A 42228-nucleotide genomic window follows, 5' to 3' on the forward strand; every position below is an offset into this window, starting at 1 on the left:
GGCGCACCACCCCGAAAACGCGTTCATCGAAAGCCGTCACCTGCCGGATGGTCTGCCCATCGGCATCGAGCAGCCCGCCCACCGACGTACACAGCATGAGGGCCTCGGCCCCAAAGCCGACGGCAATGAGTGTGGCGAGTTCGTCGTTGTCCGAGAACTTCAATTCGCGGTTGCTGACGACGTCGTTTTCGTTGGCAATTGGAATGATGTTATTAGCCCAAAGTTCGTCGTACGTTTGTTTGAGTTGCAGAAACTGGTCGCGGTTGGCGAAATGATGACGTTCGCACAGGCTCTGCGCAATGGCGATCCCGTAGATGGAAAAGAACCGGGCATACTGGCTAAGCAATAGCAGGTTACCCACGGCCGCAGCGGCTTTGCGCTGGGTGATGTCGCCTCGGTAGTCATGAATCAGGGCTTTTCCCGCGCCCACTGCCCCCGACGACACCAGCACGATGCGGTAGTGCGGATGCAGCGCGGCCACCTGCCGGGCAATGTCGACCATAACCGGCTCATTGGGTTCGCCAGTGGGTTTTGTGATGGACGCCGTACCGAATTTAACAACAAGAACGGGTTTTGTCATGCGGCAAAGGTAGGGTGGGTAGGTGTGTAAGCGTATGGGTGTTTACGTGTGTCGGTTTCCGGGGCGGCCAACTCAAAAACTTATACACTCAAAAACACATACACTCACTTCTGGCTGCTGAACAGATGCTCCAGCACGGGTTCGGTGAAACGGGCTTTTTTGCGGACGGCGGCTTTAAGCTGCTTCAGGTAGTCGGCTTTCGGGATTTCGATGGCCCCGTACCGGCGGACGTTGTCGTTGATGAACTGCGTATCCAAGAGCACAAAGTCCCGCTCGCGCAAAATTAGAATCAACTGGTGAAACGCCACTTTCGACGCGTTGCTGACGTGGTGAAACATGGATTCGCCAAAGAAAGCTGCGCCGAGGGCCACCCCATACAGACCGCCCACTAATTGGTTATCCACGTACGTCTCGACGCTGTGGGCCAGCCCCAGCCGGTGCAGTTCGGTGTAGGCGTCAATGATCTCATCCGAAATCCAGGCGCTGTCGTCGGTTGAGCGGGGAATGGAGCAGTAGCGCATCACCTGCTCAAAGTCGGCGTTGATGCGAATCTCGAACTGGTTTTTGTTCAGGATTGGCCGTAGCGATTTGGCCGGTTTGTAGGTGTCGATGGGAATGATAGCACGCGGGTCCGGCGCGTACCAGTACAGCGTACCGTCGGCGTCGGCCATTGGAAAGATACCGTTGATGTACCCGTAAATCAGGTCGTCGGCGGTCAACTTGCTCATTAACTGTAGGGGAGGGGACTTTGGACAAAGATAAAAAAATAGTCCAAAAGTTAATGGTAGAAGGGCGGGGATTGATTAGACTCCATTCAACCCGGCGTGGGTCATACCCGGTACTGAGTTTGTAAGTTGATTTTTGAACTGTAATGTGTAGTATTACGATCCACACCAGTGACGCCCATATTTCGCTTTGAAGGCAGAGACACGTATACGACGTTAATTACATTGATTACCACTAAACAATGACGCGCAACTTAGCCCCCGTGCATCCCGGCGAGATCTTGCGGGAAGACTATATCGTTGAACGCGGCTTAACGATCACCGAAGTCTCTAAAGGCTTAGGCACTGCCCGTGCTAACCTATCGGCCATTGTGAACGAACGGGCGGGCATGAGTCCTGAGTTAGCCGTAAAACTGTCTGAAGCCTTCGGCAACACAACGCAGTTCTGGGTGAATTTGCAAAAGAATTATGAGCTCTGGCACGCCGAACGGAAAGTAGACCGCTCCGTAATTCAGCATTTCGGTCATGCAGAGGCTGGCTTGCAATCGGCTTAGGCAAAAAAACAGATCATGGCTTTGTTCGACCCCGCCCACCCCGGTGCACTCATCCGCGAGACGTTGGAAGGTATTTTTGAAGAGACTGGTAAAAAGCTGACGTTGCGGAAGTAGCGACAGGGTTAGGCACGACCCGTAAAACCTTGTCGACCATTATCAACGGCAAACAAAGCGTAACGTCTGAAATGGCAATCCGCTTAGGCCGCAGCCTTCGCCAACACCAAGCCGGAATTCTGGCTGACGGTGCAGGAAAGTTACGATCTTGCCCAAGCCCGGCGCGACGTAGACACCAGTTCATTAAGAGTCTTTTACAAGCCAGCCCCCCTTTCAGCGCAGTCGAACATTCCAGCACTTATCCGATAAAATTTTAAACCCTCTAACTAAAATTGGTTTATACTATGCATAAAACTTTACAAGAAACCTGTGATTTACTGGATGATCTTCATAAATCAGTCTTAAACGGCACTACTGAGGATAGAGATTTTTCAGTAATAAACGGCTGGAACTTGCCTTCGGTCAATCGACATACATTATCAAATATACCTTTTGCTTTATCTGAAAAAATCAAAGAAGCCAGTGTTGATGATATTGAAGAACACTTTGAAGAGGAAGTGGAATTTGTAAATCAAAGTCTCAAAAATATAAAAGCTCAAACGCTACCATATATATTTAATAGTAATGGAGCAACTGCTATACTCATTTATGTTTCTACTCTTTCATGTATTGAATCAACATTTGGGCCTTTATTCATTTGGAAAGTGATTAGCGACAATAAAGCTTTGCCACCTGCTCTTGCAAGACGGTTGCGTTCAGTTGAAGCTGATTTGAATGACATTACTCCCAAAAAATAGGAGTTAAAAAATCAAATTAAATTGATTCAGGAAGCTACGGAAGCTGCGGAGAATTTACCTACTTATTTACAATAATTGAGAGAGGCTCGTAAAAGTGTTGATACACTAGCAACAGGTGCAGCAGAATTGTTTGGAAAGATTGAAACCAAAATTCTCAAGCCGACGCAACAATAAAATCACTGAGGTAAAAGAAGATCGAAGCTGACGGAATTGTACAGCAAGCTTCAGAAGCTTATCGTATAACTACCTCAATAGGTTTAGCGGCTGCTTTTGATGAGCGAGCTGATTCTTCATCTAAAGCCATGTGGACTTGGGTTCTTGGTCTTATAACGGCCTTGTCAATAGGGGCAATAATAGGTTCAAATGGGTGCAATTCAAATTGTCGCTACGCAGCCATAGCCTACCTATAGGGTTCAATCTGCTGGCCAACTAAGGCCCACCGATCACTCATCTGGCATACCCGTAGATTTAAGATCTGTTGCGCTCGGTCAATACTCCACCGTTGCCCCGACCGCTTCAAACGTCGTTGCACTACCCTTCGGTGGGCCGATTCAATGGCTCCCCAGCCAAGCAACAAACCCCGCTGGCGATACGCTTTATCGTCCATTCGATCCCGATTCGTCTCTAAATAAGCGCAGACCGAATCCCGCAAAGCGGCCCCAATACGCAAGCCCCTGATATTGACCAAAACAGAATCTAACTCATTCGCCAATAATAACTTACGCTGTTCATCCAGCCAACTCGAAGCCCGCTTGCCAGTGCCAAACGCCCCACTACCGGCTTCACTAATATGCACCAAGGTGTGGTATAAATCCAAAATCAGCGTAGCCTTTGGCCACGATTTTTCCATCATCTGACCAAGCCAAACCGCCCCCGTCACTAATAAAAACCAAGTTGGCACCCCGGTCGGTATGAGACTCTAATTGGGCATCAAATTTGGGGCTGAACTGGACAGCAGTCCCTACATGAGCCACAAAAAGTGACGATGTAATATGCCCCCCACGCTCGTCAACGGGGCTTTCTTTCAGGGATGAAGCCGCAAAAATGCGCCCTAACTTGACTACTCTATACCCCTCCTCGGTCAGCAGCATGGCCCCGTCGACCTGGGCATAAATCACCCCCGAAGCGGGTTCGTTTGTCGGTACAGGCTCATCTAACGAGTCCGCAATAGCCGCTCCGTAATACCGGGTTAGCCGGTCAATCTGACTGGGGCCAATACGGATACCGAGCATGGTTTGGGCCATTGCTGAAGCCTGTTAATAGACCTCGAACTGGCCGAGGAAAACCAATTTTTCCTGAAGATAGGGGCTGATGGCAAACCCGTTAAGATGGTAACTAAACAACTCACTGTTAGCGATTTGTATATCTCCGAAACGCATCTTCATCTTTTTTTTACGTCGCTCGCTCGGCACCTGGCCAACACTCTTTTCTAAAACTTGCCGACCCAGGTCGAGCCATATTTTCTCGAACAATTTCTCGTAGTCATAGAAAGTAGGTTTGGCTTTGAGGGCTTTAAGTTGTTGATATTTTTGGTGGGCTAAAGCCATGTATTCTTCTTCGGTGAAGGTCAGCGTCGGGTTGTTATCCATGCTCTAAGTTACGATCTCGAAGCGACAATCTGAATTGCACCCGTTCAAATCGTATTACATTGCTTTCAGATGCGCTAAAAAGCTCCTGACCCACATTGGGGGGTTATAACTATGCAAGTAATATTGTCCCTATTAAGTATTGGTGCACCTTTGTGGTTTGCATGGTTATCTACAAAGCAAGTCAATCAGCGCTTTCGATTATCAGAGGATTATGCTTTTAAAGCGTCTGTTGCAAAAGCTTATGAAGGATACCGGCGAGAGGCTGCAAGGATAGATCCATTATTTGAAGCCCGTCTATTTAGTTCTGCATTAGAAAGAATAGAAGAAGCGCCATTAAGATTGGTAGAAGATGGTGTTCACGGAAGTCCGTGGCATGAGTTTTTTTCTTCAAAACCATTTCAGCAAGCATTACAAACCATACCTGAATTTAAGGATACAATTATACAAATGATGAAGGACAAGCTTCCAAACCTGAATAAAGCTTCAATTGAAGATATAAAAACAACTATTAGCAAAGAGCCAACATCATTGGATGTAGAGTAATGATTTTCAAGAAGGTCTAAATTGAGACTTGTTGAAAATTGCTTGTCCCAATACATACGACCGTATGTATTGGGACAAGATACTGAAAATGATACCAGCTCTCACCGCTTTTTCGCCCCAACACCTTGCCCGGTATCCTTCCGTTGGGCACAAACTGCCGCCGTTTGATACGGCGAGTAGCACTCCTGCCAACGCCAATAAAAGCCGATGCGGACTGCTTTTGAACCGCTTAGATTGCCCCTTCTTAATCGTCAGTCACGTTTCCACTACCGTTTCGTGGTGATTATACCTGCTTTTTAGGGTTGCGAGGATTTTCGTGCTGGTGAAGTGAAAGTATAGCCTTCACCGTCGTCCAACGCATGCCCTGATACCGATTGTTGTCGTATGAGTCGATCTTAGCCCGGCCTTCCATCATATCGCGCATGTACTGCATCCCTTGCCAGGCCGGGTAAAGTTCGTTCTTGCCGGGGGCTACCGTCCGGGCGACCCGGATGAGCAGGTTGAGCAGTCCCAGACCGCCCGCCCGTAACAATCGGAACTTGTTGCCGGTCACCTCGCTCACCACCGTCGCCAACTGCCGGGGACTGATTTGGGCGCCTGCGACGCGTAGAAAGCGGGGAGCGCCGTCGTCAAGCGCCACATTTGCCGTGAAGGCTGCCGTGTCGTCCATCGTGGTGAAGTCGATGCGCTGATCGGCGTTGCCCCAATACAAAATCCGCTTCGGTTTGAAAAGAATCATGGGCATCTGGTCGGTCAGCAAATCCATGAACGGTCCAACGAAAATCGTTGTGGCTGCGATGGTCGTTTTGTCGAGGTAGTGGTGGAATTCCCGCCTTAAATCTAAGTTGCGGTTTCCGCCTACTTCGAGGTTTGTGAAGTCCAACGAAAAATCGGACGGTATGAAGCGTGGAACGCCCGCTATGATTGCCGCGTCCAGCAGCACTTTCTGGGTGTCTATAATCACATCGCGTAGGCCCGCCAATGCAGAAACGACGCACGAAGCACCCATGCAGGCATTGGAAACCTCCGCTACGTTTGACGTATCTGCTTTGAATACGGTTACTCCCAGATTCTCCAGCTTTTTTACGGTGGCGGCATCACTACTTGACCGAACAATAACCCGAACGTCGGCTCCTTCTTGGAGCAAAGCGTTGACAATTCGTTGCCCTAAATTGCCCGTTCCTCCGGCTACCACTACTATTTTTCTCATGTGCTATTGCTGCGCTCTGCCTGCCGGGATGTTCCGTGCGTCAAGGTAACAACTGTTTTCTGGTCCATTCGTCTGTTTATAAATACGCCCAACTGGATGTAAAACGGAGATCTGCTGAGGCAGCGATGCCACCGGGCGGGCCAATTAAACTAAATCGGTTGTTCCCTGTCTGACGTTTATTAGACAAACGATTTAGCTTTGCATCATGAAAAAAGGACTTATTGTAGTGTTACTCGCTCTGCCGCTGCTGTTCAGCCGGTGTGGCGTTAATAAACAGATTTCCCAGGCCAAAGCCCTCGGCGATTGCCGCTACAGCATTGGCTCGGCCGACAGCGTTTACTTAGCGGGGGTCGACGTGCGGCAGTTTCGCAAAATTGAAGACATCAATCCAGCCCGGTACCCCCGATTGGCAACGGGTTTGCTCACGCGCAACGTACCGCTGGAGGCCCGCATTAACCTCGACATCACCAACCCGACCAACAAACTGGCGGGCATCAACCAGTTGGAATACCGGATTCTGCTGGCGGGGCAGGAGTTGTTCAACGGCTTCCTGAATCAGCGCATCGAAGTGCAGCCCGGCGGGGGCAAAACCCGCGTACCGGTGCGTTTGAGCGCCAACGCCTACCAGCTTTTCACCGATCCCAAAACCCGCGATGCCTTCACGCAGTTGGTGCAGAATTTCTCCGGCGCCACCGATGCGCAGCCCTCGAAACTGACGATCCGAATCAAGCCGACGCTGGATCTGGGTGGCAAACAAGTCAATTACCCCGGCTACATCACCATTAATCAGGATGTAACGAATAAAATTCTGATGGGGCAGTAGCCCCCTGCCGTCACCGGTTCATAACTAATGCCAATACGAAGTCAATCCCGTTTTCTGTGGCCAGTTAGCCGCTGGTTAGGCGTACTGATACTTGCCGTTCCGTTTTTGATACTGGTATTGGCGTTGTGGTTTTGGAGCGAAAACGTCGTGTTTCACGATGACTACGCCCTGCTCGGTTTTTTGCTCGACTGGACGGACCCGGCCGTATCTTGGGGGCAAAAACTCCAGCGGCTCGTTGAACCCCACAATTACCACCGCATCGTGTATGACCGGCTCGTGACGCTGGCCACGTATTACCTGACTGGCCGCATGAACGTGCTGGTCATGATTGCGCTGGGCAATGCGGCCCTGCTGGGCATCGTCTGGCGGTTCTGGACATTATTTCGCCAGCTTGGGTTGCCCAACTGGTATTTCATTCCCGTTCCCTATTGGCTGCTGAACCTTCAGTCGCACGAGAACATGTTCTGGGGAATGGCCGCCTTGCAGAATTTCACGGTCATCTACCTCATCATCGAAGCGCTGCACCGGCTCGTCCGGCGCGACCGGATTATCGGGCCGCTGCTACTTAGCATAGCAGCTCTGTTCACCAGTGGCAACGGTCTGCTGGCGGTTGGCGTGGGTAGTCTGCTTGTCGCCTGGCAGTGGCGGTGGCGAACGGATGGCTGGGTATGGGTAGGCGGCATTGCCGGGGCGCTGGTCCTGTTTTTCTGGGATTACCAATCCGCCCCGCCCGCCGGTACGCTGTTGGAGGTTCCTCCGAAGTTGCTGATGGTGTTGGGGGCGTCGCTGACCAATCAGGTTCGGTTTGGGGTGGCTGCGGTTGGTGGAGTAGTTATCGCGGTCGGCTGGGTGGTGGCGCTGGTGGTCAGTTACCGGAGCCGCCGTTACTTGCTGGCTTCTCCCCACCGAACAAATGCCTTCGCCGAACTCCTGGCGATTGGAACGGTGGTGCTGGCTACGGCCGCTATTTTGAGCATCAGCCGCCCGTCCGACGAACTGCTCCGGGACCGCTACCGCATTTATTCCCATTTGGCGTTCAGCCTGTCTTACCTGCTGGGATTGCTGCTGATTACCCGCCGATTCCGACCAACCTGGGCCGGGATGGCTTCTCTGGTAGCCGTTGCGATGTACGGTGTCAGCGCGTACGCGAAGATTCCCGAAATCCTCATCGGGCGACAGACCCGTCAGCTCGACGCGTTTAACGTTCGCTACCACGGAACAACGCTGCCCTTGCCCTATTACGCCGGGAATACCCGCAAAGTGCTGAAGCGAATGGATGACCGGGGAGTTTTTCGATACCCGCCCGTTTGGTCGGACCCGGCCCAGTGGCAGCCGCTTCCGGTGGAGTGCCGCCTGACGGTCGAACCCTATAGCGATCCCAATCCGAGTGGGTTTTTCACCCAAAATAATCATTACCTGCGTGTGCGTAGTACGCCCGCTTTCCTGCCCGGCGAGTTTCAATTAGGTAGCAGCGCCTATCTGATTGCGGAGTCGGCGGGCGGCAGGCGATATACACTCCCGGCCGTACCGGTGCTGGATACGAAGCTGACGTTACTGACAGCAGGCCGCTATTTTCGGAACGAACGCATCACGGAGTTTCAAAAAGCTATTCTGCCCCCCGGTACCTACCAGCTTGGGCTGTTATTTATCCGCAACGACAAGGTCGCCGGTTTTGCCATGAGTCAGCAGACGTTTACCGTTGCGTCAACCGACTGATGCACCTGCCAGGGTGGGTAAAAACAGGCGGTTGCGCTGCTTTGTATTTTTATACTTCACCCAATCGGTTAACCATGTTTCGTCTACTTCCTGTTCTGCTGCTGATGGCGCAGTTAACCATCGGCCAAACGGCCAAAAATCAAGTTCAGCTCACCCACAACGAGGGGGCTAAGTCGGTGACTGTGACGGTCGATGGAAAGCCGTTTACGGCGTATATCTACCCCGGCCCAACGGTACTCAAGAAACCCGTACTTTACCCAATTATGTCGGCGGGTGGCAACGCCATTACGCGGGGCTGGCCGATGGACCCCCGGCCCGGTGAGCGCGTCGACCATCCGCACCACGTGGGTATGTGGTTCAACTACGGCGACGTGAACGGCCATGACTTCTGGAACAACTCAACCGAGGTTGGCCCCGAACACAAAGGACCGTTCGGCACCATTGTCCATACGGGCGTAACGTCCATGAAAAGCGGTTCGGGACAGGGCGAACTGACCGTGACGGCCGACTGGCTCGACAAAGACGGCAAACCGATGCTACAGGAAACGACCCAATACGTGTTTCGGGCGGGCGCTAAAGAACGCACCATCGACCGGATTACGACGCTGAAGGCGCTCGATAAGGATGTGCTGTTCAAAGACAACAAAGAAGGATTACTTGCGGTCCGCTTAGCCCGGCAACTCGAACACCCGTCGACCAAGCCGGAGGTGTTTACCGATGCCAAGGGCGTAGCCACGGCGGTTCCGATGCTTAACAATGAAGGTGTCACCGGTAAGTATGTCAGCAGCGAAGGGGCCGTGGGCGATGCCGTTTGGGGCACCCGTGGCCGTTGGGTCAACCTAACCGGAACGCTCAATGGGGAGTCGGTTTCGGTGGTACTGCTCGACCATCCCCGCAACGTAGGTTATCCAACCTACTGGCACGCCCGTGGCTACGGCTTGTTTGCGGCCAACCCATTAGCTCCGTCGGTGATGACGAATGGCAAAGCTCCGGCGCTGAACAAATTGCTGGCGGCTGGTCAGTCGCTCACGTTCCAGCACCGCCTGCTGATCGCATCGGAGTCCTTGGCGGAGCCTGCCGTCGCTGAGCGAGCGACTGATTTCGGGCGATAAATTAACGAGGTCCCAACGCTAAAGCGGTGGGCTGATATTGGCTATTGGCCTGGAGATATCAACCCACCGCTTTAGCGTTGGGAAACCGAATCGACCCTAATTCAAATGCACCAGCGCCGAGCGATACACGCGCCCTTCCAGCGAGGCAACCCACGACCGTAGGGTGTTGTTTTCGCCAGCGGCCCGGCTAAACTCCGAGTCGATCTGACGGAGCAGGAAAAACAACTGGTGAACGTGCAGCCACTGCTGGTGCAAACGTTCGGCGTCTTCGGCTGACTGGGGCCGCTTACGGGCCTCCTGCGTGAGTTGGCGCAAACTCATTTTGAGGTGATAGCGTAACATCATCAGGCGGCTGGCCATGGGCAACTCCGCCGGAGTGCGTTCCATGTGCGAGATACCTTTGGCCAGCATGTTGTTGCGCTGCTGAAGCTGGTCCGAAACAATCATCCAGGCATGTTCGGCCCGGAGTGATTCATAATTGATAGTTTTCATAGGGTACGGTACGATACGGTTTAAAACAAATATAGCAAAATGGCTGCCAATTAATTCGGCGTAATCATGCTATTGTAAAATTTTAATTTGCGTTACGTCTGATACGCCAATGATTAGAGCGGAATAATGCAATCAGGGTTTAATCTTAATTTAAGAAAATCTGTCGGATAACTGACCAATGTTTCACTTGGGATCGACGTAACTTTCGACCCTAAAAATCAACGTCATCATGCTCACTCTGCAACGGCTCGGACTCGTGCTGTTTACGGCCGGTTTTGCCATTTGGCTTTTCACACTGACACTGGGTCAGTTTAAACTAACAAATGCCGGTATAGACGAGGTAGTCAAAGCCGAACACCGCGCTATTGTCCATGACCGAACGGCGTTCATGCTCAATAAAACGTATGACAGTAATTGGTCGTTTATTAGCGATTTTCGGAAAACAATCGATGGGTATAACGGCGAAATGCGTGCCAAGAAAGCCTGGGATAAAGTCATCAACGACAACTACGTGTTCGACATCACGAAGGAGTCATCGCTGGGTATGCTCACCGGGCCGGGCAACTCATGGCTGTGGTTCTGGCTTAGTATTGGTCTGGCGTCCATCGGGGGACTGCTCTACGCCCTGACCGGGCTGAAGTCAATCCCCGGCATCAAAAACAACTACCTCTATCGCCATTCGGCCACCAATCGCGGCTGGATCGGCATTGCGCTCGGTGTCTTCTTAGTTGCGTTCTATGTCGCACTCTATTTTTATCCCGAATACATGACCAACTGGGTGCTGCTGGTCGACCCCATCAGCCGTGCCCTGAACGCCGGTCCGGCCAGCCGGTGGTTTCTCTACGGGTTTCTGTACACGCTCGTCATTCTGGTAATGGGCGTCCGGATGCTGATTAACTACCGTCACAGCCGCTATCAGCAGTTGCGGACGGCGTCGGTTATGTTTTTTCAGGTGTCGTTTGCGTTTCTGATCCCCGAAATTATGCAGCGGCTCAACCAACCCTACCAGGATCTCAAAAACATCTGGCCGCTCGACTACACGTTCTTCTTCGATTATAAAATTGATGAAAAGCTACAGGCTGGTTCGCTCGGTATTTTTATGCTCGTCTGGGGCATTGCGCTGGCGCTGGTGGCGGTGCCGGTGCTAACCTATTTCTTCGGCAAGCGCTGGTACTGTTCGTGGGTATGCGGCTGCGGGGGACTGGCCGAAACCCTCGGCGACCCGTATCGTCACTTATCCGACAAGCGCCTGAAAGCGTGGAAGTTCGAGCGCGTTATTGTGCATAGCGTACTGGTGTTCGCCGTGGTGATGACCGCCCTGGTGCTTTACACGTACTTCAGCGGCCAGAACACCGTGCTGGGCTTTCTGGACAGTTACAACGTCCGCTCCACCTACGGCTTTTACATCGGTTCCATCTTCGCGGGGGTGGTCGGCACGGGTTTTTACCCCGTCATGGGCAACCGGGTCTGGTGCCGGTTCGGCTGCCCACTGGCGGCTTATTTAGGGCTGGTCCAGCGGTTTAAATCGCGGTTTCGGATCACGACCAACGGCGGGCAATGCATCTCGTGTGGCAACTGCTCGGCCTATTGCGAGATGGGGATCGACGTGCGGGCCTACGCCCAGCGCGGGCAGGACATTGTGCGGTCGTCGTGCGTGGGCTGCGGCATCTGCTCGGCGGTATGCCCGCGCGGAGTATTGAATTTGGAACTCGGTCCGGTTTCGACGCGGAAGATTTGAAAATAATGGATAATGGATAATGAGTAATGGGCAATGAATAACGAAGTTTGCTTCGTCAGTGACCCGTTATTCATTCTTCATTATCCATTATTGCCTTCCTCATGGACCCCATTTATCGCACGCTCATCGTTTGCACCAATCACAAGGATTACCCCACCAAACCGCACAAAACGGGTTTGTGGTTGAGTGAGGCTACTCATTTCTACGACGAACTGGCCGACCGGAACCTGCCCTACGACATTGCCAGTCCCAACGGCGGACCAATTCCCATTGACGAAAAAAGCATGGACCGGCGCGATACCGTGAACGAAAAGTGGTACAACGACCCCACCTTTCGCCATAAATTAGACCATTCGCTGCGGTTGGATGAGGTGGACCCGGCCAACTATCAGATTCTCTTCTTCACGGGCGGGCACGGCACCATGTGGGATTTTCCCGATAACCTGACGCTCCAGAGTATTACCCGGCAGATTTACGAGAACGGGGGGATGGTAGCGGCCGTTTGCCACGGCGTCAGCGGGTTGCTGAACGTTAAGTTGTCCGACGGCTCCCCGCTGATTGGCAACCGGCAGATAACGGGTTTCTCGAATATTGAAGAAAAACTCGTCCGGCTCGATGAGGAAGTGCCGTTTCTGCTTGAAGATGCCCTGCGACGAAAGAACGCCCTCTACAGCAAAGGCTTTATTCCATTTTTGCCTTACATCGAAGTTGATGAGCGACTTGTGACGGGCCAAAATCCACTCTCCGCCCGCAAAGTAGGCCGGAAGGTGATGGAAGAAATGTATGAAAAGTAGTTAATGTAAAATGGTTAATGCATTCGCTGACGGACCATTATTCATTAACCATTTTACATTAGACTTTACACCACAGCGTGCGGGAACAGGTCGCGCAGCAACTTCAGCTCCTGATCTTTATCCGATACAATGGGATTCGCGATACCCCAGTCAATGTTCAGATCCGGGTCGTCCCAGCGAATACCCGACTCCGCAACTTTGTTGTACACGTTGGTGCATTTATAACTGAAGATGCTGTCTTCCAACGCCAGAAACCCGTGACCGAAGCCTTCGGGAATGTAGGCTATGTTGGCAAGTTTGGCATCTAACAAAAACGATTCATACTGACCGAATGTGGGTGAGTCGGGACGCAGGTCAACGGCAACGTCGAGCACCTGACCCGTGATGACCCGCACCAGTTTGCCCTGCGCAAAGGGCGGATTTTGCATGTGCAACCCACGCAGTACGCCCTTTACCGAAAACGATTGGTTATCCTGAACAAAATCCATCGACAAACCCAGCGATGTAAACAGGGGCTTGTTATACGACTCGAAGAAATAGCCGCGCTCATCTTCAAACACGCGTGGAATTAACTCAATTAAGCCGTCGATGGCTGTTTCCCGAATTTGCATACGTACTGCTGTTAAGTAAGATGTCGGCGGACTATCCGGGCAAATTTATGAAACCGGAACCGTAGTTTGTACTTTTGATCTGACCATTTTAGCGTGTGACTTACCAGACCAGCATGACCTATACGCAGTTACGTGAGCAGATTTTCCGAAAACAGTCCTATCTCTGCGTGGGTCTGGACACCGACCTGCGCAAACTGCCCCGCCACCTGCTCACCGACCCCGACCCGGTGTTTGCCTTCAACCGGGCCATCATCGACGCCACCGCTGATTTTGCCGTGGCCTACAAGCCCAATATCGCTTTTTACGAAGCTCAGGGACCACGCGGCTGGGAAAGCCTGCAACGAACGATGGACTACGTACCCGCCGACTGCTTCACCATCGCCGACGCCAAGCGGGGCGACATCGGTAACACGTCGGGTTTGTATGCCCGCGCTTTTTTTGACCCCACTGCCGCCGGATTAAATTTCGATTCCATTACCGTAGCGCCCTACATGGGCCACGATTCGGTGATGCCGTTTCTGGACTACGACGGCAAGTGGGTGATTTTGCTGGCGCTGACCTCCAACTCCGGCAGCGCCGATTTTCAGCGGATTGTTACCAGCGAAGAAAACGATGCGCAACTATTGTACCAGACCGTGATCGAAACGGCCCAAACCTGGGCCGGACCCGACCGGCTGATGTTTGTGGTAGGGGCCACGCAGGCCAATGAATTGAGCCGAATTCGAGAACTGGCCCCGGATAACTTTTTGCTCGTGCCGGGGGTGGGGGCGCAGGGTGGTTCGCTGGCCGAGGTGTCGCGCCGGGGCCTGACGAGCGCGGGCGGTCTGCTGGTCAACGCGTCGCGCAGTATCCTGTACGCATCCGACGGCCCGGACTTTGCCGACCGGGCGCGGGCCGAAGCAGAAGCCCTGCAAACCGAAATGGCCGTCTATTTGACGGAGCGCGTTTGGGAGGTTATTCAATAATTACCGCCGTGCCGTTGGCGCTGACCATGAGCATGGAGCCGTTGCCGCCAATGGTCTGATAGTCCAGATCGACACCCACAATAGCGTTGGCTCCCAGACGGGTTGCCTGGTCAATCATTTCCTTGATGGCAATGCTTTTGGCTTCGCGCAGGCCCTGTTCGTAGGCCCCGGAGCGACCACCTACAACATCGGTGATGTTGGCAAAGAAATCCTTGACAAGGTTCGCGCCGATGATAGCTTCGCCGTTGACCAAGCCGATGTAATTGATAATGCGCTTGCCTTCGATGTTTGGTGTAGTTGTAACGAGCATTTGTGAGAAGTTGTAGAGAAGTTATAAAGTCCTGTCATAAGGTTGTAGAGCGGTTCAGTTAGCTGGCACCCGAAATTGCTCTTTGAGTGTACAACTTTACGATTTATTTCAATAATTAGGTTCGATAAAGGTATTAATGGCGCCGTTGGTCGAGATTTTGGGCTATTTCAACAAAATATCCGGCCATTCGCGAAACCGATTGACCGTTGAGTCAACCGCTGACTGTAGTTGTTTATCTACCCTTTATATTTGGCTCCTGATCGAATTACTCACAAAACACATTGTATGAAGAAGTTAATTTCAGCCCGTTCGCTGGCCTATGCGCTGGTGGTGGTCATGCCATTTTGGTTTAGCAGTTGCAAGAAAGGAGATAGTGATGTCGTTACACCAAATTCCATTGAGGGCGACTGGCGTATATCCGGTTATAAAATCGACCCCGGCATCGATTTGCTTGGAACGGGCCAGAAAAACACCGATCTGCTCGCTCTGTTCAGATCGCTTCCTAACGGGAATGATATTGCAGATTGCCTGGCTACGACCGTCATTACGTTTAATGCCGGTGGGAAAGTGACGGGCAAAGCGGGTTCCGAATGCACAACATCGACCGACATGAACCCGGTTGACGATAACTCGACCTGGAAATTAGATGGTACTAAACTTACCCTCACCAGCGGTACTGACGTGACGACGTACGATACCGTTTTGAGTGGCAACACCCTGAAAATGTCAACGCAGGAGATGGAAGATTTTGACGGCGATGGCAAGAAGGAGAACTATACGATTACGCTTGAACTGACGAAAGCGTAATCGCGACGCTCGGAACCGGCTTACCTCAACGGGTGAGCCGGTTTTTATGCTATTTCCAAACAGTCATGCAACAGAGCAATGTAGCGTTCCAGATAAATCGGGGTGTCTTTGCTTTTGTACTGCAAAATATAACGCGGATGGTCGAGGGTGACGATGCGGTCGAAAAAGCCCTGCTGTTCATTCAGTCGGCGCAAATACGTTTCATTCTTGCGGCCTAAACACACGGCTACCCGTCGGTCGTACCCAAAGCTAATTTGTACCCGAACCGTTTCAGTGATGGCGGGCCAAAGGGCGTTGGTCGTGACGCGGTCATCGTAGAAATTGTAGTTTTTCGCGTCTTTGGTGAGAGCCAGCGGAAATAATGAGCTTAGAAAAAACTTGCCGTAGAATTCAGCCGCTCCGCCAAACGCATCGACGACCTGGTAAATAAACCGGCTGGATAGTTCAGGGGTATCACGCAGGTCATTTTCGATGCCGCAGTACCGGCGCAAATTCTGGGGCGTGGTAAACGAGATGCCCGTTACGCCCGCGCCAAATCGACCGGGGTTGATGCCCAGCACGAATACGCGGATAGTAGTATCGCTGTAAAATTTCGTGTAAAACTCCCCGACAATCCGTTGAACGTCCGGCTGCTGATACGGATTCATGACACCAACGCCCAACGGTAGACTTGTGGGTGCTTCGAGGTCGTTGTAATAGGCGATGGCGCGGTCGGCGAAAGTGGTCATTTGTCCGAGAAGTACGTGTAACAAATCAGCGCGATCTCCCCAATAATTCGTTCGGCTTCCGATGTAGGCACGCCTTCAACGAATACCGACAATAGAAAAGGATGCTTGGCGTAGACAATGCCTGCATCACCCCGGACGTACGTCAACTCGCCGGTTTTGTGGGCCACCACGGTGCCTTTGGTTAACAGTCGTGGGATTGTTAATGTGTCTTCGTTCTGTTTTAAAATGCCAATCATTTGTTCGCAGAGGGCAGGTGTCGCAACCTCGTGACGGTAAATTTTCTGTAGTAACTTGTTCATCTCGCGTGCTGTGACGTAGTTCTCGTGTCCCTGCCGGGCGGCCAGCGTGTCCATCATCACGCGGTTTAACTGGCTCTTCGTCAGGCCAATCGTTCGCATCCGGGCGTTGATTGCATCCAGGCCGAGTTCGTTGATAAAAATGTTCGTAGCAGTGTTGTCGCTATAGATCATCATGAGCCGGAGTAGTTCGCGGTAGGCAATGCGGCTGCGGTGCGAATACGTTTTCAGCACCCCATCGCCCCCCGTTTTTTCGGCGTCGATCAGAATGTGAATTTCGTCCGGGTCGAGCGTCCCGGCTTTCACCTGCTCCATCGCTTCGAGCATAATCGCCAGCTTGATCACACTCGCCGATGGCACCCGCTCGTCGGCCCGGTGCTCGAATGCAATGGTGCTGTCGGTCAGTGACTTTACGGCCATGCTCACCCGTGCGCTGGTGGGTTGGGTCGCCGGACCGAACCGACGTAGATAAGCCGTCAGCGAGTCGGTCAGGGGCTGGGCCGAAACGGTTGACATCATGCTCAGCAGCAAAAACAAAGTCGGGACAATAGCCCCGACTTTGCGTGATAGTATTGATTGCATATTATTTTTTCACGCGTTCCCAACGCTAAAGCGGTGGGCTGATAAAGGCTGGCAGATGTGTGGCTGTTCGCTAAAGCGGTGGGCTAACAAACGTTGATGCACGAATGGCTATTAGCCCACCGCTTTAGCGTTGGGAGCTTATTTAATATTCTTCCGGCGATTCCGTTGAAAATCCTCGAACATCATATTGCCCAGGCCCTGTAAACCGCTGTAGTAGGCCCGACCGTTGTTCACCTTCGTAAACTCCTGCACGAATTGCTTCAGGTACGGATCGCTCGCAATCATGAACGTCGTGACGGGGATCTCCAGTCGGCGGGCCTGCGCAGCCAGCGTCAGCGTTTTACTAACCACCTTGCGGTCCAGTCCGAATGAGTTTTTGTAGTATTTGATGCCTTCTTTCAGGCAGGTCGGCTTGCCGTCCGTAATCATGAAAATCTGCTTGTTCTTGTTCTTTCGCCGACGCAACAAATCCATCGCCAACTCCAGACCGGCCACCGTGTTCGTGTGGTAGGGGCCAACCTCTAAGTAGGGGAGGTCCTTAGCCTGAATTTGCCAGGCGTCGTTGCCAAACACCACAATGTCGAGGGTGTCTTTGGGGTACTTGATTTTGATGAGTTCAACCAGCGCGAGGGCTACTTTTTTGGCGGGCGTGATGCGGTCCTCGCCGTACAAAATCATTGAGTGACTGATGTCGATCATTAGCACGGTCGACGTCTGCGTTTTCTGCTCTTTCTGCGTCACTTCCAGATCGCGCTCCATCAACGTGAAGTCCTCAACACCGCTGTTGATCTGCGCGTTGCGAATCGACTCGGTCATTGAAATCTGCTCCAGCGAGTCACCGAACTGATAGGTTCGTATGTCGCTGCTCAACTCGTCGCCGGTGCCGGTGTAGGGCGTCTGGTGATTGCCACCCGACTTGGAGCGTTCGAGCTTGCCGAATATCTCTTCCAGTGCCGACCGGCGGATCGTCTGTTCGCTTTTGGGCGTCATCACAATCTTGCCTTCCTCGTTCGACTCGGTTAGGTAGCCCTTTTCTTTGAGGTCATCGAAGAAGTTACCAATGCCGTATTTATCGTCGGTCAGGCCATACTGTCGGTCGAGCTGACTCATCCACGACATTGCCTGCTCCACGTCGCCGGAGGTCAGCAGCAGGAGTTGCTGGAAGATATTAAGCAGTTGATCGAACTTGGAGCCTTCCTTTTGTTCGGGAGGTACGAAGTCGGAAAAATTAAAGCCTTTCATAAAAATAGGGGTGTAAATCGTACGTCAGCCGGTTATTCAGTGAACAGCGGGTTTCCGGGATTTGTTCGGCTGGGTGAGGGGCGCTACAGATCAAGTTGCACAACCAGTTCGGGCAGCACGCCTTCCCCCGATAGGATAACGCTAACGCCTTGTTTAATTTCAATGGAACCGTTCTCCCGGTAGATAAACACCTGCTTGCCCGCCCGGTCGATTAGCCAGCCTAAGCGGACGCCGTTTTCCCGGTATTCTTCCATTTTCTCCTTTAGTACCTTCAGTTCGTCGCTCGTTGACCGAATTTCTACCACAAAATCGGGACAAAGCGGGGCGAACCTTTTTCGATCTTTCTCCGGTACGCTATCCCATTTTTCTTTATTTACCCAGGCTACGTCCGGCGACCGAACGGCGGAGTTGGGTAGTTTAAAGCCAGTCGATGAGTCGAAGGCGTAACCGAGTTTGGTACGGCGGTTCCAACTCCAGATTTCGCCGGATACATCGGCATTGTACCGTCCTGTTTCTGTTCCAGTGGGGGGCATAAAAATGATATTTCCGTTCGTGTCGCGTTCCAACCGGACGGTTTCATTGGCCTGACAGAGGTCAAAGAAAAAGTCGTCGTCGAATTCGCGAGAGCGGGGCGGATGTAGGGTGCGTAGTTCCAGTTCCATGAACAGCAATCAGTTTAACCTAACTATAACGAAATTTACGCAAAATCTTCACAACTGCGCCAGCAAATACAGCACCGCCATGCGCACCGCCACGCCGTTTTCGACCTGATCCAGAATAATGCTGTGGCTCGAATCGGCCGCGTCGGAGGTGAGTTCAACGCCCCGGTTGATGGGGCCGGGGTGCATCAGCACAATGGGGCGGTCCAGCTCATCGAGCATCTGTTTTGAGATGCCGAAATAAAGCGAATACTCCCGCAACGACGGGAAATACTTGATCTGCTGGCGCTCCAACTGAATGCGCAGCACGTTGGCTACGTCACACCACGCTAAAGCCGCCCGAACGTCGTGCCCCACGCGAACGCCGAGGGCTTCGATATGCTTCGGAATCAGCGTTTTCGGGCCACAAACCATCACCTCCGCTCCCTGCTTTTGCAGACAGAAAATGTTGGACAGTGCTACCCGCGAGTGCGTGATATCGCCGATGATGGCAATGCGTTTACCCGCTACCTCGCCGAGGACCTGGCGAATCGAAAACGAGTCGAGCAGTGCCTGCGTAGGGTGCTCGTGGGTACCGTCGCCCGCGTTGACGACGTTGGCCTTAATGTGCTTGGTGAGGTAATGCGGAGCGCCGGGGCTGCTGTGGCGCATCACGACCATGTCGACTTTCATGGCCAGGATGTTGTTGACCGTGTCTAACAGCGTCTCCCCTTTTTTGACCGACGAGCCGGACGCCGAAAAGTTAACGACGTCAGCCGAAAGCCGCTTTTCGGCCAGTTCAAACGAAAGCCGGGTGCGGGTCGAGTTCTCGAAAAAAACGTTGGCAATGGTCACGTCGCGCAGGGACGGTACTTTCTTGATGGGGCGGTTGATGACTTCCTTAAATTGGTCGGCCGTTTCCAGAATCAACTGAATGTCGGACTCGGTTAGGTCTTTGATGCCCACCAGATGGCGGACGCTGAGGGCGGTTCGACGGGTCGATTGGGCCATGAGGGGTAACGGAGCGCTATAAAATTGGGCAAAGATAGCATTGGCCACTGCTTATTTTTAGCGAATGATCACCAGGCCACCGTCCGTATCGCAATCTTGCAGTCATCGGTAGGGCATAGCGGTTGTTTAATTGGTGACAGCGTATCAACTTTGCCGAACGGGATTATTCGTCGGTTCAAACCATCGGCGACGAGACCCTTACCAGCTAATTGATTACACTATTCCTGCGCTGATTCTGGCGTTACTACCCGTTATCTCTTTTTGTAATGCACACCCCTTCTATTCCCTTTCAAGTTACCGACTGGACCGAAGTGCCCGCTACCGAGTACCCTGGCGAGTCAGGAACGGCCCGTTGGCGGACCCTTAAATTTGGGTCGTTGCGCGTCCGGTTAGTCGATTACTCGCCCCGCTTCCTGTCTGATCACTGGTGCAAACGGGGGCATATTATGTTCGTCGTTTCGGGCGTGCTGGAGATAGAGCTGGCTGACAATCAAGTGTTCCGGCTTACACAGGGGATGTCTTTTGAAGTGTCCGATCAGGAAAGTGTTCACCGCACCCGCACCGATGCAGGCGCTACGCTGTTCATTGTGGATGGCGGTTTTCTGGCGGGCGAGTCAACCAGTTTGTAGGTCAGTGCCAATGGCCGTAGCCTGAAATGTAGTGATCGGCTTATGGCTATCTGACACCTTCCCAGGCTTTCAGTTCCGACTGGTGCGCATCGCGTTGTAATTGCCAGGCCTGGTCAATCCGCATCGTGTTTCGATCCGTAGAGGTGTAGGGCAACCAGCCTGAGCCTGGATCACCCGTTTTTGCAAAGTTCACCCAGGCCGTCTGCATTTGCTCGGCTAAGCTAACCGGACCACCTTCTGCGCCCAGCATCCCCCTCGGACCCGTTACTAAGGGCAACTGATTAAACACGAAGGGAAGGCCAAGCCCGTGGTAGGCTCCGTATGTTCCATTAGCCACGGGCGACTTCCAGGTAAATTCATAAAGATAGGTTTTTCCCCCTTGTCGGGCATGGGCGTCCGCATAGCGGATCGTGGGCACCTGAAACTGATAGGCCGTCAGGATGGTCGACAACAGTGCTCCCAGATTCTGGTTGGGGTATGCTTGTTTGTAAACCGCTATCAGGACCGAGGGCGCAGGGTGTAGTCGCTGGACTGCTTTTTTAAGAATAAAATTGAACTTGACCTTTTTCAGCAGGCCAGTTGGAACCAGAAAGTAGTTGGCCTCGTCGGCGTTGTTGCCCAGCAGCAGATCAAAGTCATCGGCAGTTCCTTTCTGCACCTGTTTTAACGGAATGTCGGGAATGATGTCGCCGTCAATCACGGGTAAGTACAATACCAAACCGCCCGTTGGATCGGTGTATTCGTCGGTTTCGAGCTTAACCATTTTAGGCGTTACTTTTTGCTGGGCTGCCAATAGTTCCTCGGGCGAAAACCGGCGATACGCTTCGCTGGTGTTGCTGATTTTCAGCTTTTTGGCGTACTGAGTGGCGATGCGGTCGGCCTGTTCGCCACTCAGCACTGCCTGCCCCGATCCACTCATCATTATCCCCCGCCTGAACAAGCCTTTAGCCGCCGGGCTGACCAGCAACACGCCCACACTCATCGCCCCGGCGGACTCGCCAAAAATAGTCACGTTCGCCGGATCGCCCCCAAACTGGGCAATGTTGTCTCGTACCCATTGCAGCGCTGCTAACTGATCCCGAATACCAAGATTAGAAGGTACGCCTTTGATTTTAAGGAACCCTTCGATACCGAGCCGGTAATTCAGCGAAACGGATACGACTCCTTTTTTTGCCAGTTGGGTGCCATCGTAGAGCGGGCCATTTCCGGTGCCCAACACAAACGCTCCCCCGTGAATAAACACCATCACGGGCAACCGCTGACCTGCTTCGCCGGGTGTCCAGATGTTGGTGGTCAGGTAGTCATCGCCTTTGACCCAACCTGCGCCAAAGACCGGTTTTCCGTCCATATCGCCGTCGGGTTGAGTAGGGAAAGGAGCCGTTGGTCCCGTCTGTCGGGCGTCGCGTACGCCCGTCCAGGGTTTATGTTTGGCCGGAGCGGCAAAGCGCAGTTCATCAACCGGTGGCGCTGCGTACGGAATGTTTTTGAATGTATTGATACCATTCAACCGCTGGCCCATCACCGGCCCCGCTTCGGTAGCCGCAACAAGGGTCACCGAGGTAATAGCCGTCGGTTGGGCGAAGGCAGCCATTCCCCAAACTGACAAAATCAGCAATGTGCAAAAGTCTTTCATCCCAATAGGTTTAGCCGCTAAAACGCTTCTGTGGAAGCGAAGTCCGTTAATTTATGTGCTTTTATGTGCTTTTTTTCGTGGCCGGTTGCCAAACAAAGCTCGTGTGGCCGACGTGAAAACTATGACACAAAAGCCGGTGTCAATATAACAAGTTTAGGATGCAAAACTGATTAATCAATAGCAATTGCCCCCGTGGTTCGACGGTAGTCCGCTGACTTCCAGGAAATTTTGTCTGGTTTAGGCATCGAAATGAATAATACACTGGTATAAACTACAAAATCCCCGGCACCGTTGGGTGTCGGGGATTTTTTGATTCACTGATTCGGTGGACTACGAAACGACGCTTATTTAGACGCGACGAGTTTCATTTCAACCGTGAAATCATCATAGATCGCTTTGTCGCCGATGTTTTCGAAGAATGACTTCGAGCCATAACGGATGTCGTACTTCGTGCGGTCGAGGACAGCTTTGCCATCGGCCGTGATCGAGTTAGCGGTCATCTTCACCGTGGCGGGGAACGTTACGGCGTTAGTGATGCCCTTGATGGTCATGTTGCCCGTAATGTCATACGCGTCGCCACCCTTCGGCGTCACTTTCGTCACTTTGAACGTCGAGGTCGGAAATTTCGTCGTGTTGAAAAAATCTTCCGACTTCATGTGGCCGATGAATTTGGCGTTGTAGCCCGCGTCGGTCAGGTCGGTGTTAACGATGCTGTTCATGTCGAAGGTGAAGGTGCCGCCGGATAGCTTACCGCCGTCGACCATCATCATCCCGTCGCTCAACTTAATGGTACCGCTGTGCTCACCGGTCACTTTCTTGCCGTTCCAGTTTAGAACGCTCTTCTGTGTGTCGACTTTAAACGTTGTTGGTGCTTTTTTACCGGGACCAAAGGCGGATGCGCTGACCATCACCGCTACGGCGACTATACCAGCCAGAAATTGACGTGTTTTCATGGAATTGTGTTTGTAAGTGGTTGTATAAATAAACATGGTTAATACGGATTATGAGGACCGGAGCTGGTCGAGCAATTGACTGAGGTGAACCGCTTCGTCTTCGGTCAACTTACAGTGCTGCGTTTTGTCCCACTCGGCCTGGTGAACATCGAGCCGTTTGAGCAGGGCCATCCCCGAATCGGTGATGACCACGTCAACCGCCCGGCGGTCGCTGGGGCACTCGGTCCGTAGAACATGCCCCTTGGCCACTAACTTATCGACTAAGCGTGAGGCATTAGACATCTTGTCGAGCATTCGCTCGGTAATGTCGCTCACCTTAACCGGGTTGGGATACTGCCCGCGTAAAATTCGGAGCACATTATACTGTTGTATCGTCAGTCCAAACGGCTTCAGCAGCCTCATCTGGCTATCGGCTACCCAGTTGCTGGTGAATATCAGGTTGACCATCACCCGGTGATACGGTGTTTTAAACGGCGTGGCCTGCTTAATGTCGGTTTCGATGGACATGCCGCAAATATAAGACAATTACATTTAATGTATCAACATTAAATACGAATTTATTTTATCGGTAGGGCGTAATTAATGGAGCAGACAGATCGAAGTCTCGGAAGCGCAGGGCCGGAATACCCTCAAAAGCAAAGCGAAACGGTGATGTATTGCCGGGGATATTAGGATAATAAGAGAGCCGGATCTGAAAACTATTGAACGTCAGGTTTTCGTTTCGCAATCGAAACCCAATGCCATAGCCCTGGTACAAGGGGCCACGCAGCAACGAGCGGTCGGGGAAGCTGACCAGGCCGACGTTGGCAAAGGTGATGAACGCTACCCGGAAACCGACTAAGTTCAGTTGTGAGAACAGAATGTTTTCGTAGTTGATAAGCCAGCGTTTGGTGCCCCGTAACGCATCGCTGTTGATGCCGATACCGTCCGTGTTGATGCCGCTGCCGTTGCTGCCCAGCGTGATGTACTCATTCTCGAACCGTCCAATGCCGGTGGTAAAACGGCTGTTGAAAAAATGGCGCATGTTACCCCATTTCGTTTTCAGCAACGGGCTGAAGTAATTTGATTCGAGCGACAGCACACTCTGCTCGATGCCTTTGGTGCGGGTGTACCCTCCCACACTGACTAACCCGTAGACGTAGCCGATTCGCTTGATGTATTTACCCTGCGAGAAATTCAGGCCCGTGTACAGCCGCTGCCCCAGTTCGGCATTGTCGAAGCCAATAACGCCCGCGATGGACTCGCCAACGGGTACGTCTTCGGTACGGCCAAACCCGTAAATAAGCACATCGCGAATGTATTTGCGCCGGGAGAATCCCACGCTGAACAGCGTTGTGCGGCTATCCTGGTAGCGCTGATTGGTATCGGCCGTTACATTGGGACGGTCGAGGTATTCATAGTTCGTGTTGCGGAGGGCGATGATGAGCCGCGACCGTCCTTTTTCGTCGGAGTCCTGCTGTCTGTAGAATAGCCGGAACGACCGGCCGAACCACACGTCGGAATAATTATAGCGCAGGGGGGCCACCAGCACCGAATCGTCGCGGGTAATAACGCGCTCGTTGACGCGGGTGTGGTTAACTTCAATGGAACCAGCGTACTTGGTGTCGGGCGTCAGAAATGGCCGGAACAGCCGCACCGACGTCTGTTTAAGGTCGCGTAGGTAGAGCAACTCGGCCTGCGCCGTCAGGAATGTCTTTCCAATAAACGGCACGGTGTAACGGCCCCGGTACTCGGCTCGCTGCCGGGGATCGGTGCCGTTGTAGTTAAACTGACTGTATAGCTGGTGGCCCAGCCCCCGGAAATTACGCTGTTCAAAGCCAATGCTGAAGCGGTTTAGTGCGCTTGCTCCACCGGTGGGCAGCAGCGACCAGACGTCCTGCGTAATCACGTACACATCGACAAACTGGCGGCTTCCGTCGCGGGGCAGCACCAGAATCCGGGCATCGTGGAAAATCGACGTGTTACGGAGCAGCCGCTCGTTGTCGCGCAGTACGTTAGGATTCACTTCGTCACCTTCTTTAAACAGCAGATACGACCGGCGAATAACGTTTTCGCGGGTGTTGACATGGACCCGGTTGCCCGCTCGTTCAACCCAGTTGCCGGATTTTCGCAGTGTATCGTACACCGACTGCCCAAACACACCGAGTCGCCGGATGTAGATACTCCCAATGATGCGTCCCTCGAAGGGCACAAACGGGTTGACTTCAATCTGATTAACCTCGCCGGTCCGAACGCGGCTGTTGTAAACATCCCGGAACACGGCGTCGTAGAGCTGTCGTGTCAGCCGCCGTTTGTACATGTTTGATTTCAGGCGCGTATAAAAAACGCTGTCGCGCTGCATCAGAATGCTGTCGGCGGTGGCGGTTGAGTTGGGCGTAGCAAGTGAATCAGTAGCGGCTTTTTTTGCTTTTCGGCCAGTGGTATCCGTCTGGGCGAAGGTTCTGGCACTGCACCCGGCATACAGCATCAACCACACCAGGTAGGGGCGAAGCCGAGGCCAGTACGCACGGGAATACAGTTGATTCATTGCCAGAGTTAGTACGGGTTAGAAGCCGCTCGTCGCCGATGGTTTAAACAGGTAGTTATCCCGGACAGCCTCTGGCAGTCGGAGTTGTTTACTTAATCATACCGACAGCCAGAGGCTGTCCGGGATAACTATAGACTAACTTAACGATTTATACAGCCAATAGTCGCGCTGCCGTTCGGAACCGAAGAGAAAGTAGTGGTATCCGAATCGTGTAAAGCCCATTTTCTCATAAAAAGCCAGTGCCCGCTCGTTCCGTTCCCACACGCCCAGCCAAACAGTCTGGTGTCCGGCCGCCCGCGCCCAGTCGAGACAATAATTCATTAGCATCTTGCCCTGACCTTGTCCCACCTGGCTCTGTAGCAGGTAAATACGTTGAAGCTCGATGGCGTGGTGCCGATGCGGTTGGGGGATCCGGCGCGGGGGCGCGTGTCGGCGGAGTTTGGCGTACCCAACAGGTGTCTGGTCATCGGCTTCGAGCACAAAAAACCAGGACCTGGGGTCGGCCAGTTCGGTTTCGAGAATTGATTGTGTAATGGCCGACGCGATATACTCGTCTACCAGTTCGGCCGGGTTGTGGGGTGGGCCAAAGGCTTCGCGCATGGTGACGGCCGCGAGGTCAGTGAGCCGGGCCGTGTCGGCAAGGGTGGCGGGTCGGATGGTCACGGGAATGATTGTCGATTCGTTTTCCACTTACTCACAGTTCGGGTGGTCCCTTGGAGCGTTTCTGACTCGGACGTTGCTGCAATCTTACCACTGCTTTTTGCTTTATTATTTTCCAGCAAGTAAGCGGCCAGCACAGCCGCCAGTTCATTTTCCGTCGCGTCCGGTTCCGGCGTCAGCTTCTCCGGCGAATCCACCGCACCGGCGGAGGTGCCGGTACGCCGGTGCGGGCCTTCCGACAGGCTGGGCGTAAAGTATTTACTCACAAAACCCGTGTCGAACTGACCACTGCGGAAGGCTTCGTGCTCCATCACGAACCGGCCAAACGGCAGCGTTGTCTGCACACCCGAAATCTGGTACTCGTCGATGGCCCGGATCATTTTCTGGATGGCTTCGGCGCGGCTGTTGCCGTACGTGATGAGTTTGGCGATCATCGGGTCGTAGTAAATGGGAATGGCCATGCCCTGCTCAAACCCGTCGTCGACCCGAACGCCGTTACCCTGGGGCCGCACGTACGTATCGAGCGTCCCAACGTCGGGCAGGAAATTGTTGGCCGGGTCTTCGGCATACACGCGTAGCTCGATGGCGTGGCCTTTAATCTGCAACTCTTCCTGCCTAATGGTCAGCGGCTTGCCCTCGGCGATGTAGATCATCTCTTTTACCAGATCTACGCCCGTAATCTGCTCCGTAACGGGGTGCTCGACCTGAAGCCGGGTGTTCATCTCCAGAAAGTAAAAATCTAAATTATCGTTGACGATGAACTCGACCGTACCGGCTCCGTAGTAGCCGCAGGCGCGGGCCACGTCGACGGCCGCCCGGCCCATGGCGTCCCGAATAGCGGGCGTCAGAATAGCCGAGGGTGCTTCTTCAACCACTTTCTGGTGCCGACGCTGCACGGAACACTCGCGCTCAAAGAGGTGAATAATGTTGCCGTGCTGATCGCCGAGCACCTGAATTTCGACGTGCCGGGGTGAGGTGACGTACTTCTCAATAAACACCGATCCGTCGCCAAAGGCCGACACCGCTTCGCTCACGGCGCGGTCCATCTGCTCGTCGAACTCGGCGTCGTTTTCCACGATGCGCATCCCTTTACCACCCCCGCCCGCGCTGGCTTTGATCAGGATTGGGTAGCCGATTTTGGCCGAGATCACTTTGGCTTCGGCCCTGTCGGTGATGGCTGAGGGCGTTCCCGGCACCATCGGGATGTCGTAGGCAGCAACGGCGGCTTTGGCGGCTAATTTACTGCCCATCATTTCGATGGCTTCGGGTGAGGGACCAACGAAGATCAGACCGGCGTCGCGCACCAAGCGGGCAAAATTGGCATTCTCAGACAGGAAACCGTAACCGGGGTGAATGGCGTCGACCTTGAGCTGACGGCATACGTCGATGATCGTGTCGGCCCGCAGGTAGGACTCGGCCGAGGGCGCTGGACCCACGCACACCGCTTCGTCGGCGTAGCGAACGTGCAGGGCGTTGCGGTCGGCCTCGGAATAGATGGCCACGGTTTGGATGCCCATTTCGCGGGCCGTCCGCATGATGCGCAGGGCAATTTCGCCCCGGTTGGCAATTAACAGCTTGTTGATGACTGGCATATCGTTCTCGCAGATGTCCGCAGATTATAACGCAGATTCTCGCAAATAAGAAGTTAATTGGCGAATGTCGGCGAAGTAATTTGCGAAAATCTGCGAGAACTTTTCTTACACAAAGCGGTACCTTGAATTTTGTGCATTGATTTGTATGACCGGAACCTTAGACGTATTTTTGCACTTACCGTGTAATAAACAGGGCATTAGCCCGCTAAACGAGCTTACTAAGTGGATTTATTTGAGAAACTGCGTCAAAATTTAGGCCCCATCGGTTCGCCATCCCGGGAGTATAACGGTCATCATTATTTCTCATTTCCCAAACTCGAAGGAGAACTCGGTCCGCACATGCGGTTTCAGGGAAAGGAAGTGCTGAACTGGAGTCTCAACAATTATCTCGGTTTAGCGAATCATCCCGACATCCGAAAGGTCGATGCCGATGCGTCGGCGCAGTGGGGCTTAGCGTATCCGATGGGTGCCCGCATGATGTCGGGCAACAGCGATCTCCACGAGCAGTTTGAGAAAGAGCTGGCCAACTTTGTTGGTAAGGAAGATGCGTTTCTGCTCAACTACGGTTACCAGGGCGTGATGTCGGCCATTGAAGCCGTTGTTGATCACCGCGACGTGATTGTATACGATGCCGACTGCCACGCCTGCCTCATCGACGGCATCCGGCTCCACAAGGCGAAATTGGGCGAGTATTACAAATTTAACCACAACGACATGGCCAGTCTGGAAAAAAACCTCCAGCGGGCTACGCGCAAAGCGGCTGAGAAAAACGGCAGCATCCTCGTCATTACTGAAGGGGTGTTTGGCATGTCGGGTAAAGTGGGCAGTCTGGATCAGATCGTGGCGCTGAAAGACAAGTACGAATTTCGGCTGCTGGTCGATGATGCGCACGGATTTGGTACGATGGGCGAAACGGGTGCGGGTGTTGGTGAGATGTTAGGTTGCCAGGACGGTATCGACCTGTATTTCTCAACCTTCGCCAAGTCGATGGCGGCCATTGGTGCGTTTATTGCCGCCGACCACGACATCATCATGTACCTCAAATACAACATGCGGTCGCAGACGTACGCCAAGGCCCTCCCCATGCCTTATGTGGTGGGCGGATTGAAGCGATTAGACATGATCCGGAACTCGTCGGAGTTCCGCGACAAACTCTGGGCCAACGTTCGGGCTATGCAGGATGGCCTGCGTGAACGGGGTTTTGTCATCGGCGATACGCAGTCGCCGGTAACGCCGGTACTGCTGCAAAACATGCAGGGCGGCATACCCGAAGTGGTCGCTTTGATCCGCGATCTGCGCGAGAACCTCGGTATCTTCTGTTCCGTCGTCGTCTATCCCGTAGTGCCTAAAGGCATTATCATGCTGCGCATCATTCCAACGGCCGCGCACACCCTCGAAGACGTGCAAATTACGCTCGATGCGTTTTCGGTCGTGGCTGATAAGCTGGAACGGGGTGTATACCGCCAAACGGACACCCAAACTGACCCTGAAACGCTCGAAGTATCGGCTGAAGCAGCCACTGAATAGGGTTTTTGCAAAAAATTTGCATTTTTCAGCTAATTTTTTGACTCATCTATTGCGCTGTATGTGAGAATGACTAAATTTCAGCCGAAAACCGCGTTTTTAGCGGAATTTGGGCACTTTTTTCACTTAAACCCGTACATATTACTATGGCACGCTTTGATGAAGTAAAGAATTTGGTAATGTCGCTCGAAGGTGATTTCGAGAAGTTTTATGACAAGAAAAACCAGGCCGCTGGTACCCGCGTTCGCAAGGGAATGCAGGATTTGAAGACCCTGGCACAAGAGATTCGTTCGGAAGTTCAGGAAGCCAAGAACAGCGCCGAAAAAGCGTAAGTTGCCGGTCGGTCTCCCAGCCGCACCCATAACACCCCCGTCAGGCAATCCCGCTGACGGGGGTGTTTTTGAGTTAAAGGAGTTTGTGACGGTCCGCCGTAGCGGTTTGTAGTTGCCAGCCGCAGGAACTATGAACCGCTACGGCGGACCGTCACAAACTCCTTTAACCACAACCTTAAATCTTCTCCCGGTGCATGAGCGTGGCAACACCCCGCGTGGTCACTTTTCCGGTTTGCACGTCGCGTAGTTCGCCCAGAATTTCGGCGGTGTGCTTCTCCGGGTTGATCGACTTAACCGTGAAAACGGCTTCGTAGTCGGTATCGACAAACATCGGACGCAGGAACTCCATCGTCTGGTTTAAGTACACGGAGCCATAACCGGGAAATTCAGTGCCGAGGACTTTGGTGAATACGCTGGCTCCTAACATACCGTGAATAATGGGTCGTTTGAAGGGCGTAGTGGCTGCGTAGTCGGCGTCGAGGTGGAGGGGGTTGCTGTCGCCGGTTACGCGGGCAAAATCAACTACGTCGGCCTGTGAGAATCGAAAAACGGACCGGTGGACAGCGTCAAGGGCGAAGTCAGTCATTTTGAATGATGAATGATGAATGATGAATGATGAATGATGAATGACATAGAGAAAACCCGGTAAAGTTCGGAATGTGTTTCTGAAACATTCATCATTTATCGCTCATCATTCATCATTTCCTTCAAGTCTGAGCGATTGCGCGTAGTTTTGCAGTCGATTCAGTTCATCTATGGGTAGAAATTTGTTTTCGCTCGGTACGCTGCACAGCAGGCGCGTCTTTGGGTTGGATGTCATGCGGGCCATGGCCATTCTGATTGTTGTTGATTCGCACGCAGGCATCGCTCTGAAAGACTATCACAGCCCGGCATTCTGGCACCACCTGCTGCCCGACGGCGTCGAGTTGTTCTTTGTGCTGAGTGGCTTTCTGATCGGCGGCATCCTGATTCGATCTTACGAGAAAAACGGCGGTTTCGACCGCGACCTGCTGCTAAACTTCTGGACGCGCCGGTGGTTCCGTACCCTCCCCGCTTATTATTTCGTGCTGACGGCCCTGATCGTGACGGCGTTGCTGCGGGCGTGGCGGAGCGGGTTGCAGCACACACTGCCGCCTGCCCGAACGCTGCTTGAATACTATTTCTTCTTGCAAAATTTTACCGCAGAGTTAGCGGGCTTCTTTCCCGAAACGTGGAGTTTAGCCATCGAAGAATGGTCGTATATCAGCCTGCCGCTGGTGCTGTGGGGGTTGCATACGCTGTTGTCGGAACGCTGGCCACGTCGGCGAATCGTGCTGGCCATGATTCTATTCGTCATCATCGGCTCAAACGCGTATCGGCTCGTCACGGCGCTTCAGGTGCCCATTTCGGCTGGTGAACTGGGGTATCGGGGCATCGTTGTCACGCGCTTGGACGCCATCAGCTACGGCGTACTGGCTGCTTACGGAAAGCACTATTTTCCCGCTCGGTGGACCAACCCCGCACTGCGTCGCCGATTGCTGCTGCTGGGGCTGCTGCTGACGGCACTGATCGCGCTCTCGGCGTCGGTGATTATGCTGCACCTATACGTTGAAACGGGTTTGTATCCAGCCTATGTCTTTTACAAACGCACGGTTTATTTTTTGCTTATCGGTCTGAGCATGACGCTGTTGATGCCGTACATGGATGGCTGGCGGACGGCTGCGGGTAGCTGGGCACGGTTCGGCATCGGACGCGCCATCACCCACGTCAGCCTGATTTCGTATTCGATGTACTTGCTCAACCTGACGCCCATCATGATGACCGTTGTCGACCGAATTCCAACCACGTCGCTCGCGGTCGGCTGGCTGAAAGTAGGCTTGTTCTGGACGTTGGTACTGGTGCTGTCGACGCTGCTGTTCAAGTACTTCGAGAAACCCGTTACCGAACTCCGCGACCGGCTTTCGGCGAAGGAACCAACGCAATTAGTGAATGAGCGAATTGGCGAATGACCGGGCTGGCTCACCAGTGAATGTGAATGCGCTGTACATTCGCTTATTCACTATTCACTGCTGGCTGGAATGGTCACTTACAATAACCCAGCGTTTTCTGATCTTGCGCCAGAGGAGCGTGAAATGGCCGTTTGCGTCGCCAATTTTGGGGCGGGTCAGGTGCCAGCGACCAATGACGTAGGCAACGTCCGGAGCCGGGAAGTCGAGTTGAAGAATATCGAATTTAAGCGTTCCCATCGATGCCCGGTCAGGATACCGCTTTTTGTAATTGGCCAGCGTGGGTTGATAGCCGTAGGTAATGCCGGTTTTTCCCACGAACGTGAGCGAATCGGAAGGCCAGTAGCCAACCATAAATTTGTCGACCCGCCCGGCATTCCAGTCTTCGGTTTGACGTTTGAGAACCAGCAAGATAGCCCGGCGGTCGTTGGTAGCATCCTGTTGACTACGGGCGGGAAACGTGAGCAGGGATAGAAAAAGCAGGTAGATGGATGCCTTCATACCGATAAGTTAGATTTTTGGTAAAACTACAGCAATAGGGGTAGGTTTGTAAATGAAAGCTATTGTCTGTCAGCAGTTCGGTCCACCCGATCAACTCGTTTTAACCGACGTACCAGGCCCAAAAGCGGGTAAAGGGCAGGTTGTTGTCCGGGTCGAGGCCTGCGGGGTTAACTTCCCCGACACGCTCATTATCGAAGGAAAATACCAGTTCAAACCAACTCTTCCCTTTTCGCCCGGTGGCGAGGTGTCGGGTACGATTACCGAAGTAGGGGAGGGCGTCAATCATCTAAAGGTGGGCGACGCCGTGTTTTCAATGTCTATCCACGGTGGATTTGCCGAAGAAGTTGTTACGAGCGCTGCCACAACACTGCCCATTCCCGCCGGAATGGACTTCGTGACGGCTGCGTCGACGATGTACACGTATGGAACATCGTACTACGCCCTGAAAGATCGTGCCAACCTGCAACCGGGAGAAACGCTGCTGGTGCTGGGAGCCGCCGGGGGCGTGGGACTGGCCGCCGTGCAGTTGGGCGTTCTGATGGGCGCGCGGGTCATCGCAGCCGCATCGACCGACGAGAAACTGGCGGTTTGCCGGGCAATGGGAGCCGCCCAAACCATCAACTACACCACCGAAAATCTGCGCGACCGAGTTAAAGAGTTAAGCAATGGCAACGGCGTCGACGTGGTCTACGATCCCGTTGGCGACCGCTACGCCGAACCCGCCATCCGGTCGCTGGCCTGGAAAGGACGGTACTTAGTCGTCGGGTTTGCAGCTGGTGAAATTCCCAGCATTCCGCTTAATCTGGCCCTGCTCAAAGGCGCGTCCATTGTGGGGGTATTCTGGGGGGCCTTTGCGCAACGCGAACCCAAAACGAGTATGCAGAACTTCGGGCAGATTCTGAACTGGATTGCGTCGGGTCAGCTAAAACAACACATCTACAAACTGTATTCATTAGCCGAAGCGCCCAACGCCCTCCGCGACCTGATGGAACGTCGGGTAGTAGGGAAGGCCGTAATAAAACTATGAGACTACAAAATAAAGTTGCCATCATCACCGGAGCCGCCAGAGGAATTGGGCAGGGAGCCGCCGAGGTATTCTGCCGCGAAGGGGCCACCGTCATTATCTGGGATTTGCTCGACGAAGGCGAAACCACTGCCCAGGCCCTGCGCGATCAGGGATTCCGGTGCGAGTTCATGCACGTCAGCACCACCGACGTGCCCAGCATCGAAGCCGCAGCCCGCGACATTAACGAACGCTATGGCCGCATCGACATTCTAATCAACAATGCGGGCATCACCCGTGATAAAAGCTTGCTCAAAATGTCGTTCGGCGAGTGGCAGCAGGTCATCGATGTGAACCTGACGGGCGTGTTCAACTGCACTAAAGTTGTTGCCCCGTACATGGTTGAGCAGAAATACGGACGCATCATCTGTACGTCGTCCATTGTGGGTGTGCACGGCGCATTTGGGCAAACAAACTACGCAGCCGCTAAGGCGGGTATCATCGGGATGGTGCGTTCGTGGGCGAAAGAGCTGGGGCCGAAGGGCATCACGGCCAATGCTGTAGCACCGGGCTATATCCGTACCCCCATGACCGATGCCATGCCCGACGAAATTAAAAATCAGGCCATTGCCACTATCCCGGCCCGGCGCATCGGCGAGCCATCCGACATTGCTTATGCTTACTTATATTTAGCCTCTGACGAAGCCTCGTTCGTCAATGGTCACGTGCTGGCCGTCAACGGCGGGCAGGCGTCGTAATATTGGTTAGCTTGTTGTTTAGGTATGTGGGTGTTTAAGTAGTCAACCGTAAACACCCATGCACTCAAACACTCAACACCCATTTTATGAACCGAGTCCGTAAATTTTACAACGAATACAAACCGTACATCTTTTCGGATGGCTGGTACTACGTGTTCATCGTCGTCTTCATTCTTATTCTCTTTATCTTTTTCTCCTGAGTGACTGCACGTTCGACCGTACTGGCCATCATTAATCCGTTGTCGGGTACCACGTCGGGTACGCACAAAGTCCGGTTGCGCGACACGTTCCTGCACCGGGCCGATGCGCTGGGTTATGCGGCCGAAGCCGTTCTGACAACGCACCCCGGCCACGCCACCGAATTAGCCACTGCCGCCGTTGCGCAGGGTGCGAGCCGGGTGCTGGCCATTGGGGGCGACGGCACCATCAACGAAACGGCGCGGGCGCTCCGGCGGTCGGCTACGGCGCTGGGGATTGTGCCCATTGGGTCGGGCAATGGCCTGGCGCGGCATCTGGGTATTCCGCTTAATCCAATAAACGCTATTGAACGCGCCCTGAGCGGTCGGCCGGTGGTAATCGACAGCGCCGAAATCAACGAACACCCGTTTTTCTGCACGGCTGGGTTGGGGTTCGAGGCCTACGTCGCACACGCCTTTGCGCAACAGCCAGTGCGCGGCCTGCCGACTTACATCCGCACCGCGTTCCGGGCCTACTGGGCGTATCGGCCGGGGCGATTCCGAATCGATGGGGGGGAGGAGAAGCCGCTGTTTTCGCTGACGTTTGCCAACGCCGGGCAGTTCGGTAACGGAGCCTGGATGGCGCCAACGGCTAACATTGCCGATGGGCGTTTGGATCAATGCGAGATGAGGCCCTTTCCGGCCCAGCTAACGGGGGTACTTACGTGGCGGCTGTTCAACAAAACGCTGAACCAGTCGAGCTACTGGCAGGGCCATTCCATCACTAAAGCAACTGTCCAAACCGACGGTCCGTTGCTGATCCACGCCGATGGTGAACCGCTGATGCTGCCCTCTGGCACGGCTGATGTGCGGATACTGCCGGGGAGTTTGCTGGTGTTGCTGTGAGAATGGGCACTCGAAAGGACACTTCGTAAACGCGACCGGCACGTTCATATCAATTACGCGTGTCCTTCTCTTTTACGTGTTCTATTGCTTTCATTGCAGCTAAATTCTTCTTAGCCCGCTCCACTTTATTCTCGATAATGGGGTGTTCCCGAAGACTTTTGACGAATTCAGGATCTTTCAGATTCTCCTCAATACTCCTGTTCTTTTTTAGTGCAGTTCCCATGAGTCGGCCCAGTTAATCAGGTTAAAGATAATACAAACCATCAGGTAACGACTCAAACGGGTACGGTGGGTAATTCATCCATGCAAGTTACGCGAACATGCCCGATATTTGCCCCCTCAAAACCATCCCCACGCCGGGCTAACCAAACCGGCTGACGGGGACCAGCCAATGTCTCAAAAAGTAGTTCTTGCCTTTAGCGGAGGTCTCGATACCTCCTTCTGCGTTAAATATCTGTCCGAAGATCGGGGCATGGACGTTCACTCGGTGCTGGTCGATACGGGCGGCTTTTCGGATGCCGAACTGACCGCCATTGAGGAACGGGCTTACTCGCTCGGTGTCAAATCGCACGTGACGATCTCGAAAACCGATGACTACTACCAGCAGTGCCTGAAGTTTCTGGTGTTCGGTAATGTACTGAAAAACAACACGTATCCGCTCTGCGTGAGTGCCGAGCGGATTTTTCAGGCCATCGCAGCGGCCGAATACGCCCGGAAGATCGGCGCGACGGCCATTGCGCACGGCAGCACCGGCGCGGGTAACGATCAGGTACGGTTCGACATGGCGTTTCGGATCATTGCCCCCGACGCCGAAATCATCACACCCATCCGCGACTTGAAACTCTCGCGCGATGCCGAAATTGAGTACCTGAAGGCTAAAGGCGTGGAGCAAGAGTGGCACAAAGCGGCTTACTCCATCAACAAGGGCCTGTGGGGAACCTCGGTAGGCGGCAAAGAAACGCTTACCTCCGATCAGTTTCTGCCCGAATCCGCCTGGCCCACGCAAGTGACAAAAAGTGAACCGGAAACCATTACGCTAACCTTTGAGCACGGCGAAATTAAGGGCATTGCCAACGAACAATACGATAATCCCGTCGACGCTATCCGCAAACTGACCGAACTGGCCGGACCGTTCGGCATTGGTCGCGATATTCACGTGGGCGACACGATCATCGGCATCAAAGGCCGCGTGGGTTTTGAGGCTCCGGCTCCGTTGATTTTGATTAAAGCGCACCACACTCTCGAAAAGCACGTGTTGGGCAAATGGCAGTTGTACTGGAAAGATCAACTCGCAAACTGGTATGGCACCATGCTCCACGAAGGGCAGTTTATGGACCCTGTCATGCGCAACATCGAAACGTTTCTGGCCGACACTCAGAGCCACGTCTCCGGTAAGGTTCACGTGCTGCTGGCTCCCTATCGGTTCCAGGTGCTGGGCATCGAGTCGGACCACGACCTGATGTCGCCGGTATTCGGCTCGTATGGCGAAATGAACAACGCCTGGTCGGGCGACGACGTGCGGGGTTTCTCGAAAGTAGCCTCGAACCAGGTCATGATCTACGAAAAAATCAATAATCAGTGATCGGGAAAGTGCGAAAATACTGCGCTCCCCGCAGCGTGGCCTATCCCCTTCAGGTGCTCGATCTGGTCGTGGATGCCTACGCCGGGCTGGCTCGCAAACGCCGGAAAACGCCCGCTATGGACCGCCCGACCGTGCTGGTGATGACGTCGGGGCACCTCGGCGACGCGCTGATTCTGTCCTACACCTTTCCACTCATTCACCAGCGCTACCCCGGTGCGCAGATCGACGTGGTGGCGGGGTCGTGGTGCGATCCCATCTGGGCCAACAATCCGTACATACGACGAACGGTGTCAGTGGATCACCCAAGCACCAACCGGCGGGCGCTGACGACGGCTCAGAAGTGGCGCGTGTTTGGCCAGACGGCCCGCGCGGCCATTGCCCGACTGCGCAACGAAGCGTACGACTACTCAATCGACATCCGGTTTTCGAGCGCTCCCATGCATTTTTTGTTGCCCTTTCTGCGGGTGAAACGCGCCATTGGGTTTGGCTCGTATGGGTGGGGCGGTCTGCTCGATGACGAGTTTTTTTTGCCCGACGGCGAGTTTCATAATTTCAGCGTGATCGGTGAGTTGTTCGGCAAGATGGGTGTAGAAGCCGATATCCGAACGGTGACGCCATATTTTCCGACTGGCCATCTGGCGGTAGAAACGGTTTGGGAGAAGTTACGAGTGCCCATGCCGGATGGTCCGGTCGTGCTGTTGTTTCCGGAAACGGGCAGTCCCGAGCGCGAACTGCCACCTGCGTTCTGGCACCACGTTGTGGCCCGTTTAGTCCGTCAGCAGCCAGACGCGACGTTTGTTTTTGGGGGTCAAACGTCGCTGACCAATCAGCTCTACAGCGCTGCCCGGCACGCTTTCCCCGCCGAAACGCATCGGTTCGTAGCGGCAGTGGGCACGTTGACCATTCGGGAACTGGCCACGCTGGCCCGGCAGGCGGCATTTGCCGTCACGCTCGATTCGTTACCGGCGCACCTGTGCGTCATATTTTGCCCAACCGTTTCCTTCTTTAACGAGGGTATGGGCCTGCAGTTTTTCCCGATTGGCAATCAGCCTTCCTTTGTGTTTCACAATCACCCCGCCAGCCGGAACCTAACCATCGACCGGCCGGGTTTCGTGAGTGCCTATGTGGAGCGGTTCGACGAGGACGTCATCGACCGGGCGCTCCGGGCGGTTCAGTCAGCTTCCGTAATTAAAGTACAGTGACAAATCAACTCATCAACGCGGGCATCATCGGCGGGGCGGGCTACACCGGTGGCGAACTGCTGCGCATTCTGCTCCATCACCCGTTCGTTAACATCGCGTTCGTGCACAGCAAAAGCCAGTCGGGACAACCCGTCTGGACGACGCATACCGACCTGCTGGGCGATACGGACCTGACTTTTTCGGGCGATGACCCCGCCGTTCTGCTCGGACAGGCTGGAATCGACGTTCTTTTCCTGTGCTCCGGCCACGGGGCGTCGGCCACGTTTATGGCTGAGCACGACATTTCGGACGACATCGCGGTGATCGACCTCAGCGCGGATTTTCGCGGGGAACAGGACGATTTCGTGTATGGTCTCCCTGAACTTCAGCGCGAGCGCATTCAGGAAGCCACCCGCATTGCCAATCCCGGCTGTTTTGCCACCAGCATTCAGTTAGCGCTGCTGCCGCTGGCCAGAGCCGGGCGGCTCACCGGGGCCGTGCAGGTGAGTGCCATCACGGGCAGTACCGGCGCGGGACAGGCGCTGATGCCGACTACGGGCTTTACGTGGCGCAACAACAACGTTTCTATCTACAAGGCATTCTCGCACCAGCATCTGACCGAAATTCGCCAGACCCTGACCATGCTCGCCCGATTCCACGGTGCCCCCGATTTTAGCCACGCCATCAATTTTATACCATACCGGGGTGATTTCACGCGCGGCATTATGGCCAATGTGCATACGCCCTTTGCGGGAACGCTGGATGAGGCCAGTCAACTGTACCGCACCTACTATGTCTCCCATCCGTTTACGCACCTCAGCGACGCTCCCCTTGATGTGAAGCAGGTTGTCAACACCAACAAGTGTTTCCTGCATCTGGAACTCCACGACGGGCAGTTGCTGATTACGAGCGTCATCGACAACCTGCTTAAAGGCGCGTCGGGGCAGGCCGTTCAGAACATGAACCTGATCTTCGGTCTGCCCGAAGACACGGGTCTACAGCTGAAGGCCGTGGCGTTTTGAGCCAGCCCCACCGGTGTAGTGCCTTGCCACACGGTAGTGACCAACCTTGCGCAACGGGTGTTAAAAACGTTTTCAGTTGTGACCCACGCGCCCGGCATAACCTGCCTGTTCAAAACCAAACTGTGGGGTGGGCGTTGCTTCGTAGATCTGATCGGTATCCTGATTGGAAACAATAAACTCGAATACCTGCGCGGCCGGGCCACGCAGCTTAATGCGAAACTGATTCCCGTTCAACAGGCCGCCCGGCATTCGGACTAAGTCGGTACGCTCCTGACCGTGCCGGAGGTTGTGGCCGCCCAAAATCACGACCCGCCAGCCGTTTGCCACGGGGGTGTAGCGAATGAGGTAGACTGGCCGCTGCGGGCCGGGCCTGCCTTCTGTGTAGTTATACGCCTGAATTGCGTCATAGCGCTGCCAGTCGCCCACCTGGTCGGGTTTGACTTCGGGCTGCTCTTCCATCGTAGAATTATCGAAAAATCGTTCGTAAATCTGGAGGTCGGCCCGCGCCTGAAACAAAGCCGTAACGCTGTGGAAGGCATGATTAGACCCCTGCCAGGTAGCAAAATTAAACCGGCCCGGCGCGTTGAACAGGTGAAAGCCGCTGCCAATGATGCCGCCCTCTAAGAACCGATGGACAGCGTAGTAACTGTACATCTCGTAGGGGGGGATCCAGATCTTGGGTAGGTCGTCGCAGGGGTTGCCGCCGTCGTTGAAGTTGATACAGCCCGTATCCATACCCGTTGGCACCCGGCCGATTACGTTGCCCCGATTCTCTACCTGTCCGGCAATATCATCTTCGTACATCAGCTCGCGCATCATCAGCGTAGGCCGGATCGACTGGCCACCCCGGTTTTTCATTCGATACCGGTTGGCCTGCCAGTGGCCTACCTGATCGGCAACGACGTGGCGCGTTTTGATGGCGGCCCAGATAGATTCGTAGTTTTGTTTGGCGGGGTTCTGGTCAACCCATATATCGTTATAGTCCGACTCGCCTATGTCAAATTTAAACTGGTAATAATAATCGAGATGCATCGTCTCGTTACTGTACACATCGCCCTTAAGCACGTACTGCCGCCCGTTGATGGTGATGTTACCGTTGCCGTCACCGCCAATGTGCGACACGTCGGCGAATCCATCCTGGAAAACGGCCGTCTCATAGGCAGTGCCTTTGTCGGGCTGGCCTTGGTACATGGATGAGCCGAAGGCGCACAGACCTCCGAATGGCGAACGCTGGCGGGCCATCTGGAGCAGCAGGACAACCCGGTTCGTTCGGCGCGTGTTTTTTTCCCGTTCCCACGCGCCCGCGCCCCGGTTGGCGAGGGTTTGTAATGAAACGTTGGTTTCTCCCGTCGATTCGAGGGTGATGGTCTTGTTCTTAGCCGAGTTCCAGTCCTCGGGGAAATGACCATTCTTGTAAGTGCCAACTTTGGAAAAGCCCGGATAAATGGATCCTGCATTGCCGGGGTACCACTCGCTCGACGCTTCAATGTTAGCGGACCAGTAGCCCCGTTCTGCCCCGACCGCCTTCCCCTGATAATGCTGCTCAAGGGTGGCCAGCGAGTTTTCGAAGTAACCAGCTCCTTCCAGCGGGCCGTGTAGTCCGGCTTCTGTGGCGTAAACTAAACCCTCGCCGAAGGGAAGGTTCCGTTGCTCAGCTTCAGTCACGGCGAAGTTACCAAACAGGTTTACGCCCTGCCGACGCTTATCGTCCAATGACTCACTCGTGTTTCTAAAATCGACGCTGAACTTGAAATTAGGCGAATAATATTTGTTCAGACCAAACTGAGCCGCGTTGACCACCCGCTTGGGTTCGGGAGCGTAGGTAAGCTTGACCAGACCACCAACACGATCAGTCGGCCGGTCGTCGGGAAGCGAGTTTACGCACTGGCGCGACCCATCGGAATAAAGTGCGAAAATAAGCTTTTGGTTGTCGGGCAGCGTGGACACCCGGTAACCAATAATTGTTTGAGCAGGGCTGACGTAGTAGGCCAGCAATAGCAATCCGAAAAAGAAGGTACGCATGGTGTTGTTAAGGCTTGTAAGTGATATTGATTTCGGATGAGTAGTCGTCTATCGAACAGCTGCCGGTGGTTGGCGTCGAGCAGGTGGTGAGGGTAATAGGGGTGGAGGATGCGCCGGAGCAACCGTTGCTGGTGGTACAGATTGCCGAGTACGTACCCGCCGTGTTCAGGTTGATGCTGTTGCCCGTCACGCCGGTGGACCAGGTTATCGTTCCGTTGCAACCGCTGGCCGTTAGAACAGCGGGGGCGTTGGGGCAGACCTGGGTGGTGCTGGCGCTCAGGGTGGGCGGGGCCGGGGGCGTGCAGCCCCCGCCATTACCCGCGCAGACGCTGTTGAAGCACAGATAACCACCGCCGGTTCCGTTGCTGTTGCCGCTGCTCAACTCAATTCTGTTCTCACCTTCTTTGAGCGATACCGATGCAATGGTCAACGCCACAAAGGAAGTGGCCTGACTGAAGCGCAGATTTTGGCTGACGTTGTTAATGCGCACGATGCCGTCCACGCTGCTTTCTGGTGAGCGGTAGCTGATCGTCAGGGGGTAGTTGCCCGCTTTAACCACCGTGATGATGACGGTGCGTACCTCCTGGTTGTTACCTGAGCACACGGGTGCAAAATTCGTGCAGCCACTGACGGGTAAGGCGGGGCAAGTGATTAGGGTGAGCGATCTAGAGGGGGCACTTACGCAGTCATTGGTGGTACAGGTAGCTGAGTAGTTGCCCACATTGGTAACGATAATACTGTTACCGCTTTGCCCCGTCGACCAGTTCACCGTCCCGCTGCAGCCGCTGGCTGTCAGCGTGGCTGCATTGTTGGGGCAGACCTGGGTAGTGCTGGCGCTCAGGGTGGGCGGGGCCGGGGGGGTGCAGCCTCCGCTACCGACGCAAACGCTGTTGAAGCACAGATACCCACCGGCGGTTCCGCTGCTGAACCCAATCGTATTGTCACCTGCCTTGAGGGTCACGGCGGGCAGGTTCAGGGTGGCGTAGGCGTTGGTCTGGTTGAAGCGCAGGTTTTGGCTGACGCCGTTGATGCGCAGGATGCCCTCGACATTGCCTTCGGGGGATCGGTAGCCGATGCTCAGGGGGTAGGTGCCCGCCGTGGTGACGTTGATGGTGACGGTGCGCATCTCCTGACTGTTACCCGAACATACTGGCGCGAAACTCGTGCAACCGCTGGTCGATGCGGGGAGACACGAAGTGAGCGTGAGGGAAGTAGACGAACCGCTGACGCAGCCATTGGTGGTGCAAGTGGCCGAGTAGTTGCCCACCGCGTCGACGCTGATGCTGCTGCCGGTCTGTCCACTGCTCCAGGTCACCGTCCCGCTG

42 protein-coding genes and 1 pseudogene (1 of these 43 cut by a window edge) are annotated in these 42228 nt (G+C 54.0%); 20 read left to right on the plus strand and 23 right to left on the minus strand.

Translation table 11 applies throughout. The features are described 5' to 3' along the window. Both proB and aat read right to left on the minus strand, forming a co-directional pair. A protein-coding gene (gene proB, locus ACYVHB_RS18710) for a glutamate 5-kinase (protein ID WP_461053304.1) crosses the window boundary here: on the minus strand, positions 1–580 show its 5' portion. 455 nt of this gene lie to the left of the window's left edge; the window shows 580 of its 1035 coding nt (coding positions 1–580); its start codon is at positions 578–580; its stop codon lies off the left edge, out of view. A 104-nt stretch (positions 581–684) separates the two neighbouring features. Continuing rightward, positions 685–1308: a leucyl/phenylalanyl-tRNA--protein transferase gene (aat, locus tag ACYVHB_RS18715; RefSeq protein WP_461053305.1), complete on the minus strand. Its 624-nt coding sequence runs from the start codon at positions 1306–1308 to the stop codon at positions 685–687. A 239-nt stretch (positions 1309–1547) separates the two neighbouring features. Between aat and ACYVHB_RS18720 the strand changes: the two genes are divergently transcribed. Beyond that, positions 1548–1859 carry a HigA family addiction module antitoxin gene (locus tag ACYVHB_RS18720; RefSeq protein ID WP_461053306.1) on the plus strand — a complete coding sequence of 104 codons (312 nt, stop codon included), beginning with the start codon at positions 1548–1550 and terminating at the stop codon, positions 1857–1859. Between the two features lie 398 nt (positions 1860–2257). Then, positions 2258–2710, plus strand: coding sequence for a hypothetical protein (locus tag ACYVHB_RS18725; protein WP_461053307.1), 453 nt, complete (start codon positions 2258–2260; stop codon positions 2708–2710). 400 nt (positions 2711–3110) lie between these two features. Here the strand turns inward: ACYVHB_RS18725 and ACYVHB_RS18730 are convergent. Beyond that, a pseudogene (locus ACYVHB_RS18730) lies at positions 3111–4299 on the minus strand (ISLre2-like element ISRsl1 family transposase). Between the two features lie 111 nt (positions 4300–4410). Between ACYVHB_RS18730 and ACYVHB_RS18735 the strand changes: the two are divergent. After that, positions 4411–4842, plus strand: a complete 432-nt coding sequence (locus tag ACYVHB_RS18735; protein ID WP_461053308.1) for a hypothetical protein — start codon at positions 4411–4413, stop codon at positions 4840–4842. A 283-nt stretch (positions 4843–5125) separates the two neighbouring features. Here the strand turns inward: ACYVHB_RS18735 and ACYVHB_RS18740 are convergent, their stop codons facing one another. Further along, positions 5126–6052 (minus strand): SDR family NAD(P)-dependent oxidoreductase, encoded by a 927-nt coding sequence (locus tag ACYVHB_RS18740; RefSeq protein WP_461053309.1) that lies wholly within the window; start codon positions 6050–6052, stop codon positions 5126–5128. A gap of 205 nt (positions 6053–6257) precedes the next feature. Here ACYVHB_RS18740 and ACYVHB_RS18745 point away from each other — a divergent pair, with 205 nt between their 5' ends. From ACYVHB_RS18745 to ACYVHB_RS18755, 3 genes are all read left to right on the plus strand, one after another. Continuing rightward, positions 6258–6875, plus strand: coding sequence for a hypothetical protein (locus ACYVHB_RS18745; RefSeq protein ID WP_461053310.1), 618 nt, complete (start codon positions 6258–6260; stop codon positions 6873–6875). 27 nt (positions 6876–6902) lie between these two features. After that, positions 6903–8591, plus strand: a complete 1689-nt coding sequence (locus ACYVHB_RS18750; RefSeq protein ID WP_461053311.1) for a hypothetical protein — start codon at positions 6903–6905, stop codon at positions 8589–8591. 74 nt (positions 8592–8665) lie between these two features. Continuing rightward, positions 8666–9703 carry a DUF6807 domain-containing protein gene (locus ACYVHB_RS18755; protein WP_461053312.1) on the plus strand — a complete coding sequence of 346 codons (1038 nt, stop codon included), beginning with the start codon at positions 8666–8668 and terminating at the stop codon, positions 9701–9703. Positions 9704–9799: 96 nt separating this feature from the next. On the opposite strand, the gene ACYVHB_RS18760 is transcribed toward ACYVHB_RS18755, so the two are convergent. After that, a complete protein-coding gene (locus tag ACYVHB_RS18760; RefSeq protein ID WP_461053313.1) occupies positions 9800–10195 on the minus strand; it encodes a hypothetical protein in 396 nt (131 codons plus the stop codon). Between the two features lie 229 nt (positions 10196–10424). On the opposite strand from ACYVHB_RS18760, the gene ACYVHB_RS18765 reads away from it, so the two are divergent. Next, complete coding sequence (locus ACYVHB_RS18765; RefSeq protein ID WP_461053314.1) at positions 10425–11933, plus strand: 4Fe-4S binding protein; 1509 nt, start codon at positions 10425–10427, stop codon at positions 11931–11933. Positions 11934–12034: 101 nt separating this feature from the next. Beyond that, a complete protein-coding gene (locus ACYVHB_RS18770) occupies positions 12035–12727 on the plus strand; it encodes a type 1 glutamine amidotransferase domain-containing protein (protein ID WP_461053315.1) in 693 nt (230 codons plus the stop codon). A 65-nt stretch (positions 12728–12792) separates the two neighbouring features. Here the strand turns inward: ACYVHB_RS18770 and rfbC are convergent, their stop codons facing one another. Then, positions 12793–13338 carry a dTDP-4-dehydrorhamnose 3,5-epimerase gene (rfbC, locus tag ACYVHB_RS18775; RefSeq protein WP_461053316.1) on the minus strand — a complete coding sequence of 182 codons (546 nt, stop codon included), beginning with the start codon at positions 13336–13338 and terminating at the stop codon, positions 12793–12795. Between the two features lie 113 nt (positions 13339–13451). On the opposite strand from rfbC, the gene pyrF reads away from it, so the two are divergent. Further along, on the plus strand, positions 13452–14303 hold the full coding sequence (gene pyrF / locus ACYVHB_RS18780; RefSeq protein WP_461053564.1) for an orotidine-5'-phosphate decarboxylase: 852 nt from the start codon (positions 13452–13454) through the stop codon (positions 14301–14303). On the opposite strand, the gene ACYVHB_RS18785 is transcribed toward pyrF, so the two are convergent. Continuing rightward, on the minus strand, positions 14293–14613 hold the full coding sequence (locus ACYVHB_RS18785) for a heavy metal-binding domain-containing protein (RefSeq protein WP_461053317.1): 321 nt from the start codon (positions 14611–14613) through the stop codon (positions 14293–14295). The genes pyrF and ACYVHB_RS18785 overlap by 11 nt on opposite strands. Before the next feature lie 285 nt (positions 14614–14898). On the opposite strand from ACYVHB_RS18785, the gene ACYVHB_RS18790 reads away from it, so the two are divergent. Next, on the plus strand, positions 14899–15420 hold the full coding sequence (locus tag ACYVHB_RS18790) for a lipocalin-like domain-containing protein (protein WP_461053318.1): 522 nt from the start codon (positions 14899–14901) through the stop codon (positions 15418–15420). A 44-nt stretch (positions 15421–15464) separates the two neighbouring features. On the opposite strand, the gene ACYVHB_RS18795 is transcribed toward ACYVHB_RS18790, so the two are convergent. The 5 genes from ACYVHB_RS18795 to ACYVHB_RS18815 form a co-directional block, all read right to left on the minus strand. Further along, positions 15465–16148: a uracil-DNA glycosylase family protein gene (locus tag ACYVHB_RS18795; RefSeq protein WP_461053319.1), complete on the minus strand. Its 684-nt coding sequence runs from the start codon at positions 16146–16148 to the stop codon at positions 15465–15467. Continuing rightward, positions 16145–17026, minus strand: a complete 882-nt coding sequence (locus tag ACYVHB_RS18800; RefSeq protein WP_461053320.1) for a serine hydrolase — start codon at positions 17024–17026, stop codon at positions 16145–16147. The genes ACYVHB_RS18795 and ACYVHB_RS18800 overlap by 4 nt, the downstream gene beginning before the upstream one ends. A 138-nt stretch (positions 17027–17164) precedes the next feature. Continuing rightward, on the minus strand, positions 17165–18268 hold the full coding sequence (locus ACYVHB_RS18805) for a vWA domain-containing protein (protein WP_461053321.1): 1104 nt from the start codon (positions 18266–18268) through the stop codon (positions 17165–17167). Between the two features lie 83 nt (positions 18269–18351). Next, positions 18352–18930, minus strand: coding sequence for a Uma2 family endonuclease (locus ACYVHB_RS18810; RefSeq protein WP_461053322.1), 579 nt, complete (start codon positions 18928–18930; stop codon positions 18352–18354). 48 nt (positions 18931–18978) lie between these two features. Next, on the minus strand, positions 18979–19917 hold the full coding sequence (locus ACYVHB_RS18815; protein WP_461053323.1) for an aspartate carbamoyltransferase catalytic subunit: 939 nt from the start codon (positions 19915–19917) through the stop codon (positions 18979–18981). Between the two features lie 266 nt (positions 19918–20183). On the opposite strand from ACYVHB_RS18815, the gene ACYVHB_RS18820 reads away from it, so the two are divergent. Continuing rightward, on the plus strand, positions 20184–20546 hold the full coding sequence (locus ACYVHB_RS18820; protein WP_461053324.1) for a DHCW motif cupin fold protein: 363 nt from the start codon (positions 20184–20186) through the stop codon (positions 20544–20546). 46 nt (positions 20547–20592) lie between these two features. On the opposite strand, the gene ACYVHB_RS18825 is transcribed toward ACYVHB_RS18820, so the two are convergent. From ACYVHB_RS18825 to accC, 6 genes are all read right to left on the minus strand, one after another. After that, positions 20593–22179 (minus strand): carboxylesterase/lipase family protein, encoded by a 1587-nt coding sequence (locus ACYVHB_RS18825; RefSeq protein ID WP_461053325.1) that lies wholly within the window; start codon positions 22177–22179, stop codon positions 20593–20595. Between the two features lie 344 nt (positions 22180–22523). Beyond that, entirely contained in the window at positions 22524–23132 is a 609-nt protein-coding gene (locus tag ACYVHB_RS18830) for a YceI family protein (RefSeq protein ID WP_461053326.1), read from the minus strand. 48 nt (positions 23133–23180) lie between these two features. Beyond that, positions 23181–23639, minus strand: a complete 459-nt coding sequence (locus ACYVHB_RS18835) for a MarR family winged helix-turn-helix transcriptional regulator (RefSeq protein WP_461053327.1) — start codon at positions 23637–23639, stop codon at positions 23181–23183. 55 nt (positions 23640–23694) lie between these two features. Continuing rightward, positions 23695–25659: a hypothetical protein gene (locus ACYVHB_RS18840; protein ID WP_461053328.1), complete on the minus strand. Its 1965-nt coding sequence runs from the start codon at positions 25657–25659 to the stop codon at positions 23695–23697. A 135-nt stretch (positions 25660–25794) separates the two neighbouring features. After that, positions 25795–26349, minus strand: coding sequence for a GNAT family N-acetyltransferase (locus tag ACYVHB_RS18845; protein WP_461053329.1), 555 nt, complete (start codon positions 26347–26349; stop codon positions 25795–25797). Next, complete coding sequence (gene accC / locus ACYVHB_RS18850) at positions 26319–27911, minus strand: acetyl-CoA carboxylase biotin carboxylase subunit (RefSeq protein ID WP_461053330.1); 1593 nt, start codon at positions 27909–27911, stop codon at positions 26319–26321. The genes ACYVHB_RS18845 and accC overlap by 31 nt, the downstream gene beginning before the upstream one ends. 222 nt (positions 27912–28133) lie before the next feature. Here accC and ACYVHB_RS18855 point away from each other — a divergent pair, with 222 nt between their 5' ends. Both ACYVHB_RS18855 and ACYVHB_RS18860 read left to right on the plus strand, forming a co-directional pair. After that, positions 28134–29438, plus strand: coding sequence for an aminotransferase class I/II-fold pyridoxal phosphate-dependent enzyme (locus ACYVHB_RS18855; RefSeq protein WP_461053331.1), 1305 nt, complete (start codon positions 28134–28136; stop codon positions 29436–29438). Between the two features lie 143 nt (positions 29439–29581). Further along, entirely contained in the window at positions 29582–29767 is a 186-nt protein-coding gene (locus ACYVHB_RS18860) for a histone H1 (RefSeq protein ID WP_461053332.1), read from the plus strand. Between the two features lie 175 nt (positions 29768–29942). Here the strand turns inward: ACYVHB_RS18860 and ACYVHB_RS18865 are convergent, their stop codons facing one another. Beyond that, positions 29943–30353 carry a MaoC family dehydratase gene (locus tag ACYVHB_RS18865; RefSeq protein ID WP_461053333.1) on the minus strand — a complete coding sequence of 137 codons (411 nt, stop codon included), beginning with the start codon at positions 30351–30353 and terminating at the stop codon, positions 29943–29945. 169 nt (positions 30354–30522) lie between these two features. On the opposite strand from ACYVHB_RS18865, the gene ACYVHB_RS18870 reads away from it, so the two are divergent. Further along, positions 30523–31755, plus strand: a complete 1233-nt coding sequence (locus ACYVHB_RS18870; RefSeq protein ID WP_461053334.1) for an acyltransferase family protein — start codon at positions 30523–30525, stop codon at positions 31753–31755. 54 nt (positions 31756–31809) lie between these two features. Here ACYVHB_RS18870 and ACYVHB_RS18875 read toward each other — a convergent pair whose 3' ends face one another. Beyond that, entirely contained in the window at positions 31810–32253 is a 444-nt protein-coding gene (locus ACYVHB_RS18875; RefSeq protein ID WP_461053335.1) for a YybH family protein, read from the minus strand. Between the two features lie 52 nt (positions 32254–32305). Here ACYVHB_RS18875 and ACYVHB_RS18880 point away from each other — a divergent pair, with 52 nt between their 5' ends. From ACYVHB_RS18880 to ACYVHB_RS18890, 3 genes are all read left to right on the plus strand, one after another. Then, on the plus strand, positions 32306–33280 hold the full coding sequence (locus tag ACYVHB_RS18880; RefSeq protein ID WP_461053336.1) for an NADPH:quinone oxidoreductase family protein: 975 nt from the start codon (positions 32306–32308) through the stop codon (positions 33278–33280). Then, complete coding sequence (gene fabG, locus ACYVHB_RS18885) at positions 33277–34014, plus strand: 3-oxoacyl-ACP reductase FabG (protein ID WP_461053337.1); 738 nt, start codon at positions 33277–33279, stop codon at positions 34012–34014. Before ACYVHB_RS18880 ends, fabG begins: the two co-directional genes overlap by 4 nt. 200 nt (positions 34015–34214) lie before the next feature. Then, complete coding sequence (locus ACYVHB_RS18890; RefSeq protein ID WP_461053338.1) at positions 34215–35096, plus strand: diacylglycerol/lipid kinase family protein; 882 nt, start codon at positions 34215–34217, stop codon at positions 35094–35096. 49 nt (positions 35097–35145) lie between these two features. On the opposite strand, the gene ACYVHB_RS18895 is transcribed toward ACYVHB_RS18890, so the two are convergent. After that, positions 35146–35319: a hypothetical protein gene (locus tag ACYVHB_RS18895; RefSeq protein ID WP_461053339.1), complete on the minus strand. Its 174-nt coding sequence runs from the start codon at positions 35317–35319 to the stop codon at positions 35146–35148. A 168-nt stretch (positions 35320–35487) separates the two neighbouring features. Between ACYVHB_RS18895 and ACYVHB_RS18900 the strand changes: the two genes are divergently transcribed. Genes ACYVHB_RS18900 through argC form a run of 3 tightly spaced genes read left to right on the plus strand, consistent with a single transcriptional unit; the run spans position 35488 to position 38881 of the window. Next, positions 35488–36678 (plus strand): argininosuccinate synthase, encoded by a 1191-nt coding sequence (locus ACYVHB_RS18900; RefSeq protein ID WP_461053340.1) that lies wholly within the window; start codon positions 35488–35490, stop codon positions 36676–36678. A gap of 8 nt (positions 36679–36686) precedes the next feature. After that, entirely contained in the window at positions 36687–37880 is a 1194-nt protein-coding gene (locus ACYVHB_RS18905; RefSeq protein ID WP_461053341.1) for a glycosyltransferase family 9 protein, read from the plus strand. After that, positions 37877–38881: an N-acetyl-gamma-glutamyl-phosphate reductase gene (gene argC / locus ACYVHB_RS18910; RefSeq protein WP_461053343.1), complete on the plus strand. Its 1005-nt coding sequence runs from the start codon at positions 37877–37879 to the stop codon at positions 38879–38881. The genes ACYVHB_RS18905 and argC overlap by 4 nt, the downstream gene beginning before the upstream one ends. A gap of 72 nt (positions 38882–38953) precedes the next feature. On the opposite strand, the gene ACYVHB_RS18915 is transcribed toward argC, so the two are convergent. Next, positions 38954–40903, minus strand: a complete 1950-nt coding sequence (locus ACYVHB_RS18915; protein ID WP_461053344.1) for a hypothetical protein — start codon at positions 40901–40903, stop codon at positions 38954–38956. 7 nt (positions 40904–40910) lie between these two features. Continuing rightward, the coding region (locus ACYVHB_RS18920; protein ID WP_461053345.1) for a CBM35 domain-containing protein at positions 40911–42228 on the minus strand (1318 nt) is incomplete at its 5' end.

Source organism: Spirosoma arcticum, assembly GCF_054779955.1.

What these genes read in the sequence shown, in the direction of transcription:
- ACYVHB_RS18875 (WP_461053335.1), bottom strand. Translation starts at nt 32,253, where the DNA reads ATGAAGGCATCCATCTACCTGCTTTTTCTATCCCTGCTCACGTTTCCC.
- ACYVHB_RS18815 (WP_461053323.1), bottom strand. Translation starts at nt 19,917, where the DNA reads ATGGCCCAATCGACCCGTCGAACCGCCCTCAGCGTCCGCCATCTGGTG.
- accC (WP_461053330.1), bottom strand. Translation starts at nt 27,911, where the DNA reads ATGCCAGTCATCAACAAGCTGTTAATTGCCAACCGGGGCGAAATTGCC.
- ACYVHB_RS18760 (WP_461053313.1), bottom strand. Translation starts at nt 10,195, where the DNA reads ATGAAAACTATCAATTATGAATCACTCCGGGCCGAACATGCCTGGATG.
- ACYVHB_RS18745 (WP_461053310.1), top strand. Translation starts at nt 6,258, where the DNA reads ATGAAAAAAGGACTTATTGTAGTGTTACTCGCTCTGCCGCTGCTGTTC.
- ACYVHB_RS18880 (WP_461053336.1), top strand. Translation starts at nt 32,306, where the DNA reads ATGAAAGCTATTGTCTGTCAGCAGTTCGGTCCACCCGATCAACTCGTT.
- ACYVHB_RS18835 (WP_461053327.1), bottom strand. Translation starts at nt 23,639, where the DNA reads ATGTCCATCGAAACCGACATTAAGCAGGCCACGCCGTTTAAAACACCG.
- ACYVHB_RS18770 (WP_461053315.1), top strand. Translation starts at nt 12,035, where the DNA reads ATGGACCCCATTTATCGCACGCTCATCGTTTGCACCAATCACAAGGAT.
- ACYVHB_RS18805 (WP_461053321.1), bottom strand. Translation starts at nt 18,268, where the DNA reads ATGAAAGGCTTTAATTTTTCCGACTTCGTACCTCCCGAACAAAAGGAA.
- ACYVHB_RS18830 (WP_461053326.1), bottom strand. Translation starts at nt 23,132, where the DNA reads ATGAAAACACGTCAATTTCTGGCTGGTATAGTCGCCGTAGCGGTGATG.
- ACYVHB_RS18860 (WP_461053332.1), top strand. Translation starts at nt 29,582, where the DNA reads ATGGCACGCTTTGATGAAGTAAAGAATTTGGTAATGTCGCTCGAAGGT.
- ACYVHB_RS18895 (WP_461053339.1), bottom strand. Translation starts at nt 35,319, where the DNA reads ATGGGAACTGCACTAAAAAAGAACAGGAGTATTGAGGAGAATCTGAAA.
- ACYVHB_RS18865 (WP_461053333.1), bottom strand. Translation starts at nt 30,353, where the DNA reads ATGACTGACTTCGCCCTTGACGCTGTCCACCGGTCCGTTTTTCGATTC.
- ACYVHB_RS18755 (WP_461053312.1), top strand. Translation starts at nt 8,666, where the DNA reads ATGTTTCGTCTACTTCCTGTTCTGCTGCTGATGGCGCAGTTAACCATC.
- ACYVHB_RS18740 (WP_461053309.1), bottom strand. Translation starts at nt 6,052, where the DNA reads ATGAGAAAAATAGTAGTGGTAGCCGGAGGAACGGGCAATTTAGGGCAA.
- rfbC (WP_461053316.1), bottom strand. Translation starts at nt 13,338, where the DNA reads ATGCAAATTCGGGAAACAGCCATCGACGGCTTAATTGAGTTAATTCCA.
- ACYVHB_RS18820 (WP_461053324.1), top strand. Translation starts at nt 20,184, where the DNA reads ATGCACACCCCTTCTATTCCCTTTCAAGTTACCGACTGGACCGAAGTG.
- ACYVHB_RS18795 (WP_461053319.1), bottom strand. Translation starts at nt 16,148, where the DNA reads ATGACCACTTTCGCCGACCGCGCCATCGCCTATTACAACGACCTCGAA.
- ACYVHB_RS18785 (WP_461053317.1), bottom strand. Translation starts at nt 14,613, where the DNA reads ATGCTCGTTACAACTACACCAAACATCGAAGGCAAGCGCATTATCAAT.
- ACYVHB_RS18810 (WP_461053322.1), bottom strand. Translation starts at nt 18,930, where the DNA reads ATGGAACTGGAACTACGCACCCTACATCCGCCCCGCTCTCGCGAATTC.
- ACYVHB_RS18750 (WP_461053311.1), top strand. Translation starts at nt 6,903, where the DNA reads ATGCCAATACGAAGTCAATCCCGTTTTCTGTGGCCAGTTAGCCGCTGG.
- pyrF (WP_461053564.1), top strand. Translation starts at nt 13,452, where the DNA reads ATGACCTATACGCAGTTACGTGAGCAGATTTTCCGAAAACAGTCCTAT.
- fabG (WP_461053337.1), top strand. Translation starts at nt 33,277, where the DNA reads ATGAGACTACAAAATAAAGTTGCCATCATCACCGGAGCCGCCAGAGGA.
- ACYVHB_RS18735 (WP_461053308.1), top strand. Translation starts at nt 4,411, where the DNA reads ATGCAAGTAATATTGTCCCTATTAAGTATTGGTGCACCTTTGTGGTTT.
- ACYVHB_RS18825 (WP_461053325.1), bottom strand. Translation starts at nt 22,179, where the DNA reads ATGAAAGACTTTTGCACATTGCTGATTTTGTCAGTTTGGGGAATGGCT.
- aat (WP_461053305.1), bottom strand. Translation starts at nt 1,308, where the DNA reads ATGAGCAAGTTGACCGCCGACGACCTGATTTACGGGTACATCAACGGT.
- ACYVHB_RS18915 (WP_461053344.1), bottom strand. Translation starts at nt 40,903, where the DNA reads ATGCGTACCTTCTTTTTCGGATTGCTATTGCTGGCCTACTACGTCAGC.
- ACYVHB_RS18790 (WP_461053318.1), top strand. Translation starts at nt 14,899, where the DNA reads ATGAAGAAGTTAATTTCAGCCCGTTCGCTGGCCTATGCGCTGGTGGTG.
- ACYVHB_RS18900 (WP_461053340.1), top strand. Translation starts at nt 35,488, where the DNA reads ATGTCTCAAAAAGTAGTTCTTGCCTTTAGCGGAGGTCTCGATACCTCC.
- ACYVHB_RS18800 (WP_461053320.1), bottom strand. Translation starts at nt 17,026, where the DNA reads ATGCAATCAATACTATCACGCAAAGTCGGGGCTATTGTCCCGACTTTG.
- ACYVHB_RS18840 (WP_461053328.1), bottom strand. Translation starts at nt 25,659, where the DNA reads ATGAATCAACTGTATTCCCGTGCGTACTGGCCTCGGCTTCGCCCCTAC.
- ACYVHB_RS18725 (WP_461053307.1), top strand. Translation starts at nt 2,258, where the DNA reads ATGCATAAAACTTTACAAGAAACCTGTGATTTACTGGATGATCTTCAT.
- ACYVHB_RS18720 (WP_461053306.1), top strand. Translation starts at nt 1,548, where the DNA reads ATGACGCGCAACTTAGCCCCCGTGCATCCCGGCGAGATCTTGCGGGAA.
- ACYVHB_RS18870 (WP_461053334.1), top strand. Translation starts at nt 30,523, where the DNA reads ATGGGTAGAAATTTGTTTTCGCTCGGTACGCTGCACAGCAGGCGCGTC.
- ACYVHB_RS18765 (WP_461053314.1), top strand. Translation starts at nt 10,425, where the DNA reads ATGCTCACTCTGCAACGGCTCGGACTCGTGCTGTTTACGGCCGGTTTT.